34 protein-coding genes, 16 tRNA genes, 2 rRNA genes and 3 pseudogenes are annotated in these 50,237 nt (G+C 36.2%); 12 read left to right on the plus strand and 43 right to left on the minus strand.

Annotation, left to right across the window (positions count from 1 at the left end):
* Positions 1 to 242 precede the first annotated feature (242 nt).
* From NON16_RS21230 to NON16_RS21265, 8 genes are all read right to left on the minus strand, one after another.
* On the minus strand, positions 243 to 425 hold the full coding sequence (locus NON16_RS21230) for a hypothetical protein (protein ID WP_257351421.1): 183 nt from the start codon (positions 423 to 425) through the stop codon (positions 243 to 245).
* 48 nt (positions 426 to 473) lie between these two features.
* Positions 474 to 1,028, minus strand: a complete 555-nt coding sequence (gene lepB, locus NON16_RS21235) for a signal peptidase I (RefSeq protein WP_257351422.1) — start codon at positions 1,026 to 1,028, stop codon at positions 474 to 476.
* 243 nt (positions 1,029 to 1,271) lie between these two features.
* A complete protein-coding gene (locus NON16_RS21240) occupies positions 1,272 to 3,170 on the minus strand; it encodes a PrkA family serine protein kinase (protein ID WP_257351423.1) in 1,899 nt (632 codons plus the stop codon).
* Positions 3,171 to 4,158: 988 nt separating this feature from the next.
* Positions 4,159 to 4,629: a tRNA (uridine(34)/cytosine(34)/5-carboxymethylaminomethyluridine(34)-2'-O)-methyltransferase TrmL gene (gene trmL / locus NON16_RS21245; protein WP_257351424.1), complete on the minus strand. Its 471-nt coding sequence runs from the start codon at positions 4,627 to 4,629 to the stop codon at positions 4,159 to 4,161.
* 142 nt (positions 4,630 to 4,771) lie between these two features.
* Positions 4,772 to 5,662, minus strand: a complete 891-nt coding sequence (locus NON16_RS21250) for an amidase domain-containing protein (RefSeq protein ID WP_257351425.1) — start codon at positions 5,660 to 5,662, stop codon at positions 4,772 to 4,774.
* Positions 5,663 to 5,942: 280 nt separating this feature from the next.
* Positions 5,943 to 6,476 (minus strand): methylated-DNA--[protein]-cysteine S-methyltransferase, encoded by a 534-nt coding sequence (locus tag NON16_RS21255; protein WP_257351426.1) that lies wholly within the window; start codon positions 6,474 to 6,476, stop codon positions 5,943 to 5,945.
* 58 nt (positions 6,477 to 6,534) lie between these two features.
* Complete coding sequence (gene queG / locus NON16_RS21260) at positions 6,535 to 7,680, minus strand: tRNA epoxyqueuosine(34) reductase QueG (RefSeq protein ID WP_257351427.1); 1,146 nt, start codon at positions 7,678 to 7,680, stop codon at positions 6,535 to 6,537.
* 82 nt (positions 7,681 to 7,762) lie between these two features.
* The gene (locus tag NON16_RS21265; protein WP_257351428.1) at positions 7,763 to 9,469 is read right to left on the minus strand and encodes an ABC-ATPase domain-containing protein; all 1,707 of its coding nucleotides are present in this window, start codon (positions 9,467 to 9,469) and stop codon (positions 7,763 to 7,765) included.
* A gap of 63 nt (positions 9,470 to 9,532) precedes the next feature.
* Here NON16_RS21265 and NON16_RS21270 point away from each other — a divergent pair, with 63 nt between their 5' ends.
* Positions 9,533 to 10,198, plus strand: a complete 666-nt coding sequence (locus tag NON16_RS21270) for a B3/B4 domain-containing protein (protein ID WP_257351429.1) — start codon at positions 9,533 to 9,535, stop codon at positions 10,196 to 10,198.
* Positions 10,199 to 10,646: 448 nt separating this feature from the next.
* On the opposite strand, the gene NON16_RS21275 is transcribed toward NON16_RS21270, so the two are convergent.
* The 4 genes from NON16_RS21275 to NON16_RS21290 all read right to left on the minus strand — a co-directional run bounded on the left by NON16_RS21275 (position 10,647) and on the right by NON16_RS21290 (position 15,481).
* Entirely contained in the window at positions 10,647 to 10,817 is a 171-nt protein-coding gene (locus tag NON16_RS21275; protein WP_257351430.1) for a YqaE/Pmp3 family membrane protein, read from the minus strand.
* Between the two features lie 154 nt (positions 10,818 to 10,971).
* On the minus strand, positions 10,972 to 13,251 hold the full coding sequence (locus tag NON16_RS21280) for a bifunctional 2',3'-cyclic-nucleotide 2'-phosphodiesterase/3'-nucleotidase (RefSeq protein ID WP_257351431.1): 2,280 nt from the start codon (positions 13,249 to 13,251) through the stop codon (positions 10,972 to 10,974).
* 978 nt (positions 13,252 to 14,229) lie between these two features.
* Entirely contained in the window at positions 14,230 to 15,153 is a 924-nt protein-coding gene (locus tag NON16_RS21285) for a cation diffusion facilitator family transporter (RefSeq protein ID WP_257351432.1), read from the minus strand.
* Positions 15,154 to 15,166: 13 nt separating this feature from the next.
* Positions 15,167 to 15,481, minus strand: a complete 315-nt coding sequence (locus NON16_RS21290) for an ArsR/SmtB family transcription factor (RefSeq protein ID WP_372508859.1) — start codon at positions 15,479 to 15,481, stop codon at positions 15,167 to 15,169.
* A 2,330-nt stretch (positions 15,482 to 17,811) separates the two neighbouring features.
* Between NON16_RS21290 and NON16_RS21295 the strand changes: the two genes are divergently transcribed.
* Genes NON16_RS21295 through NON16_RS21305 form a run of 3 tightly spaced genes read left to right on the plus strand, consistent with a single transcriptional unit; the run spans position 17,812 to position 22,678 of the window.
* Positions 17,812 to 19,434, plus strand: coding sequence for a dsDNA nuclease domain-containing protein (locus tag NON16_RS21295; protein WP_257351433.1), 1,623 nt, complete (start codon positions 17,812 to 17,814; stop codon positions 19,432 to 19,434).
* Positions 19,435 to 19,449: 15 nt separating this feature from the next.
* Positions 19,450 to 19,989 carry an ABC-three component system middle component 1 gene (locus tag NON16_RS21300; protein ID WP_257351434.1) on the plus strand — a complete coding sequence of 180 codons (540 nt, stop codon included), beginning with the start codon at positions 19,450 to 19,452 and terminating at the stop codon, positions 19,987 to 19,989.
* Positions 19,979 to 22,678 (plus strand): AAA family ATPase, encoded by a 2,700-nt coding sequence (locus NON16_RS21305; protein ID WP_257351435.1) that lies wholly within the window; start codon positions 19,979 to 19,981, stop codon positions 22,676 to 22,678. Before NON16_RS21300 ends, NON16_RS21305 begins: the two co-directional genes overlap by 11 nt.
* A 573-nt stretch (positions 22,679 to 23,251) precedes the next feature.
* Here the strand turns inward: NON16_RS21305 and NON16_RS21310 are convergent.
* From NON16_RS21310 to NON16_RS21355, 10 genes are all read right to left on the minus strand, one after another.
* Positions 23,252 to 23,734 carry a GIY-YIG nuclease family protein gene (locus NON16_RS21310; protein ID WP_257351436.1) on the minus strand — a complete coding sequence of 161 codons (483 nt, stop codon included), beginning with the start codon at positions 23,732 to 23,734 and terminating at the stop codon, positions 23,252 to 23,254.
* 35 nt (positions 23,735 to 23,769) lie between these two features.
* Positions 23,770 to 24,126: a Shedu anti-phage system protein SduA domain-containing protein gene (locus NON16_RS21315; RefSeq protein WP_257351437.1), complete on the minus strand. Its 357-nt coding sequence runs from the start codon at positions 24,124 to 24,126 to the stop codon at positions 23,770 to 23,772.
* A gap of 169 nt (positions 24,127 to 24,295) precedes the next feature.
* Positions 24,296 to 24,580 carry a hypothetical protein gene (locus tag NON16_RS21320; protein ID WP_257351438.1) on the minus strand — a complete coding sequence of 95 codons (285 nt, stop codon included), beginning with the start codon at positions 24,578 to 24,580 and terminating at the stop codon, positions 24,296 to 24,298.
* 89 nt (positions 24,581 to 24,669) lie between these two features.
* Positions 24,670 to 26,727 (minus strand): protease Lon-related BREX system protein BrxL, encoded by a 2,058-nt coding sequence (brxL, locus tag NON16_RS21325; protein ID WP_257351439.1) that lies wholly within the window; start codon positions 26,725 to 26,727, stop codon positions 24,670 to 24,672.
* A 17-nt stretch (positions 26,728 to 26,744) separates the two neighbouring features.
* Positions 26,745 to 29,303: a BREX-1 system phosphatase PglZ type A gene (gene pglZ / locus NON16_RS21330; RefSeq protein ID WP_257351440.1), complete on the minus strand. Its 2,559-nt coding sequence runs from the start codon at positions 29,301 to 29,303 to the stop codon at positions 26,745 to 26,747.
* A gap of 78 nt (positions 29,304 to 29,381) precedes the next feature.
* Positions 29,382 to 32,915: a BREX-1 system adenine-specific DNA-methyltransferase PglX gene (gene pglX, locus NON16_RS21335; protein WP_257351441.1), complete on the minus strand. Its 3,534-nt coding sequence runs from the start codon at positions 32,913 to 32,915 to the stop codon at positions 29,382 to 29,384.
* 15 nt (positions 32,916 to 32,930) lie between these two features.
* The gene (gene brxC, locus NON16_RS21340; protein ID WP_257351442.1) at positions 32,931 to 36,497 is read right to left on the minus strand and encodes a BREX system P-loop protein BrxC; all 3,567 of its coding nucleotides are present in this window, start codon (positions 36,495 to 36,497) and stop codon (positions 32,931 to 32,933) included.
* A 15-nt stretch (positions 36,498 to 36,512) separates the two neighbouring features.
* Complete coding sequence (locus NON16_RS21345) at positions 36,513 to 37,082, minus strand: DUF1788 domain-containing protein (RefSeq protein ID WP_257351443.1); 570 nt, start codon at positions 37,080 to 37,082, stop codon at positions 36,513 to 36,515.
* A gap of 6 nt (positions 37,083 to 37,088) precedes the next feature.
* Entirely contained in the window at positions 37,089 to 37,709 is a 621-nt protein-coding gene (locus NON16_RS21350; protein WP_257351444.1) for a DUF1819 family protein, read from the minus strand.
* Entirely contained in the window at positions 37,710 to 37,967 is a 258-nt protein-coding gene (locus NON16_RS21355; RefSeq protein WP_257351445.1) for a TIGR04540 family protein, read from the minus strand.
* A gap of 174 nt (positions 37,968 to 38,141) precedes the next feature.
* Here NON16_RS21355 and NON16_RS21360 point away from each other — a divergent pair.
* The 4 genes and pseudogenes from NON16_RS21360 to NON16_RS21375 all read left to right on the plus strand — a co-directional run.
* Positions 38,142 to 38,243: pseudogene (locus tag NON16_RS21360) on the plus strand (DUF3967 domain-containing protein); the annotation flags it as partial.
* 550 nt (positions 38,244 to 38,793) lie between these two features.
* Positions 38,794 to 39,468 carry a hypothetical protein gene (locus NON16_RS21365; protein WP_257351446.1) on the plus strand — a complete coding sequence of 225 codons (675 nt, stop codon included), beginning with the start codon at positions 38,794 to 38,796 and terminating at the stop codon, positions 39,466 to 39,468.
* Between the two features lie 199 nt (positions 39,469 to 39,667).
* Positions 39,668 to 40,273: a RadC family protein gene (gene radC, locus NON16_RS21370; RefSeq protein ID WP_257351447.1), complete on the plus strand. Its 606-nt coding sequence runs from the start codon at positions 39,668 to 39,670 to the stop codon at positions 40,271 to 40,273.
* A 446-nt stretch (positions 40,274 to 40,719) separates the two neighbouring features.
* Positions 40,720 to 41,613, plus strand: a complete 894-nt coding sequence (locus NON16_RS21375) for a hypothetical protein (RefSeq protein ID WP_257351448.1) — start codon at positions 40,720 to 40,722, stop codon at positions 41,611 to 41,613.
* A gap of 118 nt (positions 41,614 to 41,731) precedes the next feature.
* Here the strand turns inward: NON16_RS21375 and NON16_RS25755 are convergent.
* Together NON16_RS25755 and NON16_RS21385 are read right to left on the minus strand one after the other, a co-directional pair.
* Positions 41,732 to 41,991, minus strand: a pseudogene (locus NON16_RS25755) (cyclic-phosphate processing receiver domain-containing protein).
* Positions 41,992 to 42,322: 331 nt separating this feature from the next.
* Positions 42,323 to 42,679: a helix-turn-helix domain-containing protein gene (locus tag NON16_RS21385; RefSeq protein ID WP_257351449.1), complete on the minus strand. Its 357-nt coding sequence runs from the start codon at positions 42,677 to 42,679 to the stop codon at positions 42,323 to 42,325.
* Between the two features lie 120 nt (positions 42,680 to 42,799).
* On the opposite strand from NON16_RS21385, the gene NON16_RS21390 reads away from it, so the two are divergent.
* On the plus strand, positions 42,800 to 43,141 hold the full coding sequence (locus NON16_RS21390; protein ID WP_257351450.1) for a hypothetical protein: 342 nt from the start codon (positions 42,800 to 42,802) through the stop codon (positions 43,139 to 43,141).
* Between the two features lie 438 nt (positions 43,142 to 43,579).
* Here NON16_RS21390 and NON16_RS21395 read toward each other — a convergent pair whose 3' ends face one another.
* On the minus strand, positions 43,580 to 44,842 hold the full coding sequence (locus NON16_RS21395) for a hypothetical protein (RefSeq protein ID WP_257351451.1): 1,263 nt from the start codon (positions 44,840 to 44,842) through the stop codon (positions 43,580 to 43,582).
* Positions 44,843 to 45,248: 406 nt separating this feature from the next.
* On the opposite strand from NON16_RS21395, the gene NON16_RS21400 reads away from it, so the two are divergent.
* The 3 genes and pseudogenes from NON16_RS21400 to NON16_RS25905 all read left to right on the plus strand — a co-directional run bounded on the left by NON16_RS21400 (position 45,249) and on the right by NON16_RS25905 (position 47,908).
* Entirely contained in the window at positions 45,249 to 46,151 is a 903-nt protein-coding gene (locus NON16_RS21400; protein WP_257351452.1) for a hypothetical protein, read from the plus strand.
* A gap of 161 nt (positions 46,152 to 46,312) precedes the next feature.
* Positions 46,313 to 46,687, plus strand: a complete 375-nt coding sequence (locus NON16_RS21405; protein WP_257351453.1) for a DUF771 domain-containing protein — start codon at positions 46,313 to 46,315, stop codon at positions 46,685 to 46,687.
* A gap of 109 nt (positions 46,688 to 46,796) precedes the next feature.
* Positions 46,797 to 47,908 (plus strand): annotated as a pseudogene (locus NON16_RS25905) (site-specific integrase).
* Positions 47,909 to 48,043: 135 nt separating this feature from the next.
* Here NON16_RS25905 and NON16_RS21415 read toward each other — a convergent pair.
* From NON16_RS21415 to NON16_RS21500, 18 genes are all read right to left on the minus strand, one after another.
* A tRNA-Leu gene (locus tag NON16_RS21415) sits at positions 48,044 to 48,125 on the minus strand.
* A gap of 26 nt (positions 48,126 to 48,151) precedes the next feature.
* Positions 48,152 to 48,240 (minus strand) — tRNA-Leu (locus NON16_RS21420).
* 21 nt (positions 48,241 to 48,261) lie between these two features.
* A tRNA-Cys gene (locus NON16_RS21425) sits at positions 48,262 to 48,335 on the minus strand.
* A 67-nt stretch (positions 48,336 to 48,402) separates the two neighbouring features.
* A tRNA-Gly gene (locus NON16_RS21430) sits at positions 48,403 to 48,477 on the minus strand.
* Positions 48,478 to 48,481: 4 nt separating this feature from the next.
* Positions 48,482 to 48,556 (minus strand) — tRNA-Gln (locus NON16_RS21435).
* 6 nt (positions 48,557 to 48,562) lie between these two features.
* Positions 48,563 to 48,638: transfer RNA gene (locus tag NON16_RS21440), tRNA-His, on the minus strand.
* Between the two features lie 20 nt (positions 48,639 to 48,658).
* Positions 48,659 to 48,732, minus strand: a tRNA-Trp gene (locus NON16_RS21445).
* Positions 48,733 to 48,735: 3 nt separating this feature from the next.
* Positions 48,736 to 48,820: transfer RNA gene (locus tag NON16_RS21450), tRNA-Tyr, on the minus strand.
* 87 nt (positions 48,821 to 48,907) lie between these two features.
* Positions 48,908 to 48,983, minus strand: a tRNA-Thr gene (locus NON16_RS21455).
* Positions 48,984 to 48,992: 9 nt separating this feature from the next.
* Positions 48,993 to 49,068: transfer RNA gene (locus tag NON16_RS21460), tRNA-Phe, on the minus strand.
* Between the two features lie 23 nt (positions 49,069 to 49,091).
* Positions 49,092 to 49,167, minus strand: a tRNA-Asp gene (locus NON16_RS21465).
* Positions 49,168 to 49,224: 57 nt separating this feature from the next.
* Positions 49,225 to 49,301, minus strand: a tRNA-Met gene (locus tag NON16_RS21470).
* Between the two features lie 180 nt (positions 49,302 to 49,481).
* Positions 49,482 to 49,557: transfer RNA gene (locus tag NON16_RS21475), tRNA-Val, on the minus strand.
* A gap of 10 nt (positions 49,558 to 49,567) precedes the next feature.
* Positions 49,568 to 49,642: transfer RNA gene (locus tag NON16_RS21480), tRNA-Glu, on the minus strand.
* Positions 49,643 to 49,676: 34 nt separating this feature from the next.
* Positions 49,677 to 49,768, minus strand: a tRNA-Ser gene (locus tag NON16_RS21485).
* A 1-nt stretch (position 49,769) separates the two neighbouring features.
* Positions 49,770 to 49,844: transfer RNA gene (locus NON16_RS21490), tRNA-Asn, on the minus strand.
* 9 nt (positions 49,845 to 49,853) lie between these two features.
* Positions 49,854 to 49,969 (minus strand): 5S ribosomal RNA (rrf, locus tag NON16_RS21495).
* 83 nt (positions 49,970 to 50,052) lie between these two features.
* Positions 50,053 to 50,237 (minus strand): 23S ribosomal RNA (locus NON16_RS21500); the annotation flags it as partial.

Raw genomic sequence — 50,237 nt, forward strand, 5'->3', positions numbered from 1 at the left:
TCCCGTATATAAGTTTTCGGGGCTCCATCCCTTCAGCCATTTGGTTTTCGGCCCACTGTCTTGCTGTCTACGCTTAAAGATAGGAGTTACCTCCAACCCTCCAAGACTCGCTACAGGTGAATGGCTAGTTCTTACCTGATGGGGTTCCCACCCATTATGGAATATCACCTATGCTCGGACGCTCTATACTTTCTTAACGTAAAAAAAGAACCCACCAGTTGATATTGGCGAGCCCTCTATTGTTATTTATCGTCTTGAGTGTTTTCTTTCTCATCATGTTGTTCCGGATCTGGTGTTTTACCGCTCTTTTTTACATTTTCATTAGAGGATATATTCTCCATAACTTTGCTGTGTTCTTGTAATTCTTTTTCATTTCGTACCATTGAACTGTTTTTTGGTTTATCATCTTTGTCGTAACCCATCATATACCACCTCTTAATCATCTATTCCCTGTTCTTCACCAGATAAAACCTTTATTCAATCAGTTTAAACTCTGATACCGGCCAGTACCGAAGATTAACCTCACCGACTATTTTATCAATTGGAATAAAACCAATATGGCGACTATCGATGCTGTGCAATCGATTATCTCCGAGTACAAAAACAGTACCTTCAGGGACACGTTCCTGTCCCGTAATGTCCTTTAACGTGAAGTCACCAGTTAACTGACTTCCCTGCTCAAGGTCCTTTCTAAACCGCTTAAGGTAGGGTTCTTTTATCGGTTCACCGTTTACAAATAATTTGTCATTTCGATATTCGATTTTATCTCCTGGAAGTCCGATGATTCGTTTAATATAATCTTCCTTTTCATTCGCATGAAAAACAATTAAATCAAACCTCTCAGGCTTTGTTATGTCATAATTTATTTTATTTACAATTAAACGATTGCCTTCTTGTATCGTCGGCATCATTGATTCTCCGTACACCACATAGTTCGTAAATAGAAACTGACGAACTACAAAAGCGATTAAGAGCGCAATACCAATTGCTTTGACCCATTCCCAAAAACCATTATTTTTTTTGGTCATTAAGCTGACACACCCTTTTTATTTATTATGTTTAATCTACCATTTAATACAATTCCCCTGCAAGTAAACAACCTGTTAAATTATTATAAAGATCGCTTTTGTCAAGGATTAATGCATAATCTTATGTATAACCCAACCCAATATCCAAATTATGCCCGTCGCAATGCGAAAATATCAATTGTGGCGGGGTTTGAAAACGGGGCCAGGTACCGTCAATGAACGGTTCCTGACCCCGCATGTAATTTAACGGTTAAGGAGGCTTCCTACATATCGTAAGAGTTCGTTTGCGGATATGGAGTTATATCCATGTTCATCAATTAGCCGGGCAATGACTTCGTTCACTTTCTTTAACTGAGATTCGTCCGGTGTCTTCGTCGATGTGGTAATCTTTACAACATCCTTCAAATCTGCAAACAATTTCTTCTGGATTGCTTCACGTAATCTTTCGTGTGAGTTGTAATCAAATTTCTTGCCTTTACGTGCATAGGCAGAGATACGTATTAGGATTTCTTCACGGAAGGCTTTCTTCGCATTCTCAGAAATACCAATTTGTTCTTCAATTGAACGCATCAGCTTTTCATCTGGATTCATTTCATCACCGGTTAACGGATCACGCAACTTATTTTTGTTGCAGTATGCTTCCACATTATCTAAATAATTTTCCATTAATGTTTTCGCAGATTCTTCGTACGAATATACAAACGCCTTTTGGACTTCTTTTTTCGCAAGATCATCGTATTCTTTCCGAGCTACTGAAATAAAGTTAATATACTTTTCACGATCCTCCTTCGAGATAGAAGCATGTTGGTCTAACCCATCCTTCAATGATCGCAGCACATCCAGTGGATTAATCGCCGAAATATCTTTACGAATAATAGCAGAAGAAATACGGTTAATGACATAACGCGGATCAATTCCGCTCATACCCTCATCGTTAAATTCCTTTTGAAGCTCTTCCACATCTGCTGAATTAAACCCTTCTACATTTTCTCCATCATACAGGCGCATCTTCTTTACATAGTCTACTCCCTGTTTACTAGACTCCTTCATCCTTGTAAGCACTGAGAATATCGCAGCGACCCGAAGTGCATGCGGGGCAATATGGATATCAGCAATGTCACTTTGATTGATCATCTTTTCGTAAATCTTCTCCTCTTCAGTTACCTTCAAGTTATAAGGAATAGGCATGACGATAATCCTCGAATGCAATGCTTCATTCTTTTTATTCGATATAAACGATTTATACTCTGCTTCGTTTGTATGAGCAACGATAAGTTCGTCAGCCGAAATTAATGCAAATCGTCCTGCTTTAAAATTACCTTCTTGTGTCAAAGACAACAAATGCCAAAGGAACTTTTCATCACACTTCAGCATCTCTTGGAACTCCATCATACCACGATTTGCTTTATTCAATTCACCATCAAAGCGATAAGCTCGGGGGTCAGATTCCGACCCGAATTCTGCAATTGTTGAAAAATCAATACTCCCTGTCAAATCAGCAATATCCTGAGACTTTGGATCAGACGGACTGAATGTGCCGATCCCAACCCGCTTGTCTTCGCTAAGGAAAATTCGCTCTATCATCATGTCTTCAATCCGTCCGTCATATTCTTGTTCAAGACGCATTACGTTCAGTGGTGATAAAGACCCTTCAATTCGGATACCATAATCCCTGTAAAAGTCTTCCCGTAAATTGTGCGGGATCAAATGCAATGGATCTTCGTGCATCGGACACCCTTTGATTGAATAAACGGCTCCTTCATCTGTACGCGAATAGGCTTCAAGTCCCCTTTTTAACATGGTCACAATTGTAGATTTACCACCACTTACCGGTCCCATCAGTAGTAAAATTCGTTTCTTTACATCCAGTCGCTTTGCTGAAGGATGAAAATACTCCTCTACGAGCCGTTCAACTGAGTCCTCCAACCCGAAAATTTGATCAGAAAAAAACTTGAACTGCTTTTTGGAGTCGCCCCTTTCTCCGATTCCATGACTTTTGATCATATTATAAACACGAGAATGGGCAGATTGAGCAACTTCCGGACGCTCTCGTAGAATCTCCAGATATTCAGCGAAGGTACCTTCCCAAACCAATTGTTTCTCTTCTTGACGGTGTTGTTGCAATTTCCCTAAAATATCCATGCGTACCCCCTCCAAGGAATAATGGTGCGATTAATACATCGTATGCCTTGTTTTACCGTATCATTCAAGCTTATTTTCCAATACAACGAACCCTTTTCAACCAACGCCAAAATTTCGTCGTTAATCATTACTATAAATGCGATACAGTCGATTAAATATTAATGAGAGCACGATTATTATGAGTAAAAATAGTGAGGTCAATGACACGTTGCATGGTACAGAGCACCGGGTATACATACCTTATGAGCGTTTGCCTATAAACGTGATTAATGCCTTTGATGCGGGGATGATCTAAGCAGTGAGCGTCATAAATACTAGGTCAAAGACGTTAGATGGAAGTACGATTACGCAACAACTTGCGAAAAACCTTTACAATAAGTATTTTTCCCAGGTTACATTTCGTTTGTATTAGAATGAAATTCAAAAAATAGTAAGCGGAAAGGAGGTTTCAAGACTAAAATTGATGGGGTAAAAATCACTGAGGAAAAACAGAAACTATTTTCGTCACAGTTTTTCATACACATTTATTAAAATTTTGCTATAATGGAAGTTAAGAATGGATAAACTAGGCTTTAAAGGAGGATTTCATATGACCTTTATCCTCATTTTAGCTGTAACTTTAGCCTTTTTGGTGTCTATTTTTACAGCAGGATACAATGATCGTCCGGGAACAAAATAAGCGCATAGCTACATATTAGCTGTGTATGATAAAGGGTGGACCATTAGGAGCAATTCCTGTTTGGTCCACCCTTTATTTAAAGAAAGTATAAAATTTTGCTGCATGGATGCAATGTCTAGCTCCAGCGCCCAGGTGTTCGAGGTCGCTTCGATTCTTCCACAAACACAAAAAGGCGTGTTGTGCTACAGAATCTCCAGCGCTTGCACTCTCAAGCATAAGTGCAACTTAGGCAATCGCCTTCGCTATGCTTGGCGCTGGCCTAGTTTTCTTTATCACACCTGAACAGGGCGCTTCCGCTTTTCTTGATGTTTATGTGAGTTCAAGGAAATCTTGTTGACGTAGCGCTTCATAAATCAAAATCGCGGCTGTGTTTGAAAGATTAAGCGATCGAACACTATCGTTCATCGGAATCCGTAAACATTTCTCCATATTTTCTTTTAAAAGTTGATCAGGCAAGCCTGTTGTTTCACGGCCAAAAATGAAGTAATAGTCCTCATCAGGTTCACTATAATCAAAATTACTATGCGGTTTCTTCCCATGCTTCGTAAGGTAATAATACTGCCCTTTATTTTGCTCGAAAAATTCTTCTATAGACTCGTGATAAACGACATTCACATGCTGCCAATAGTCGAGCCCTGCACGCTTTAACATTTTATCTTCTGTCGAAAATCCAAGTGGACGAATTAAGTGTAACGTCGTATCGGTAGCAGCACAGGTTCTCGCAATATTTCCTGTGTTTGCCGGGATTTCTGGTTGATATAAAACGACATGTATAGCCAACTGCATTCACCTCAATATTGATTTTAAAACGTTGAAGGAGTTTCTAATACCGTAACTCTTCAAACCCTACTTATTATAGCATGTCTACCATGGAATCGAAATCGGGGGAATATGACGGAGGAAACAAAAAGACAGCTGAAAATCAGCCGTCCACGACGCGAAAGAATTTATATTTTATTTGTGGCGTATAAGCTGTTGAGTCGGTGTATTCCCAGTAGCGCATCCGACTATTATACGTGTGTGCGTTTACAAGAGGCATACCGTATTCATCCTTTGCTACCACCATTGTATTATGCTGCCAGCTTCCATCCCCATCAAAATCATAACAAATCACATCTCCTGGTAGTAATTGATCAGCTGAACCGAGCTCTTCCCCTCTTAACCCTTGCTTGGATCCACTTAAATACCATCTTAATGCATTCGCAACCGACCAGCTATAACTCCAGTTATTACCTTGATACCACCAGCCTTTTGACCGATTTGGATACCCACGCATCGGTGCTCCTCCTGCATGAAGGCATTGTGATATGAAATTCGTACAGTCGTTTTCAAATAATCGGTAGGCCGTATTATGTGAATTCCACCATCTCTCTGCATATTTCACTGCTTCAAGTCGATTATATTGATAGCGAGGCATTGGTGCATGATCAGGATCTCGTTCTAGGTTAGAGTGTTCAGCATTTATATCTCCCTCAACATTTAAGCTTTGATCGTAACGGATTTCATTATTATGAATAATTGCTTTTCGCCTTTCCATACTTTCTTCCACATAAAATTTAGTATTCTGTTTAACTAAGTAAGAGCGAAGAATTAAATATAAGACCTCTTGCTCTTTATTATGGGAACGACTTTCAAGAATTTTCGCCTTCACTTTAGCATTTACGATAACCGCACTTCGATCATTCATACTCATCAGCTTACGATCCAGTGCTTCTCTCTCTGATGAATGCAATCGATCATCCTGTATCTGGTCTCTTGTGAAGGAGGCGTTGTATTCTTCAATGAATTGTCTAAGAGATACAAGCCATTCCATTTGCAACCCTCCTTTACTCTCATTCCTCCCATATGTATGGTTAAGCACACAAAAAAAGAACCCCCCATGAGGGTTCTATCGTGGAAATATAAAAGAATAAAATTTTGTCGCATAGATGTGTCTAGCTTCAGCTCCCAGGTGCTTCCGCTTTTCTATTTGTCTAGCTCCAGCGCCTATGTGTTCGAGGTCGCTTCGATTCTTCCACAAACACAAAAAGCGTGTTATGTGGGAGAATCTCCAGCGCTTGTCACACCTAAACTAGGCGCTTCCGCTTTTCTTTTTATGAACAAATTTGCGAAGGATGTTTTTCAAGATCTAATAAGATTTCTTTTTTATCGAGGCCGCCTCCATACCCAACTAATGATCCATTGCTTCCGATAACACGGTGACATGGGATTATAATTGGCAACGGATTCTTATTATTCGCACTTCCGATTGCTCGAACTGCTTTAGGCGATCCGATCATTGTAGCAATATCTTTATAAGAATATGTTTCACCATAAGGAACTTCTATTAACCCTTTCCATACTTTCTTCTGAAAATCAGTTCCAAAAAGGTCAAGTGGAAGATCAAACAGCTTACGTTTACGCGCAAAGTATTCATCAATCTGAACAATATAAGGTTGTATGGATTCTTGTTGATACTCCAATTCAGCCGTAATTAGTTGCTTTTTGAGCCATACTTTAATTAGCGGCAAAATCTTTTCCGCTGGGCCAAAATCAATCCTACATAGTCCAAAATCTGTTTTCAAAAGTGTGAGGGGGCCGATAACACTATCCATTTCCCCATAATGTACGCAAAGTCTATTAACCATATTATCCCTTCTTTTTACCCATTTCCTAAATCATACTGAACAAGATTATATAAAACCATCACGAAATTACTTGTTTTTCCGTCATTTTGAGGCTTTTATCGATTTCTGCAACGACTTTTGTTTCATTTTCTCTCTCTTTTGCTTGTTTAAGTGCTTTTTCGACTTCTAGTCCGCCAATCTTACCAAGGGCCCATGCCGCTGTCCCACGAATGACAGGTCTCGGATCATTCATTAGTGATGCGGTTAGATCTGGGATCGCCGTCCTATCTTTAAAATTCCCAAGTGCAATGATCGCATTTCGCTGGATCGGTTTCTTACCTCTCCAGGAGCCCGACACCGGACCGAATTTTTCCTTAAACTGACGATTGCTCATCGATAAAAGTGGCTTTAACTTTGGCTTCGCGATCTCAGGATCCGGTTCCATTTCAGGATGGTGATGGATGTCGATCCCTTTGTTTTCTGGACAAACCTGCTGACATGTGTCACAGCCATAAATCCGATTTCCGAGTTTTTCACGGTACTGCTCTGGTAAGAATCCTTTAGTCTGTGTCAAAAAGGCGATACATTTATTTGAATCAAGCTGTCCACCAGTGACAAGTGCACCAGTTGGACAAGCATCAACACATTTGTTACACGTCCCGCATTGGTCTGTCATCGATTGATCGGGTGGGAGCGGCACCGTTGTAATCAATTCACCTAAATATACGTAGGAGCCAAACTCAGGTGTGATCGTCGCACAGTTCTTCCCACTCCAGCCAATGCCCGCTCTCTCTGCGACTGCTCTGTCCGACAACTCTCCCGTATCGACCATTGAAAGAGTGTTGGCATTAGGTACAAGCTTCGTGATAAATTCTTCAAGCTTTTGCATACGGTCACGAAGAACATGATGATAATCCTTTCCCCATGACGCCCTGCAGAAAATACCTCGGCGCTCCACTTTCGTGCTTCTTGGTGAACCATTCATTTTTGAAGGATATGCCAGTGCAATTGCAATAATCGTTCGTGCTTTCGGTAACAAAAGCTCCGGATTTGTTCGTTTTTCAATATCCGCTTCTTCAAAGCCTGATTGGTAGCCTAATTCTTGTTGAGTGCGTAGTCTTTCCTTCAACTCTACGAACGGATCAGCTGTTGTAAATCCAATTTTATCAATTCCGATTGTTCTACTATATGCAATGATTTCCTCTTTCAACTGGGCACCTGTCATCATTTGACCCCCTTTCTTTTTAAAATCGTTAAAATGCCCTTAGTTTGTGTTCGAAAATAGGGCGAATCCAAGAACTATATCTCTATTTGTTTATCTTCAAAGTCCGTAATCGATTAAGTGCTGAAGCTAATTCTAACATACGCGGCCGAGCCAAGTCACCCGGATGCTGGTTAGGAAATTCTGTAAATGACTCCAACCCTTTTTGGTTCATTTGCTTTTCAACTTTTTCGAGTAAATGTGCAATCGTTAGATTCTCTAGCCAGTTCTTTTTCTCCAAAAAATGAAGAATCTCAGCAATCGCCCTCGTCTGACTTGGATCAGTCAATTGCTCTACATAGTCAAGCTTGATATCAGTCATACCAAACTGAATCGTCTTTAGTCCTCTAGCTGAAACTTTTGAACGTTTGCCTTTACGGCTATCTAAGCTGGCTGAAGTAGGTTTCCGCTGATCAATATCGCCAAATAGCTCACCACCTTCAATATCGCGACCGGTAGCTGTGTCCCGTGCAATTTCCTTTGCCTTATCTGTGACTTCATGAGGTTTATATTGGTCCATTAAAATCACCGTATCAGCTACGTCAAAATAATCTCCGGATCCACCCATCACAAGTATGGTCGATATCGAGTATTCCTGATAGAGTTGTTTAACCTTATCGATAAACGGTGTGATTGGTTCTTTTTCTTTCGACACCAGCTGCTGCATACGCTTATCCCGTATCATAAAATTCGTCGCACTCGTGTCCTCATCAATCAATAACACCTTTGCCTTCGCTTCAATTGATTCAATGATCGTTGCCGCTTGTGACGTACTTCCACTCGCATTTTCAGACGAAAAGTTTGACGTTGTTTTTCCAAAGGGTAGGTTTTTAATAAAGGGAGAGATGTTTACGTTCGTAATTCTACGCCCGTCCTCTGCCCTTACTTTCATTGCAGCATTGTGGCTGAGAACGTATTCCCTACCGTCCCCTGCGATATGATCATACACACCTCGTTCAATCGCCACAATCACCGTACTTTTCCCATGATAACCTCCACCTACAACTAGTGTGACCCCTTCTTTAATCCCCATTCCCGTAATTGGGGTGTCCCGATGGGGAAGTGTGATGGATACCTCGAGCGATCCGGGAGATTGAAACGGAACAACGTTGTCCACATTTAGCGGCCGATCATTAATTCCACTCTTCCTTGGCAGTACCGATCCATTCGCGACAAACGCAACTAGATTTTCCTTTTTCAAATAATCACGAATTGCAGTTTGTTGGTCACATAGTTTCACCGTTTCCAAAACTGCTGCTTCCTCTAATGAATAAACAGAACTACGAACGATATGAGGTAGAATTACAGAGAACATCTTCTCCGCTTGTTGACCTAGAACCGTCCTCCCCTTCGCAGGTAATCCGATCGACAAACAGATAAATATAGAGTTACTTGATAAATTGACAGCAGTCCGTTCCAACACTTCTTGCCCAGGCTGATCGATTGTAATCATTCCACCCATGCCTGAACCACCTGCACACTTATCCTGATCTTGAATCGCCATTGCAACACTTCGGGCAATTGTATCCTCTATGCGGATTTTCCGCTCACGAGTCAATTCCCATTCCTCTTTTATAATCGTTCTCGATTTCGGAACCTCTATTCGAATTTTTGATGGAGTGGCGAATGGATCACCCTGGACATGATCAATATGTAGACGATAATCTTTAAACTTGTAAGAACCACGAATTTCCTTATACGCTTTGTATCCTCTTCCATCGATTTTTTCCAATAAATTTCGTAGCTTATGCACCGTTCAAACACTCCTTCAATCAATGTGTTAAACTGAACTAAAACTTTATGTAGAGGTGACAAAATGACGATCACCATGTCGAATCAAATTCAAACTCTTTTCTCTCATTTTAAAATTGGAGCCATTCAATATAATGATATCACGGTTGAAGACTCACCTAAAATGTTAGCTGGACGATTGCAATTATTTCAAGAATCACTGATGCTGGATGTCGATACAAATCCAATCTCATCAATTGAACCGATTCAGGAATGGCGGCAAATATTCAAAAAGGCAGGTACCGACCCTTCCAGGTATCGCCCTTCCTCTGAAGCGTTATTAAGACGTGTTTATAAAGGCAATCAGCTTAGCCCAATTCATTCTGCCGCAGATACGAATAATTTCTTTTCACTGCAGTACCAGATACCACTCGGCATATATGACTTGGCAAATATTAAAGGTGAAATTGTCATAGATATTGGATTAGAAGAGGATCAATATGAGGCGATTAACGGTCGGAACATGGATATGAGCGGTAAAATACTCACTCGTGATGATATCAGTGCATTCGGAAGCCCGATCATCGATTCGAAGAGAACGATGGTGACGCCAACAACGAAGGATGCAGTGCACATCGTTTATTTCCAACCATCATTAACCGAGGAAAATTGTCATGAGATGCTTAGAGCGATTGAAAAAATGTTCATTCAAGTACACGGTGGCACCTCATCAAGTAAACTCGTTTTGTGAAATGAAAAACCAACAATTATCTCTTATTATCTTGGTATCTCGAATTTTTTACATGAATTATTCGATATTCGGATGAATTATGTCTGTTTTGGCTGGATTCCAGATTTTCCGGATGAATTATGCTTTGTTTGGCTGAATTTTGGAAATTTCGGATGAATTATTCTCTGCTTGGATGAATTCTGGAAATTCCAGATGAATTATTCCCTATTCGGCTGAATTCTGGAAATTCCGGATGAATTAATCCCTGAACGGCTGAATTTCAGATTTTTCGGATGAATTATTTTGAAAAAGACTGTAGAGGTGATCACCGTAATTGCACTTATACAAATAAAACGCAACACCTCGTATTCTAAACAAGACGCTGCGTTAAGTTGATTTTTATTAATATAAGCAGGGATGGAACATATTATGAACAAAACCTCCAAAAATGGAGGTTTTTTATTTCACGTTAGGCCATACCCCTACGATTCTCTCGATGCTGATGTACCATAAAGAATGCATGAATCACACCCGGTACCCAGCCGATAATCGTTAGAATAATACTTAATAACGTTTGTGATTTTCTTCCAGTTAAAAATACTGCAAGTGGTGGAAGTAATATTGCTAGTAAGTAAAGCATCGATGTCTTCCTCCTTTATGAGTGTACTATGAAGAATACCCTAATCAGGAGGTGATTAAACAAATCCCGGTATTAATCAGTATGTTAATACTTTCGTGTAAAAAAGCCAACCAGAAATCAATTTCCGGTTAGCTTAATCTTTGACTGTACACACCTATTTGTTGAGATCTTTATTTTCCCATGCTTCAATCAATGCATTTGCCTGTTTATTCAAATCCTTTTTCGCATTGTTACTGATAAACTTCTCCATAGATGGTTTATTCAAGTGCTTGAGGAAATCTTGCATTTTCTTAGTTGCTTGTTTCGTGTGACCTTTCTCCAACTGATGCTCAGCCTGTCGTAATTTATTTGTGAGCTGGACAGCTAGTGGATGCTTAATGTCACCTGACTCAATATAGCCATCCACGAGAGTACGTAAAGAATTTACGCTAGGTTCTGGATCTTCTTCATCAGGTGCCGATAAATCCATCGCATACTTCACGAAGCCATCAGCAGCCTCACCAACAAAGGAGATATTCCCTTGCTCATCAATGAGTTGGCGAGCTTCCGGTGAAGAGTTAAATGTCGCTTGAACATTACCATCAACCGGTGCATAGGTCCAATTATCATCGGCTGATGGGTCAATTGTGACATTATTCTTGATGTAGTCAATCACTGCTTGACGATTTTCTATTTGCGGTGATAGTACAATATTGCTGCCATCTAGATGAGGGAAATTTCCGCCACCGCTAGCTCGATAATTATTTGTCGCTATCAAGAATGCTTGATCCTCATCAATTGGCTCACCGTTGAATTGCAAATTAACAATTCGATGAGAATCCGGATTAATTAACTCTCCATCGTCACTGTATCGCTGTGGATTCGTTACATCGATTTCATATGTAACGCCATCAATTACATCAAAGTTATACGCTGCAAAACTTGTATTAATAAGCGATTGCTCTTCTGTCGTATTTGGATCAATCCGGTTAAATTGGCCAGCAGACATTTCAAGCCACTCTCTAACCTGTGCTCCGTTCAATTTAACTACCTTTAATGTGTTCGGATAAACGTATAAGTCGGCCACATTTTTGATCGCGATCGGGCCTTCAGGGATATAGGTGTAATAATCAGCACCGCCACGACCCCCAGCTTTAAATGGTGCCGCTGCTGATAAAATTGGCATACCTTCATACTCAGTACCTTGAACGATCTTCTCTGTATACCAAGTCTGTGCATCCGATACAATCTGGACGGACGGATCATCTTTCACACGTGCAAAATAACTGTAAATCGGAGCTGTCGTTTCACCGACTTGGCCACGAATGTATTCGAGCGTTGATTGGTGATCTCCTTGAACAGCATCTAGGATATCTTGGTCCGGTTCAACGAGTGGCTCACCAGTCTCCGAATTATAAATCGGCCTTGCTTCTGATTTAGAATCAATTACGTCCCAATCTTCCCCGTCCTTTTGTAGCGTTAAATCTACAATTCCGAGATGGTCGCCCCACATACCCGCTTCAACAGATGGAACGCCATTAATGGTCCCCTTCTCAAGGTTTACATTCTCTAGCCCTGCAAAATCATCGCTAGGAAAGATAAGGTGAGAATGTCCAAAAAGAATAGCGTCGATACCTGGAATCTTTGTAAGGTCATAGACTGCATTTTCTTCCTTTTCAGTGATCTCAGGAGTTCCTACACCAGAATGGGGAATCGCGACAACAATGTCAGCACCTTCTTTTACCATTTGTGGAACAAACTTCTGCGCCGTTTTATAAATATCTTTAGCAATTACTTTACCTTCAAGGTTAGCTTTATCCCACTGCATAATTTGTGGCGGAACGAAACCGATCACCCCGATATCGACGGTGTGTTCATTCCCCGCTTCGTCAGTCACCTTTTTAGGAATGATTTTATAAGGTGTGAAAAAGTTCTCATCATTGGCAGGGTTATCATCCCCGTCATCTACATAGACGTTTGCATTGATATATGGAAAATTCGCATCATCAATCGCCTCTTGCAAAAACTCAATGCCATAATTAAATTCATGATTTCCGATGTTCCCAGCAGCATAATCAAGCTGATTCATAGCCTTATAAACTGGGTGAACATCGCCCTCTTCTAACCCCTGCTTGGAAATGTAAGAAGCAAGCGGATTACCTTGAATTAAGTCCCCATTATCAAATAAAATGGTATTTGCTGTTTCACTACGTGCTTGTTCGATAAGCGTAGCGGTCAGAGCAAGCCCAAATTCACTCGTCTGCTTGTCCTGATAGTAGTTATAGTTCACGACATGAGAATGAATATCTGTCGTCTCCATCAGTCTTAACTGTACAGTGCTGTTCGAATTCTCATCAGCTTTTGGAGCGTTTTGATAAACTGGCACCAGAACGAAAAGCATAGCCACAGCACATAAAAACAGACTTATCATCTGCCTTTTTCCATGTGTTCTCATTTTGAAACCCCCTTCATATTTGGTTATCAGAATCGTTCGTTACCTAGGTGCATCAACGTTTCAGTACAGACCAAAAAGACTGGAACTAAATATGCTGACCAGTTGAATTACTATGTAAAATTAAATAAATTCAGTCACGACTGCAATAATAAAGGCAACTAAACTAGTTGAGCATAACGATGCAGTGCCTGTTAACGAAGCAACCACTGATAACTAAAAATTGTGAAAAATAAACGGACATGGACACATCATCACCATAGTATCCGTATCAGATATACTAGTATAATAGTTGAATAGTGTCAATAGGTCCAAAATTATAACGAAGAGAAATTAATTGTTATAACAGTAAGTAAATGTATTAAGAAAAGCAGAAGCACCCTGTTCAGGTACGACAAGCGCTGGAAATTCTGCAACATAACACGCTTTTTGTGTTTGTGGAAGAATTGAAGCGACCTCGAGTACCTGGGTGCTGGAGCTAGACATTACATCTATGCAACTAAAATTTATACTTTCTTATCTATTAAGAAAAGCGGAAGCGCCCTGGGAAGCCAGGAAGGTCACTGGAAGGCCACTGAGGAGGCTCGAACCAAACTCTGTTTGGCCNATTAAGAAAAGCGGAAGCGCCCTGGGAAGCCAGGAAGGTCACTGGAAGGCCACTGAGGAGGCTCGAACCAAACTCTGTTTGGCCCTGCGTGGGATTCTACATGATGTGAATCAGTGTGCTGCCGCCGGAAGGGGACTAAAATGACCCGAGTGGCTGGGCGCTGGAGCTAGACATATTGAAAAGCGGAAGCGCCGTGTTTAGGTGTGACAAGCGTTGGATATTTCTGGAAAATAACGCGTTTTCCAGCGTGATGCCAGAAATTGAAACGACCTCGAGCACCTGGGCGCTGAAGCTAGACATTGCCTCTATACTACAAAATTTTATACGCTTATCCTTTTAAAACTAAGCCTTCAGTATATCTAAAAGCTAAGCGCTTAAACCCTCATATCACCGTGCTGCAAATCTGACTTTTCTACCTGAATCGTTGTATGCTCAATCTTACAATGCTCCCGAATCAAATCTATCGCCTTTTGGAGGATCACTTGCCCCTCATTATCATCGTTAATTAATAAATGGCAACTCAATGAATCCAACCCAGAGGTTATTGTCCAGATGTGCAAATCGTGAACATCCTTGACCCCTTCAATACCTGATAGTAGTTCCTTGACCTCTTCTTGATTCACCGTAGAGGGTGTTCCCTCCATCAAAATATGAATGCTGTTTTGGAGTACGCCCCACGCACTTTTTAAAATGAGCAATGCCACTACGACCGAGATAATAGGGTCTGCAATATACCAACCAAAGAACAACATAAGCGCTCCTGCAATCAAAGCCCCCACTGACCCAAGGGCATCACCAAGCACATGAAGGTAGGCACTTCGTAAGTTAACATTGTCTTTCACATCACCCTGTCGCATTAATGACCAAGCACTAATGAGATTTGCGATTAAACCAACTGAAGCAATAAGCATCATCGTTCCACTGGCAACAGACGGTGGCTCAAAAAACCGACCAAACGCTTCATATATAATAAATCCAGCGATTACAAACAAAGTTACTCCATTGAATAACGCCGCCAAAATTTCAAAACGATAGAATCCATATGTTTTATTAGGGGAGGCAGGACGACTAGCAAACCACATCGCCACTAAACTTAGTGCTAATGAACTGGCATCACTTAACATATGACCACTATCTGATAATAACGCCAAGCTGTTGGTAATTAATCCACCAACGAACTCTAATACCATAATGCCTGTTGTAATTAGTAAAGCAATGAGAAGACCCTTTTTATTTCCTTCCCTCTGTTGGTCAAAATGATGATGATCGTGCCCAGGATGGTGGTGATGGTGGGCCATTATAATCAACTCCTTATTGATGTTCTATGTGTTCAATGACCTGATTTAAAATATTGACAACGTGTTCATCATCATAGGCGTAATAATATGTGTTTCCTTCACGTCGATATTTAACTAATCTTAAGTTACGCAAATGGCCGAGTTGATGAGAGATAGCCGATTGAGATATACCCAGCACCTCTACCATATGTCCAACTGAACACTCTTCTTGAAATAGTAAATATAATATTTTCATTCGTGTTGGGTCTGATATTGCTTTTAAAATACGAGATGCCTCTTCGACTGTATTCTCAGATAAAAAATGATGCTGTCTCTTTTCCACGTACATCCCTCTTCTTAATGTGTTTTATTTAACACTTTATATTCTATTCCTGTATATGAGCATATGTTCATATACAGATTATAATAAATATATGTGTTTGTCAATTTAATCCTATAAGGAACGTACGAAACCATTAACGTTCACTTATGAGGTACAGATTGTATCACAAAAAGAAAAATGCATCAGCTAATTAAGCAAGGTGCGTTTCAATATGGCCAAGAGTAATGGATTATAACTGATAATTATTTTTCCGATAAATCGTAATCGTTTCCACCCTACTTACAGATAATAGAAGGTGAAAAGGGGTGACTAGATGAAATTGAAAATATTTGATGACTGGGCACAAGTTTTAGCAACAGGCGTTTTAATTATTATTGTCTTTATTGTCTACAGGTGGGTATTTCCTTTTTTACAGCAACATTCATAGAACACATAATATACCAACGAGTAATTTTAAACACTTTCTATTTGGAAGTAAAAACCACACCTCAGGGTAAAACATAACCCCACTCCCTTAGATATCTTGCATTAAGAATACTAGGGGATCATTTGTTGCTGTAATGCCTGACTGATCTGATCTTATCTTCTTGAGAGGTCCTGAAATGTTGCGTGGGGCTAGACACTGGATTACTGGAGTTAGATTACATTTATCAGCAAAACCTATTACTTTCTGGTGTATGAAATAATGAAATTACCATAAATCAACTATCAAAACCCCCAGCGACTCCAAGTAAGACATCAACCTTTTATATAATGAACTAACTCTACTTTAATATCCTTAATTTCGTCACTAAAGCGATGATCTTCACCACTTAGATTTGGTGCATCAATTTTTAAAATAAGCCTATCCATTTTGACATTCTCGTCTAATTCACCAACAAGTATACTTTTTCATTAGGACCACCTCGTTTAATTAGTTGCCGGTTTAGTTTTCCTTAAAAGGGAGGGTTAATTCACCTTGAATATCAACACCCTTTCGTAAGATTAAAATATTGTTCAGACACGAAGAAGTGCAAACCATTCAAATGGGTAAAAAACATTGCGTAAACTATTTTTAAACAACAAAAAACGCCAATTCACGTTCCTAAATCAACGTAAATCAGCGTTCAAATCACCGTTACTTCAACGATTATCAACTTTATGTAATGGTACCGGTGGTCGGGGTCGATATAGGTCAAAATGTATTGATTTTATAAGGTTTTGTGGGGTCGTTGTGTAAAATTTGTGTAAAGATAAATAATTTGAATGTGAAATGTCAGAAGTTAATAGGAAAGTTGCAATGTATTTATTTGGCGTTTAAAAAACCTTATCATCCGTGATATATGCTTCGTCTACAGCATTTGTCGTAAGGAGCTCCATTTTTACTAAATGAGCGGTCATCCCAAAAGTTTCAAGTGTGCTGTCAGGGATCTATTTTTTAACTCACTCTCTCTATTCATGAGAATAATTTGAGACCTTATAGATTATAGTTAGCGACTGCGACAAACTGAGCTGACTCGGCAATTTTTAAAAGTTCAGCAGTGTAGCTGATGATTCTATGGGTAAATGATCTAGTGAATCGTAAATTATTGCTATCTATGTTGGACTTAACGTATTTCAAATCTCTTACAACTACCTTAGATTCCTCTCCATTTCTTACTTATCTTAATATTCTTCCTGGATATAGATTTTCATTGTACTCCTAAAAGATATCGATCCAGTTCTATTAATTCTTCGCTCATTTCAAAAAGTACGTACTTCGGACAATTTGTAGGACATCCCACATTGCTAAAACCAAGTATTAGTGACGATAATTTCTTAACATTTACTCTCGTCCCCTGAGCAGTGTCGCTTGCTTAAAATACTAATTTTGAATTAAATGAAAAATTATTTCTGTTCATTTGCTCGGTTATTTTTTCCACAGGACCCTACTATAGTGATTGCTACAGAACCCATTTGGTAAAGTTTGATGGCGAAATCTAGTATACCATGACATTCTCAGAACGTAATTTTTAAGAAGTATGAAGTTGAGAAATTTGTTTATTCTTTTCTTTTGTATAGCTTCTTCGTAATTATTTGGTCATGTTTAATTCAGATCTCTATTTAATTAAGTAATATGAACTTAGTTATTTTAAATCAAGTGTACCTATATTTTTATCTTTGGAAAAGGTGATCATATAAATTGGTTTTTATATTGTTTGACTTTAAAAACATAGTAATTCTAGAGAACTAAAAAATCGACTCTTAATAATTTTGTTCTTTTTAACTATTAGATTTATAATAGTTTCGAGGGCTCTATACAAATTAACCCAATTTTTCAATTAAATAATTTAATTACTCTATGTGGGGGATATTGCATGAATGAAACAGAGATTACTAATGCCTTAAAAGAAGGACGGAAATTAAATACAGACCAAGATAAACTGACATTTATCAGCAATTGTATTAAAGATAAAAATACAGAAGAAATTGTAGATATTATTAACAAATTAAATAGTGAACCTCCAGCTGATACAGGCGGACTCAATGCCATGACCGGTTTCTATTTCCAGCTACTTGTAACACTATATTATTTGGTAGATTTGCTTGAGGGTAAATGGAATTTTGTTGCTATTGAGTTACATCAAGATCTTATTGTAGGTAATTCAACTGATATTAGATTTGTACAAGTAAAATCAAAAGTCTTACAGGACAGGGAATCTTCTGTGGAAGTAACAAAAACCGACTTATACTCAGATTGGCTACAGAAACTCTTTTATATGGCCAAATTCTTTCCAAAGGATAACAGCATAAATACTCAGTTTGAATTAGTAACAAACTTTTATATAAAGAACTCTCCCAAAGTAAAAATGGAACATTATTTATACAATGAGTCATTTAATCGTACAATTAATGAGGATGACCATCTATTGGAAAAAATAGTTGAAAATAAAACCCTTATTAATAATATAGAGATAGATTTTTTAGATACTTATGGTGCATCAGAAAGAGATCTACTCTCTCGTTTCTCTATTAACCCTATAACTATAAATCCGAGAAAACTAGAGGATTTTATTGATTTAATCTCTTCAAAGCTTGGAAAGGTTATAGGAAGAGCAGTTGGTGTCTCTCGAGAAACCATTGATTATTTAATTGGCGAACTCAGTTCAAGGTGTAACCATTCGAATGATAGTTCAGTGCTTTTCATTACATGCGATGATGCTGAACTATACAGAAAAATATTAGCCGAACGGGCAGCAAATGACCTTGATCCTTTTTATAGAGATTTTAATAGTAATCAATTAATTGAAGAGTCTTTAGCACGTATTACCGAAGATTTTAATAGATTATCAGATACTTTAAAACAAAAAGTATGCGATGAATTAGATACATTTGGAATTGAATTAAAAGAGTGGGTTTCTAACGGTATTTCTGTGATAGAAATAATAAACCGTTATATGGAAGGAAGGGAATATTCAAGTAATGTTCGGAAAATGTCAGCTCATCATAAGAAAGAGATACTTATAGACATTTTGAAAACTTTATTCATGTTAAAGATTATATATGAGAAGGAAATGTTAATTTCAACGAATTATAGAACACTCTTTGTCAAAGAAGTGGAAAACGCTCATATCTCTACTCTTGGTCTGGAATTGGAACAAAGTAAAGAAGAAGGTATAGATAAACTTATGGGAATTATTCTAAGTGCAACAGAAGAAGAAAAAATTCAAATGCTATTTCAATCTCATTATACAATTTTTCAAGGTGATTATTTTGAAGATGATTTTGAGGATATTGAGAAATTAGATTTCAATGAATATTTTAAACCAGTTGTTGCTGGTCTTAATAAAGAAGCAACACACAACGAAGTAAACTCAAACTGGTCTATAGTTCCAGGAAAACAAATAACCAAAGATTACCGAAAATTAATTAGAATAAATGAAGAATATGAAGAATATAAAAATCAAGTTAAGTTGAAGTGGAAAACAATCCTATCATGATAGAAGGTGCATGTAATGACGTATGCTAAAACATTAGACAAATTAGTATCTCTTGGATTCGATGTTCTATTCTCTGATATATTTCATCCAAATATGGCGTACTGCTATAAAGAACCAGTAGGATTTATATTAAAAAAATATAATGGAGAAGTTTCTCAAGAACAGATTATTATTGATGCTGTTGAAGTACGCAATAAAATAAAAAAAATTAATCACAACATCTGGAATACCTATTTTTTAGTGTGTTTTGGCCCCAAATTCAAAGGAAACACTCCATTTTCTATAGAAAGAGACGCTCGCGGCCTAAGAAAATATGTTATTCAGGACTTAACGGATCTAGACAGGATTCCATACACAGATACAAGGAGTATTGAAAGGATTGATGATCCCTTTCATATAACTTTACAGCTCTTAGAAAATGAAAATGGTGAGGTTGGTAACCTTATCAACTTCTTAATGAAAAATGACGGTGCAGCTAGAAAGTTGAATAAAGAAGAGGTTAGATTAAGTATGATCAAATACTTAGGATTGGAGAATATAAGCCATGAGGATTGAATATCTTGAGATCGAAAATTTTAGGAACTATAAAGGTAAACACAAGTTTAATTTACATAAAAGTATCTGTATTCTTTATGGAGAGAATGGCTATGGGAAAAGTTCTTTTTTTGATGCAATTGAGTGGTGCATGACCGGGAATATCAGTCGTTTTTCAAAAAATGAATCTTCTAAAATTGATAAAAGTATTATATATAATCACCTTCTTGAAGAAGATTCAACTTGCTCAGTAACGTTATCGTTTGATGGCCGCAAACTATGTAGATCTTTCCGTAAAGAGCGTAACGAATACAAAAGTGAGTCTGTAACAATAAGCAATGAATCAGATGAAATTATAGTGCGGGGACAGACGAACGTAGAAAATTACCTGAAGAAAAATCACACTGGAAACACTTCAGAATTTACAAATCGTTTAATCAAACAATCGCACATTTTATCTCAGGACCAAATTACAGATTTTATTCTTCGAGATAATCCTAAAGATCGTTTTAAATCTTTAGCAGACATTATGGGATATAAACAAATGATATATTTCTTAGAGAATATCAAACAATTTTCAGAGGCTTTAAAAAAAGAAATAACTCAACACGAAAAGGATATAGCATATTACGATAAATTAATCCTAAATGATGAAAAAGATTACCGCGAAGTTGACATTCTCAACATCAACAAATTACTCAGTGAATTAAACATTAAAGTCGATTCAGGCGATATTGAGAAACAATTACAAATTCTCTCAGAATCTTTAAAGAAAGAGAAATTCGAATTAGAAAGAAAGTATAAAATAATAAATAAACTTTCACCTCAAAAAAATACACTATATTCAGATTTAATCTCAGAAACTGAGTTCTTAAAACAAAAAATAAGTTACTTAAAAGCACGGTTCGGAAAAGCCAAAAACTCTATTGAACAAATTGAATTGTATAAAACAGAGACTCAAAAAAAGATTGATAATTTGACTATTGAAAAGCAATCAATTTATGAAATGAAAAATCTGACTGATTTAATACATAAAAACGAGGAATATTTATCAAGGTATCTTTCGGATGAACAGCGCTCTGTTTCTTACATTAATCGTATTTTGTCAAAGCGACAAAATCTTCAATTAAGATTAGATTATATAAATAGGATTTCCGAAGAGTATATCAATCTATTATTAAATGTTGAAAAGTTTCCAAAAGATATTCTCCTAAAAGAAGAAAAGTTAGATCAGATTAATCATAAAATCTATAAAAGAGAAAGAATTATTAATCAATTAGAAGGATATCTAACTATCAAAGACGAAGACCACTCTTTGTTAAACCTAAACAAAAGCATTGAAGCAATTTACAAATATATTATTGATAATAATATAAAAAAGTGCCCTGTATGTTCAAGTAAAAACGAATCACTAGGTAGTAAAGTATATAATAATATACAAGCTAATTTAGAATTAATTTCTCAACAGTCACAAACTATTTCAAAATATATTAAGAAAAAGGACCGCTTTCAAAAAAGTAAAGAGACCCTTGAAAGAAGGCGGGATAATTTCAAAAACGAGATTAATAATATAAAACGCAATTTAGAAAGAGCAAAAAAGCAAATTTTGAATATAAAGAATTCCTCCTATTTCTCAAATTACTTACTTAGATTAGAAAGGGGAAAGTTATTGTCATTAATTGATCAATGTTCTGATGAAATTGATCTACATATGGATCTAAAAAACACAATAATTGAACAAGAAAAGCTAATAAAGAAACAATCTGAATTTTCTTCCCTAGGTATAGATTCATATGAAAAAGAACTAGAACAACATCTAAAAAAGCAGTTAAATCATTATAATCGCTATATAAATAGACTCAATATATATATAGATCATAATACAGAAAAAACTAAAGAAACTGAGCTACTCTATGAAGATTATATTAAGCAGCAACAACTTTGGCAGGACTTAACAGAAGAGACGACTACCAATTTTGATATAGAAGAGCATTACAAAGATGTTAAAAATTCAATATACCGTTTAAATGAGCGTTATGAAAAAGTAAGAAGTGCAACCAGCTCTGCCAAGATGATTTCAGAAAATGAAAAAATTAGTAAAAAAATTAAACAAAACGAAATAGAAAAAGAAAAACTGCTAGATAAAATAAAGACTTACACAGATAAATTAGAAAGTTTAGAAAGAATACGGACCGGGAGTTATGAAAGACTTGGAGAAAAAGCCACTTATTTTCTAAATAAACCTAATTCTAGCATTCAAAAATACTTTAGTTACTTAAATCCAATGCCGTTAACAAACACAGTTATCTTTGAATCAAAACAACATGAAGAGCTAGAGATCATTATGTCATATGATGATAGAAGTGGTAGAAATTTCAAATTGTCAAATGTTCAATATTCAATGAGTTCAGGACAATTAAATGTATTAGCTATATCAATTTTCCTTGCTGTAAATCAAGCACAAATGATTAGTAAATTAGATTTTGTAGCAATTGATGACCCTATCCAAAATATGGATGATGTTAATCAATTTTCAATTTGTGACGTTCTTTCCGATATAAAAAAACAACTTTTATTCTCCACACATGATTTTGAATTTCTTAAACTCTTTATTAAGAAAAATGAACATAGAAGAAAAGATATTACAGTATTTATCCTAGAAAGTGATAATTTTACTGTTAAAAACGTAAAAGAACTAGCCTTAAGTTAATTAGTATAACAGGTGATTATTGAATTGAGCCACTTGCGTAGTTTAGAGCCACCTTTTGCAAAGCAGGAAGCAACAGCGGAGCTGCTTGCCATTGACTGTAACACCCGATTCTTTGCATTTGCTGGAAGGGGTGGGGGTCCCGTCAGTCAGCGAAGGTTTAGAATTGATTTGTCCGTATTATCATATTTGAGCAGGTTGCCACTATGGCATTATTTATGACAGACCTGTGATTCTAACTCAACACGTACAAATATTAAGTCAATGGTGGCAGATAATAGAATTTGCGCAGTTCATAGCAAAACATTAACGGTGGCTCCCCCCTGTGCACTTACTGGCTCAATTTATTGCAACTAGTGGTTTAAAACGGCTCATTCTATATGCAATACTCAACGGGGAACAAATTCGAATATTTTTGTTCTCCTTCCATCACTTCTGCCTAAACTAATCCTCAGAATTACATTTGGCTTTTTAGGTGATTTTTCTTTTAAATATATATCTAAATTTTCTATTATGTTTATTATATAGTCCTTTATTCATAAAATTTAATTCCCTTATAATTAAATTTTTTTAATCTTAATGCTCTAAAAAGCTATTATAAGGTGTGTCCAATTCCATTGCGACAAACACTTCAAAAACAGTTCTATCGTGTTCATTCTCAACTTTTAGAAATCTTACAAAAAAATCTCCAAACACATAATCTCTTGCTTCCTTGTGAGATATATTATTCATTATAGAAATCCTATATGTTAAATTAGCAGCGTTCTTATTTAACGACCTATGGTCTCTACCTATGCGTTGAGCCAAATTTTTTGACCTTCCAACATACAAAGGTCTATCCTCTGAATCTGTAATAAGATAAACCCCAGCCACTGGAATTTTACTCCTTAACATTTGTTTTATTTGAGCTTGGGTTATCGTTTCCAAAGAAAACCTCTTACTTTCTAATAAAATTTTTAGCAGATCAGGATACCTTTCAATCATTTCGGGAAATTTTAACAGTAAAAACACCTCCCTATATTTTATTACATATTTTTCACCTAAGAAATCCGAAAACATATTGCAATTTTTCTTTCTAGCACAATTTCAAATTATTAATAAGTGGACTTACCAATTAAACTTTTGGCTGAGTCATATAGGTTATCATAATGCAGAAACTGGATATTATTTGATAACTTCGACTGTCTTTTGATTTGATATGTTTTCTCAGTAAAATTACTTCTTCTTCCAGCTATTACTGCATAGTGCATACGAGAACTATCATATTTCATAAACTCAATAGGGAGTTCTTGAATTGGCGATTTATATTTTTTAAATGTTTCATAGATTGATGAAAAATTAGCTTCTAACCAGCATTTCCAATCTATTACCTGTCTTTCACCTTTTCTTAAAGCATCACCAATATGTCCACTATTAATTGTAATATTTTTATTGGGATGCTCTAACTCCACAAATATAATTCATATCCTCCTGAACTTTTACCTATAATGAGAAAATCTACCTGAAAGGAGTTTCCTAATTGAATTTCAGGAATAATAAATGCATCGTGGTGACCGAAAGAATAAAAACCTTTCATAATTGATGCAATAATAAAGTATGCATTTTCTTTTTGTATCCAGTTTAAAATATCACGTTCATTTTTGAAGGGCTGTTAATCAAACTATAAAACAATTCTACATTATTTGATAAGTATTCTGTATTCCGTAAATCAACAATATCAAGATGGTTGTTTGGAAAAAGACTTAAATAATGTCTAACTGCTACTGGATACTCTCTATATAAACTTTTCCTAATAGCTAAGTCCCCATCCCCTATTTTATGAATTACCTCTCTTTCTCGTAATATATTCCACTCATCTTTTTCTTTCATTGTAAGTGAACAATAATCTCTTGAATAGATTTTCACCATACTTCCTCCTTCCTATATTCATGTAAGAAAAGAATCGGTTAAATACCGATTCTTCCCCTCTCCAACATAGAGTTAGCACAATATAATTATCCTACCCCCAACGCCTTAAACACTGCATCTGTCGGATCTGAATAAAAAACAGGCTGAACCTTAATCAACAAATCTGGTGGAACAGTTTGAAAATCCATTACAGCCGAAGCAGGAATTAACACTTTTTTTGCTCCCGCATCTACACATACTTGCAATACATTCGCAAACTCTTCTACTTTAGAAATTGTTCCATCAACGGTCATGTTCCCGATAACAACCATACTTTCTTGCAATGGTTTATCTAAAGCTCCTGAACATAATCCAATCAACTCTGCTATCGCAAGCTCCTCCGTTAGACCAATGCCTTGGAGATCACTAATGTGCATCAAGTAATCTTTTGTTTTCGTGCTAATGGTGTTACTGATAGCTTTGCTATTGGCTGTGAAAAACCTGAATGCTGTATCTAAACTTTCTTTCGCTCCACGATTGGAGCCTACACCCGATTTATCAAATTTACCAGTTCCACTTACTACTTGATTTTCGAGTTTATATACTCCTATCATTCCAGAGTTACCATGGCCGACAACATAAACATGGCCTGGTTTCCCCATACCCTCAGGGATTAACTTCCCTCCGCCTTGTTCAGGAACTGAAACGTGTTCTTCTTGTAGAGTTTCTTTGTTAATATAAGAGAACATTACATCATAAAATTCCATACCACCAATTTTCTTCAGCTGCTCTTTTACTCTTCTTCTTCCTTCAAGAGCATATTGCAGGACTTCTTCAACGTCCTCGATTGTATACTGTCCATGTGGATAGATAAGTTTCATCATTCCTGAAACAGTCTTTCTAACGGCGACTGTATCACGTTGATTGAGATTATTACCAAGTTTATAATAACGATCAATCGAGTCAGCAAATGAGCGTTTTCTCATTTCCCGAAAAAATTCAGCAATGTAATCCACGATGAAACCATATTTAAGAGTGAAGAAATCAGGTCTCATTTTTGGGATTTCCCAACCAGGTAAGTAGTAATGTATACGATCGAAAAACGCTGAGTCGTTTGCCATCTCTTCTGGAAAAGGAGCAAAGAGATGTGAAGTCTTAATAAGCGAATCTACACTTTGGTTTATGTTTCCGACAAAAACCATCGAAGCTGACGCTGTTTTCTCTTCTTTTCCCCTTGCAAATGAGCCGCTTGCCATATAATCTTTCATAATTTGGATTCCATCTTTATCTTTAAATCGTATTCCTGCCACTTCATCAAAGGCTACACAATCCCATAAACCTACCAGACCAATTTTTCTTGAAGACATATTATAGAACAGATTGGCAACCGTTGATTGACCACCTGAAACCAGGATCGAGTTCGGTGAGATTTCCTTATACACATGGGATTTTCCTGTACCACGAGGACCTAGTTCGCACATGTTATAGTTGTTTTCTACTAGTGGCACAAGACGTAATAATAAATGCCACTTTACCTTCTCTTCTAGTTGTGTTGGTTCCATTCCAGTTGAACGAATAAGAACATCAATCCATTCGTCTTTCGTAAAACTCTTTCTACCTTCTATGATTTCGTTTAAATCCATATTTGGCATTTGGATCGGCTTTAAACTATTAACGCTAAACGGCATGGAGTTCTTTACCTCTTCATCGTAATAGTAATCAATCTTCACCATACACCAGATACCACCTGCTAAGAGCTTGTCAAACTCCTTAACAAAGGTAGCAGCAATCGGCACACCCTTTAATCCTAAATTCGAAAATTCAGCTTCGTATGTGTCAATCTTGGGATTTAAGGCAACAGTAATTTTATCAATAACGGAGTATTGTCCAAGTTCACGAATGCGAGATTTAATCTTCTCCGCTTCATCAGGTCTAACGTAGTTATCCGATAGTATCTTTTTAACACGCTCTAACCCTTCTTGAATGCTTTCTTCATCATCCGTTGCACAATACATGCCCAGAAGGTATTCTAATACGTAAACAGGAACATTTGCTCCTTCTTTAATGATGTTCGTTAAATCTTTTCGCACGACACGACCTGCAAATACATCATTGAGCTTTTTATCTAAATCAACCACTTCAATTTCATTCACTTGCTCTTCCATTCACAGCCCTCCTCTTTTTAGAAGTCAAAATCACTGACAATTCCTAAGTTAATCGTAAAAGGAATCCGTTCAACAACCACTCCTGTTTCTATGTCTTTGATGTTTAAGTAATAGTTTTCGCTTTTATTATAAGGGATAGACTTTAATACAAACCGCAGCTTAAACGTGCGATCTTCTGGATTATCAAATTCTCGATCACCTATCAATGTTTCTTCGTTTGAAACTACATTACCTGTTTCATCAGCCATATAGATGACAACGGTTCTTGCAGTCATTTTCTCTTCCACTTTTTCTGTTTGGAAGAAAGATAAGTTGAAGATGCTATTTGTTATTTTTCTCGTAGTATTCGTTAGCTTGATATCCACTTTTTGTATCGCTTTAGTACCTTTTTGTCCAGTACGCTTATTTTTAAACTTTAAGAGTGGAACAACAACCTCTTGTAAACTCGCCCCACCATGGACGAAATTCACACCTGAGCCTTGCATTTTAAAACGTATCGTAGCGTTCGGTACATAAGCCGTTTGCCCTTGCTCATTTTTTACGACTGAGCTCAAATCTAAATCAAGTAAGCCAGAAACTTCTCTTTTTTCTTGTGAAAGCATATAACGACGTTTCACTTCAATATTATCCATTCTTTCTTTCTCGATCTTATCGCTCTCTTCAAGTGCTTCACGTTGATATAAGAACCCATGGTCAGCGGTAATGTAAATATTTGTCCCGCTTAAGTCATCACGAATGATTTTGACTAAATCATAGATTTCACTCATTGCCTTTTCGACAGCATCAAACGTATACATCTCAGTAGACGCTTTATCTCCCATGGCATCAATCGTATCGTGATAGATGTAAATGAGTTTTTTACCTTTGAAATGTTCCCTTCTTCCTGCTTTATTCATCGCAAATACGTCTTGAAACTGGATCGCAACACTTTCACTCTCAGCGTATGCAATGATCTTACGACGGTTATCAAGCCCTGATGAATCCTTGCCATCAACAAATACTCTTCCATTTTGGTCAAAATCAACGGTTCGGTGGGGCAATAATGAAGCCATTCCGAGCTTTGTTACCGATGGGATAACCCCTAACATTGTATCGAGTTCACAACTTCCCAATGTCTCAGCGTTTAGTCGCTCACTAATCTCGACTCCAACTTCATAACGCATTGCATCGGAGATAATCACAAATACACGCTCACCTTTACTTACTTTAGAACTAACATTACTTTGATAAAAACCTTGTTGGTTTCTGACACCAGGTAGTGACCACTCTTTTGTTAGTTCTGAATGTACGGCTTTTGACCAATGAGCACTTAACTCACTTTGATACCAATTGGTATAGAGGTTCTCGACCAGAGTCTTCAACTTCTTCAATAATTCGCTATTTGCCTCTTTGTCATAAGCAACATAAAACTTTCGATAATATGTATCCATTTTGTAATAGTGACTCACGTAGGACTTGTACATGTCAATAGCTTGTCCTTGTGGGATACCTGTTTGATGCTCTTTATAGAATTGATGAATTTTAACTGTGTAGAACAATGCCTCGTAAATGTTCTCGTATGTCTCATAAAAATGTTTCGTTCTTCTAAGTTTGATTAACTTAATATAGTCATCATAGTCCTCCAAATTTGTAGAAAGACTATTGGCTATGTTAATGATAATCGCTCTGTCAAAGTAAGGAAACGTATCCGCTTGATTAAAGGCTTCAATCGGCATTTTATTGACTAGATCCGAGAGTTGTATTTCTTGCTCAATAAGCTCTGCATATTCGTTATATTGCTCATAATCAGCTTTATAGTGCATCCAATGATCAATAAAGACTAATCCATTTGATTTGTTACGTTCTGCTATGTATTGCTTGATATTAGCTAAATAACTCTCCTCAATCGAATGACTTAGTGCTGTCACCGTTAAATGGATAAATAACGTCTTTAATGATTTTTGCTTACGTTCATACCCGTAGTGATGAGCGACATATTTCCAGAATACATCCACATCGAAAAACTTGTCCATCTGCTCGATATACTTGTTTTCTTGATCATTCAACGAATCCATCAACACGGTTTTTACAATAGCTTCAATATCAGGTGTTTTCACATTACAGAGTACACTCAAGATTGCTATTTCAATCGCTTCCTCTGTATAAGTTTCAATAGAAAAGGTTTGGAACTTTCGATATCTCTCTTTATTATTGAAAAACTTCTCATACTTCTTAACGACAGCTCGTAACGAAGTATCAATATGTAAGTCGTTAAGCAGCAGTGAAATTTTATCAGCATAGAACGTCTTCGAATACAAGACTGAATCAATTAACCAATTATCCTCTACACTAAGCTCTTCATTTGTATAGATTAAATAATGAGAAGTTGGATCTTCTTCCTCAAGTAAGTATTTCGTATAAAAGTTGTTTCGTTTGGTTAATTGATGGACTTTTACCTCCTTGATTTCAATTTGTTCAATATCATCAACAAACTCTTGATCTTTATCAAACCAAAAAATGATTTTCCGTTGTTCCCCATCATTCAAGGATTTCTGAAAATGTACTGTTAAAGTTGCTACAACTTGATCTAAGTTCACGTTACCTCACCCCTTCTTCGCCAAATTAAGAAAAACAAGGATATAACAGCCAAAACCGTTATACCCATAATGACTGAATTATATTTTTGCGACAAGACCTTTAAACTTCTCGTAATTGACAACTACACCGTCATCTAAGTCAATCTCCATCTGCATGTCTGCCATGTGGTGCAACACTTCATCATACTCTTTCAATTCTTCAATCTTCTTCTCTAACGTCTTCAATTCCTTTTTCGCATTACTGATTTCTTTTGCGGTTGAGTCACCTTCAATAATAGTGAAAAGGTCTCTCTTTTCAGCATCTAAGCGAATTTGATATTCATGTAAATAATCCGTTCGAATTCTTGATAACGTTGTTTTATCATAACGATGCATATAAATTAAGCAGTTGAAAGCCTTTTGTTTACCACTTGTGAACAACCAATAAATCGGACGTTTCTTGTATGTTTGAACATGGTCTTTGAAGAAATCATTCATGAAATAACGACGTATGGTCTCTTTTGCTGTTTCACCTTTTTTCTTACCAAGTGTATCAGCGATGAAATCAAGGTTTTCTAATAATGTGTCCTCACCAAAAGTTACTTGAACAAACTCAATGAACCTTAAAACAATGTCATCCTCGATGTAAGCTCCTGATAAAATTGGGAGGATGTTATCTTTATCAGCCGGGTACGTTTCGTATTTGGATGGATCAAATTCTCCACCTGCGTAAATTAGACCTTCTTCATCTAAGGAGTAGCGACCGAAAGTGCAACCGATAGCATACGAAATAAATGATTTTACTTCACTTTTGTCATCAGGTATACGAATTGATACTTCTGAATCATCAATGATATTGTCAACTTCGCTATCTACTCCATATACTCTAATAAAAATTTTATTTATTTCCTCTTCATTTGCTTTCATTCTGTTAAACATCGCTCGTATATATTTGTTCCAATTTAAAAAACTGTCATTTATTATATTATATTTTTCTGTAAGTAATGGATGTTTAGAAAAGCCCCATGCTGTTTCGTAGCTATTCCATTCTTCTTTGCTAATCATAATATTTTCTGTAACTAAATGATTAACTTGATCTCGTACCAGGTCTGCAATATCAATTATAGGTATGCTCGCTACATTTCCTGGTTGGAAATTTAGAGTAGGGTTAATTGCTTCCATAAATATTGTAGCAGGCTTTGAGTTTAAGAATCCTATTAAGTGAAACATTTTTTCTTTAGATGGAAAAACGGCACAACCGGCATAATCACAAATAAAGCCTTGAGGTAAATAACGCATTGAAAAATTCGACGATGAAATAAAAGACCATGTTATACCTTCACAACATAAAAAGTCTATATTTTGTATATATCTTGACCAGTGTTTTCCTTTATTCCTAAAAACAGCATAATCTTTAATTTCGAAACCATTATTTTCCCAATTAATTACATGATCATAATTGCCATACCACTTTCTATATTCTCCTCCTTTATTATACGGAATCCACTTTTTGGATGTTTCTGCTAATTCTTCTGTATTAAGACCAAAGCCAATCTTATCGATATTCACTTCATACCATTTTCGAATAAACCTTGCATTATCACCAGTATTTTGTCCAGACCTTGGTTTTGAAATATCCCCTAATAATGTTCCTGTTTTATAAGCTGCTGATACATTTTCACTTATCCAATAAGCCAACGGACTGCCTTTTATAAGACTATATTCTAAACCATCATTTTCGTATCGATAACTTACTTGTGGAGATCTTATTGCTTCTATTACTTTTTGCTCTTTTTCTTTTGCATCCTTAAAGTCAATCAATCTTATAAATTGACCTACATATGTATAGAAAACTGATTTTCTATAAACAAAGGCAGTAGTTTGAACTATCTCTCCACCTACATCCTCAAAAGCTCTTGAACCAAGATGTAGCATTGTGATTATTGAATTATTATCTATAAATGTTTTCCTCATATTTTCAAATGTCGATAAAAACATCCAGGAATGTTGGTTAATCATCGCTGAAATACTACTATCGGTTAGATAATGATCAACTTCCATAAATGTCGCAAACAAATCTGATTTAGAGTAAGGATAGTTTTCATTTAGGTATTTTGTTAACTTTGTATTCATAAATTTGTTCCCCATATATGGAGGATTTGTTACTACGATTTCAAACTGATTTAACATAATTTCATTTTGTTTTAATAACTTAGGTATTATATTGACTACTTTTTTTCTCAATTCCTCTTCAAAAAGGTTTTCTGCTGGATTTTCAAGTAAATATTTTAACCTTCCCTCTAAAAATTCATGATTATACTTATCCACTTTTAGCAGGGAACCGATTGATTTTGCATCTTTAAATTGGTTTATAAACCCTTTTGTGCTCTCAAATTGTTTACCTTCAATATCTCCTGCAATAAAAGCGATATCTTCCTCATCAAGTATGTTCGTTTCTTGAATTGAAGCGAAGTTTAGTTCTAAACCTTCCCTCTCTATGCTCCTAAATAAACGTTTATTGTATTCCAACGCCTTCATGACAACTGAAAAACAAGCAAGCTGATAAGCACGATCATCAATATCTAATCCATATAGATTGTTTTCTATAATCAACCTCGGTATTTCTCGTTCCATATACCCACACTTACTGTAAATTTCATAAAGAACATCAAACATATAAACAAGAATATGCCCACTTCCCATCGCAGGATCGAAACATTTGATATCCTCTACCTTTAACTCTTTGTTAATAAAAGAGGCTAACTTTTCTTCATAATTTTGCTTTTGATTGTTTTCTATATAAAATTCCCAACTCTCTAATAAATCTTGATGCTCAGGATGTGACTCAAACCAATATCTTCCCAATGAGTTTTGAACCATATAACGTACAATCCAATTAGGTGTAAACAACTGAGTAGCATATGGAATTTCTTCTGCCTTATATTTAGATTTCTGCTTAAAGACTCGTTCTTTTTCCTCAACTATGTAAAATTGATACAACCAACCGATGATTTCAATTTGATGCCAATCTGACTCTGAAATCTTTTCGGTATAGGTCATCTCCCTTAAAAATGATTCCTTCGTTAATAATCCTTCTGGAAACAAGATCTCCGTATAATCATCGATCTTTTCAAACATAAATGGCATAAAGCGGTTCAAGTCATTACAATGTTTGATAATCAAATATTTGAACAGCTCTTCAGCGTAATTATTTATCTTCAACTCATACACAAGCTCTTTATCAATCTCTAAATCAAGAGACAATGCTTCTTTCATCATATCTGGTTCTGCACTCTCAGCATTAATTGATGATAATACACGTATTTTTGTTGGAAGATAATTATTCACCTCCATGAAACGTAATGCTGTGAAGCGATTAAACCACGTGTAAGCGACTTCGTCCATCACTGAGCAATATCCAATTTGACCAACACGGTCAATGAGTTTATCACGTTGGATCTTTTCATTTTTTGAAAGCTGTCTGCCATCAATAAAGATGGCATCCGAGCTTTCAATTTCGGCTTTCTTGATGTTGCTTTCTGTTATTCCTAATTTCATTGCCTTGGCTTCAATTTTTTTTAACAGTTCTCTCCTTGCACTCATCGCAAAGTTTTTCAATGCTGTTTTGTTCATCACCATTCACCTACTTTAATCCAAGAACTCAACGTGTTTGTTGGATTTAATAATTTCCTTTAGTTTGTTTGATAAGGTATTTACAAACTGGTCAACATCTTCTTCTGATGTTAACGTCTTAACAGCAAGCAATTTCGATACTTGAACTTTTTCCTTTTTAATCGTCACAACAGGTGGTTGTGGCTCAACGATTACAGTTCCTTCTTCCTCCTCTTTTCGGCTTTTCCATTCTCTAATTTCTTTAGCAATTAAACGCTCATAATTCTCTTTGAAACTTGCGCTTTGAGAAATGGTCGCATCCACTTTAAAGATATCTTCAAAGCTGTCTATGTTGCCTCTTAATTCGTTATAATAATTTTCTACTTTCTGTTTAGTAGCTGCGTACACTCCATACTGCTTTGCTAAGATAGCTAGATGATCATAGTCAGCTTTTAATTTTTCTTTTGCATTTTCTTTCTTTTCACTAAGGACAGCATTGATATGGTTTTCTACTGCTTCATTTAACTCAGGGATATCTTTTATCTTCTTATAAGGAATTGGGTCTTTTAAGATATCACTTAACTTTCTAACAAAGGCTTCAGAATCATCATTCATTAAATACATCTTGTTCTCTTCGTATTTATTAAGAGCCTGCAGTCCTTCATCAAAGATTCTCTTTTGGTCTGTACCAAAGAAGCTCTTCACATAGACAATATCTTCTTCCCAATCTAACAAGTCCTCTTCCATATCCTTTAACTTAGCAAAGAAAGAAGCGTTATCTAATCCTTTATGGAACTCGCCAAAGTATTCTAGACCTTTATCCAATAAGCTCATTCCAGGGTATTTCCGACCTTCATAGCGAGCTTTCAATGCTTTTATCTCGTCTATTTGATGTTCAATGAATGTGCGGATATCTCTTACTAATCCATCTTCATCATCGGCTAAATCCGTCTTATTAAATACTTCTTTGCAAATGCTCTTTGCCGTTCGTATTAGCTTCTCATCTACCTTTACTCGCTTTAATACAATTGCTTTATCGGCTTCTGATGTTTTCGTTAAGGCTGTAATGATTTTATTGACCCCATCTTCTGGTTCTAAGTATTCTGCCATAAAACGTATACGAATACGTTGTTCTTTCAATAAATGAGCAATTAAAGCAGCAACATCAAGTGGTCTCCACCCGTAAGGTTTATCATTAAAACGATCAAGAAGGATTTTTACACGTACTTGTTTTTTTATATCATCCTGTAGGCTTATAAAATCATAAACTTCTTTAATAGCCAGTTCATTTGGATTTTGCATTAACTCCGCTTCCAGTGATAACTGTTCGTTCTGTGGAGATAGGATTGGAATTAGTTCTCTTTCGTTTTCTAAGAAGTGCTTTATATAACCTAATCTCGTATAAACATTTTCCACTAATGATTCTAATGCTGCGTTGATCTTTTCTTTTACAGATGACCCTTTCACCTCAACTCGATCACCATTGATATAAAAGCCGGCATATTTAATCGCTTCTTCTAAGAAATCTTTTACACGTCTTCTTCTTTCTCTCGCTTCTGCTTGTTTATTGTTTAAGATGTTTTGAATGCTCTCAGGAAGCTGTGTAATATTTCTTTTCTTACGGTACTCCTCGATCTGCTTCACTTCACGCATTTCCTCAATATAGGCTTCACTGCCTCCAAGTTTCACTATCATCTCATTCGTTCCAGAAGACATCATCATCAATTCTTGCTCGGATTTCTCATAATGATCAGATAATGGAGAAAGGATGTTTATACCGATCGTAGCTGTTTGATTTTTATAATTTTTCTCATCCATCGTTTGACGGTAAGGAAAATCATACACTTTTCCGAATCTGAATTTTGTTCCTGAATACAAATCTTCAAAAATATAATTGGCCAGTTCTCTTTTTACCGATTCTTCCTCGATATTAACGGATTTAATTTCTCGATTCACATCTTGCTCATCATCGGTTAGGAAAATATAGAAATCGCCATTTTTCTGAATAAGCGTTTGTGAAATAAGTTTTCTCAGTGATACTTTGATTTTCTCTTTTAGTTCTAACTTATCTTCATCAATGTTTGTAACCATAAGGGTTGCTACATTTGCTATGTTTGCAGGAAGCTCTTTAATGTATTTAATCATGAATAATACTTTTAAGAGGTTTATGTTGAACTCGTCATCTTGTAAAGCTGGATTAGTATAAGCTCCTTCAATAACCCTTGATATAGTTGGGTTTAGAAATTCTTTGATCGTGTCATAGAAAGCATAAAAAGGAATTAAGCTGCCTTCTTCACTATCTTTGTGCTGCAGCCCTGCTTCCTTGAAGGCTGATAACATGGAACGCTCCCCTTCAGATAAATGCTTACCTGAAGAACCATGTTTACGAACTTGTTCAAAGACATTTTGAAGCAACTTAAACTGGTATGGGATAAAAGGATAGACCTCGGCAAATTCTTGTTCATTGTCATACCCACGTAAATCAGCCGTACTATCTTTAAAACTAATTAAGTTTTTCAATATTGCACTTTTCTCGGGATAATACAGCTTCAATTTATCATGAACAAAATCTTTCTTTTGCAGAATACGTTTCTTGATTACTTCATCAACAGAAATAGACGATAGTGATAACCTTGTATCAAAACGCCCTTGGATACGAGAAAAGTCATCCCCTTTTACTTTGACAATGCTGTCAATGCTCTCTTGAGATGTAACCATAATCCAAACTTTACCTTCACAATGTGTACCTAGGTCCTCAGCAACCGTTTGTAGGTTAAGCATTAAATTACGGCTATCTCCTATGTATTGTCCAATCTCATCGACTAAGAAAATAAGATGAAATTTATCACCCTTTTGCTTAATGTATTCTTTTACATCTTTAGCAAATTTCTCAATACTAATTTCAAAATTGTTAACACCGTTTTCGAACCAGTTCCGAGCTGATTCTTCCGTCATATCTGTCACTTTTGTTAAGCCTCCGATGACATAATCAGCATCAAAATAAAACGTGTTACGACGGTCAATCCAATCTTCACCTGCTAACGCTTTAAATTCAATTTTGAATGCTTCATACACACCTTTAGTATCTAAATATTTCTCCATTTCAGCAACACCAGGAATGTCACCGTAATATCCTCTATGTTCATAGAATACTTTCATAAACACTCGAAGAATCGCATCTTCTTTTGATTTACTATCTAATGAACTTTTTGAATCAATATTAAAAAGAATAGTTTCTGTTTCAACATTTGCTGTACGCTTCATGTTTGCTAAAATAATTGGGTCCTGGACTTTCTCATCGAAGAATTCAATAGCTTTTTTATCTTTGACTTGTTTATTTTCAAGAAGGTAAGCTAGAATTTTCAAGAAGTGAGATTTACCTGAACCGAAGAAACCTGAAATCCAAACACCCATTTTATCCGTAGATCCATCAATCCCTTTTTGGTAGCTTTCGTAAAACTTGGATAGATGTTTGTTCAACTCTCTTGTAACAACATACTCATCAAGCTCTTGGTAGATATGCTTTTCATCCGTTTGCGCTACTTTGATAACGCCTCTTATATCACGCCCTATGTCTTTTTGAAACATCTCTTTAATAATCATTGATATATCCCCTCACTAGTCCACTAAGCGAAATGCTCGGTAGTAATTATCATCCTTAAACTTTCCAAACAACTGTAACGACTGTCCATCATACTTTCCTGGAAAAAACATAATGACTGGTGTTTTATCTATAACCTCTTGTAAATTGTTTAATATCGTATGGGAACGAACAAAGGGATAAACTTTACCAACACCTGAAATAATCACAATGTTATGTTCTCCAATTTGTTCTTTGATTTTTTTAAGAAAGACATCAGGCTTTGCGAAGTTTGCCATTGCTTTAAATAAGGCTTCTTTACCCTGACGCTCTTCCATATCAAATATGCGGTCAAATATGTTACGTTCTTTTGCAATATCTAAGAGCATTTTATAAAGGTCAAACTCAATAATTCTGCGGTTGGTCCCTTCATAACTGAATTCCTTTTTTATATGCTTCACATAATCCCGAACAATAAGTTCACTCTCTGGTTCATAATCAAACACATAAAAACTAATTTCATTTCCAAGGCCATGTCCTTCGAGAAATTTATCTTCTCGTAGCTTTGGAATTATCTTGTCCAGTCTGGCATTTAAATTCAATTCCATTCCCTCCTACTCCCCCATTGCATGTACAATCTCATGTTCTCCTATGGATAACAAGTAAGAACGAATATGCTCATCTATTAATAGTCGAGAGAGTTCTCCACTGTTGCTATCTTGTAGTATTCCGACTTCACATAAAATTTTTAAAAATACTTGCTTCAACTTATTTACTGTCTGCTCGGACCAGCCTGCCACACGTTCATCCTGCTCTGCTTTATAAGTGAAGTAGCCATTAATATCTATTTTCTCTAATAAGTATGTATCGTTTTTTAATTTCTCACTAATGACTTCTCTCATAAATTCAAAGAACAACCGATCTGTCTTCAAAATGGCATATAAGTTAATCAATTTCCCTAAATCAATCGGTTCTTCTATCACCATTTTTTTTAACTCTTCATCTAACACATCTAAACGTCTTAAGACTGATGGTAAACTTCTTTTTGCACTTCCCGGAACTTTATACTGAAACAGGTTTTCTGCCATTACTCTTTCTCTTATCTCCTTTTTTGATAACCCTTCAAGATCAAGACTTATGACCTGTTTTAATTCAGAAAACAGAAATGCAGCTCCTGACAATGAGGTACTATATAATAGTTCTTTACTCATATGTAAAATCCTTCCTTCACTCATTTACCTAACCACCTCAATGTGTCCTTTTAATGAAAGAATACGTTCAATAATTTCAAGCCTTCTCTTTCCACATTGCTGCTTCAAAATAGTCGTAAAACCATTATCTTTTCGTACTTTCTTTTTGTTATTTAGAAAAAGCTCTTCTACCTTTATAATTAGGTCATTTTCTGATATTTTCTCTTCCCAATAGTAATCAACTACTGTGTTTAGTGCTGTTGCAAGTTCACGTTGCGTCTTATAAAACAGCTTAATGTCCATAATAAACACCTCAAAAACCTTTTACTTTACTCTTATTTTATTCTTACTTTAAGCAGATAGCAATGTCTGGCAATAAAGCACTCACTAAGAAGCAAGAAGAGTTTAATAAAAGCCTTGATAACAATCTTGAAGAACAACAAACGTACATAGACGGACGTTTAAAATGCACGAGATCAAAATCTTTTACAAACTCTTAGAGAGCTCCAAGAAACTAAACTACAGACTGCTTCAGCAGTTAACTATTCATTATTCTCTTCAATTTTTATGCACTCCTGACTGAATGCCCTTATATGGAAAGAAATATTCATTTTTTCCAAGGTGCAAGGTGGTATAGATAAGGTTTGATTTAAATCATTCGATGCCCACCCCCACCGACATTTACGTTTGTATTTTTCTTCTATACAACACGACGATTGATTGAATCATATAAAAAAGAGATTTTATTTCCCTAGGTGAGCTAATAGATAATTAATCTTCAAGCCTAAGTCTGTAAATCTTGTAACGATAAACCTAATTATATTGTAAAGGACAAATTTAAATTAACAGTGAGGAAAGGGATGGTGAGATGCATCCAACTAAAAAGGAAGGGTTACTAAGTTCAAGCGGATTGTTAGAACAAGCTGAAAGGAGGTGATTATGTGAAGAGTAAATGGATACAGTTACGAATACAAGTCAAATTGGGCTTATCAGCTACAGACTGATTTGAACATTTCTGTACATTGAGGCAATGAATCTTGTAACGTTTTAAGATGCTTAGCAAATTAACAATATGAAAGGATTGATCCAATAGTGTTGAAAGAAAGAAAGGCCCCCAAATGTCATCCCAATGAATAATACTTTAAGTACAGAAAGCTCTACTATCTCATTATCAGATCTAAAGCAAAGAGGCGAATTACTCAAACAATTTGCTAGAGAAATGATGGTTACTGGACAAGATTACGGTATGGTCGCCGGCTACCATAAACCAACTCTTTTAAAGCCAGGGGCAGAAAAACTTTGTCAATTTTTACAGATATCAGTGCAGTATTCTGTGGTAAAACGGTTAGAGGATTGGGACAATGGCTTGTTTCATTTTGAAATTAGTGCACATTTAAGCCGCACTAGCGAACCTGGTCCCACAGTAAATGGATTTGGTTCCTGCAATAGTAAAGAACATCAGTTTCAAAAACAGCATCCCTTTTCGATTGTGAATACAGTATTAAAAATGGTGAAGAAAAGAGCTTTAATCGATGGAGTGCTTAACATCACAGCCACAAGCGCTTTATTTACACAAGACATTGAAGACTTTGTACGTCCTGTAACCTTTAAAGGAGGTGATGTGCCAATAACTAAGGAGCAGTTGAAAAAGGTCCATCAATTAGCAAAGGAGGTGAAAATCAAGCCAGAGGTCGTTACAGAGTTAATGAAGCTATTGTTTAATGTGGACCACAGTACAAAACTAAGCAAAAAACAGGCATCACAACTGATTCACGAACTTCTTATTTTCCAAAAACCATATTAGAAAGAAGTGATCAGCATTGTTTCACTTCCAACACGTTCTCATGAATTTTCTTTCATGGGTTATTTTTATGCACAAAAAAAGAGCTCACAAGGAGCCCAAACACTAAAAACATCATAATACAAATCAACTATTCATTCAACAGGGAGGGACTTCGGTCTCTCCTTTTTTTATTTTACACACAAACTAGGAAGCATTTACAATGATTAACAAACTTGATCAAAATACATTTAAGGTACTACTAGCAACGACTTTAAGAGAAAAAGAAGATGGATATGTTGTTTCAGAGTTATTTACACGCTTCACTTCTATTCAAGATCTTCTGGATGTAACAGAGGAAGAACTACTAAATATAAAAGGCATCGGAAGAGTGAAAGCAAAACAGATAGTTGCTGCATTAGAATTGGCGAGGTTTAATCCAAGTAATGTTCAGGACCGCTTTGCTATTCGCAGCCCTGAGGATGCGTTTACGTATTTAAAGGACATGCAGCATCTAACAAGAGAGGAATTTGTAGTCCTTGGCCTCAATACGAAGAACGAGGTGTTATTCCGTCAAACCATTTTCACTGGCTCATTAAACGCATCTATTGTCCATCCACGTGAGACGTTCAAAGCACTTATAAAGAGAAGCTGCGCCAGCGCTATCGTGGCTCATAATCACCCATCTGGGAATCCTAGTCCTTCGAGAGAAGATCTTGAAGTTACTAAGCGCTTATGTGAAGTTGGAAAGGTCATCGGTATTGAGATCCTTGATCATATTATTGTTGGTAATACGTATTGCTCATTGAAAGAAAAAGGACATTTGTAAAAATAAACAAAACATCTGGGACTAGAAAAAACTCTAGTCCCTATTCCTTAACATGATTACATAAGCTTTCACTTCATATCCTTTTACTTCTTCTTTGTTTTCCGAAAACATATCCCGGACAAGTCTTTGTATTTGATGGTTGCTACAGGTGGCGCAGTTCGTATATAGAATCTTGATATACATTAGAGCTTAAATTAATTCCTTTGTTCTTAGTAACAATAATGCCTTCGGCTAACTAAATCACGACCAATGTAATCCAAGCCTACTCATAAATGTTTTGATAACATATAGTTAAAAATCACTGGTTAAAAGTGTTATTGACTGTAGCATTTTAAATGGATACCTTAACTTCCGTAGAAAACACCAACTAAAATGTCTGTTTATATAGATTATATATATAGTAACCGACAAAATGGTTGGTGATTATAAATTGGAGGTCCTATCCCATGACATCAGTAACACTAGATTACCAGCAAGTATTATTGTTTACTGGATTAAGTGAGTCCACGGTAGAAGCAAAGGGTCAAAAGGCTCTTGTAGATAAGTTAAAAGCAATGGGGGTAGAAAACGTAAATAAAGAAGGCAGAGGCAAAAAAACGGTTTATCGTTTGATGATCCCATCATATTTTTGGACGATATTGATGATTCCTACTAAACACTCTGCAGTTAGTGTAGATATTATGAAACTACTAATTGATGGTAATGTACAATATATTGACGGGCAAGCACTTCACCTATTTATTAAGGAAATGTTAACCGTCATTTCTTTAAAACATCAAGTAAAATATGCTACAGTCGAAAAAGCCTATAACCGCATAAAGCGTTACCTTGTAAAACATGACTTACTAAGCACCTCTGAAAATAAGAGCCACCGTATTATGAGAGATGGGAAATGGATTGATGGTAAACGTGCTATAGAGATAAGTAATCAAATTAAGAGCCTCTGGAGGAGGATGTTTGAACGACTCAAAGTAAATAACGTAACCGATCGCAAGAAAATCCAAGCAGAGTGTAACTGGCAACGAGACTTTATTATAAGGGCCCACAACGCAGATGCATATAAAGTCACTAAACTATGGACCCCTAATCCTAATCTTATTCGTGACATTAGATGGGCTGAAGCTGCATTCTATGCGGGGGCAAATCTAGTGCAAATAAAAAGAGAGATTGAGGATCGACATTCCAAATATGAAGTTGACAAGAAGAATGCTGATGAACTATTAAAAAGGTTAGATGAGAATATCGAAGTGGATGTTGAAACCGAAGTGGATACATTTATATTAGATAGTATTTCACTATTCACCCAGGATTCTGATCCTTCTTCATTATTTTTAAATTAAACCTCAACAAACGCCAGTTAAAGAGATTTCCTATATGTGAAATAAAACGTAGAGAAGTCATTATGAATAGAAAAACTTTTAGTCAAATAGGTTGAATGGGAAGTAACTAATCACCAAATTAGTTACTTCTTTTTCTATAATCCGTGTGTAGATAAATCTTGTTTGCTCGATAACCTCTTTCACAGAAAAGCTTTACGAGATCATAACCCGTTAGAAGTAAATAACCTTCACTATCTTCACCTAAGTCATGCTCAAGTGAAAGTATACCAATCGTATATCCTCTAAATAAGAAATGGCATCGTCAACACTTCGTGCTACAGCAAACCCCTCTGGACAGTCTCTCAGATCATCCACATACAAGTTTAATTTAGGTCTCACACTTTAAATCTTTCATTCAAAAGTGCTTATAAGCGCCTTTATGAGCGTTTTAGCAGCATAGAATGGTCCTTCATTTCAAACTGGCTATAGTTAAACTTCAATTCTTCAAATTGAACTTGTGACAACAAAGAGGCTTTTTCCAAATATCTAAAATCTAAGGCTCTCTCTGGGGGATAAACTGCCCTATTTGCATAACATCAAGGTTTCTATGTTTTTCTGTAACCAATATGATTTCATTCTAAAAATATCCCGCCACTATTTAATATAGTCATTTTCAAGAAATTTCGGTATGATTTATGAAATTTCCTTGTGGTAATTATTACTACTTCAACTATTTCTTCTGTGAATCAATTATTGCAAGTATGTCTTTAGAGATATTAAGTAGTTTGCTGATCTCTTCATTACTTCTATTAGATAATAGTGATTTATAGGCTTCTATAAGCGCTCTGTTGCTCTCTAAATTTTCCGGGATAGAGTCATCAAATTTAAATAGCTCGTTAGGAGGTACTTCTAGGCCATCTGATAGCTTTTCTATAGTAGCTAAGGAAACATTTCTTGTACCTCGTTCAATACCACCAATATATGTGTACTGGAGCCCACAACGTTCAGCCAATTGCTCTTGAGTTAACCCCCTTGCCTTTCTTACATTACGTACCCTTGAACCAACTAGTTTTAAAAAATCTGTCATGATTATCACCTACACATCCCAATAAATTTCACGTCACAGATAAACATAGTATATGTTATTATTAAAATGATACTTATTAGTTTTATTATTGTTAGATGATTAACATTAGGAGGAACACCCATGAACGTACAAAACATCACTAGCATTTACACGAACCCCTTATTACGTCAGATGCAATTACAACTATTTCGCTTAGAAAATGGGAATTTTAGAATCGTACATCTTTCCCAGGTAGATAAAACAGTTGAATTTAGAACTCCTAGAGAGTGTGCATCTTACATCATTTTATCACTTAAAAATTATTTTCCTGAAAAATGTAACATTATTGATAACCTAGTGGACCGTAATCCATCTAGTACGAAAAAAATTGACATGGGACTCGAGGATTTCCAACTTGTAATGAATTTGGCAATGATGTTAGTTGCAGATGATGAAAATGTGAATGAAATTAATGTTAGTTAAAAATATTGGAAAGAACAAAAGACCACTGGATTTAAATTCAGTAGTTTTCTTTTTGTCTATATATCAGTGTTGTGATCATCAATTAAATGAAACATTTTCAGCGCAGTATATTTGTACTGTGTAGCAAAAGAAAATTACATCATGCTTTCCATAAGTGAGAATGTGTAACTCCTTTAACGAGTAATCCAGATTGTTTAAAACCGAACCTGAAGTATTCTTAATTAAAATAGTGTTACTTCTTAAACTAAACCCATCCTTTAGTATAAGTTGTTGTTATCCAAATCTTCAATTACTACCTCTGGTTGCTTATCCCATTTTCAAAATCTTCTACAGTAAAAAGTAACATCTTCAAGGTTTGCATGGAAAAATCTAAAAAAAATAAAAATAAATCTATCTCTTCTTTTGTTAATTTAAGGAAGTTGGTATTCGTACCTTTTGTTAATTGACCTGTTTTAACCTATAAACAGCAGTTATATTATCCATTTCATCATATTCAATTTGAAGATTAACTGGTCCATTAATCGAGTCTTCATTATCAACACTTTTTATTTGGTTAATATGCTGATTGACTGCCGACATGTTATTAATAATGGTTTCGTAATGGTGTGATAAATGTTTTTTAATTTCCTCTTTTTTATAATTAACTGTTTTACTTCTTCTAAACGTTGCATCAAGAGAAAAGTTTTTATCCTTTAGGATTTTTTCAAAGTGGTTGTAATATTCGGTGAGTTGTTTATAATAATTTTCAATATCTGTTAATCTATTGATATTAACTTCCGAATTGTTACCTAAATCAGTCATAATTTTTAAACAGACTGACATCACTTCCAAATTACCATATCCTAATACTATTTTTTGTTCAAACGAAACCGTAAGTTCTTTAATTTCATTAACAATTTTATCTAATCCAAACTTTGCCTTTTCCTTGATGAGAGAAGCATTACTTATTAAAGAAGGTAATTCACGCAAAACCGACTCTATTTCATTGTAAGATGTTGATGAAAAGTCTTCAATTTTTATTAGATAAGTTTGTAATTTTTCATCTTTATTATGAATGCTTGGTAAGATCGATTTTATATAACGGATATTCCCTTGTATTTTCCCAAATTTATCATTGTTGTTTTGGCGTATTAATGTATCAATTTTTCGATCAATATCAGTTAATTGCTTATTAATTTTATCTAAATGCTCTTGAGCAGTAATAACAGTCATTACACCCAAAACTGCATTAGCTAATTGAGCAGGATTTACTTTCTTTATGTCTTTAATTTCTAACCAACCTTGATTTTTAATTTTATTTTTTTTATCCACAGCAATAGCCCTAAATTGGTCAGCAGAGCCTTTTTTCTTCATTATGCTAAGTTCTCCTGATTTTATTTTTTCGAGAACCTCTTCACTAAATTTAACTATTACTTTCTTTTCACTTTTTACAATATCTTTGGCACTTGGCGATAATCTAATTACATCACCAATGTGACTTTTTAGCTGATCTGTTAATATCAAAGAATTTGGACGGTGTAAAGTTAGATCTGTTGATTTATAACTTTGTACCTCCCAAGGAAGTTCAATTGGAAGAGAATCTTGATTAACTAATTGTTTGTCAGTTAATGCTTTACTTTTGTTATTTAATTTATTAAAAATAAAAAAGGCTATAATTACTACTACTAAAATCACTGCAATTGTTCCAAAAATACTATCCACGTATATCCCCGCCCAACGATAGATTAGTGACCTTTGATTCAGTATAAGATGAAACCACCCTTGTTGAAAAGTAACATTTTTTACAAGGGTGGTTTCATACTGTTGCAAACTTTCCTTACTATATCGAAGTTGTATTCGTATTAAAGATATGGACCGATTGTGGAAAGAAAAATATTACCCTAAACCTATTTAATAAAGAATTTTATATTCCAAAATCACTTCTAAAGAAATTTACTGCGCAGTATTTAGTCTACTATATATTAATCAAATGACTCCACATTACTGCCCGTTAATTTAACTATTAAGCGTCACAAGCACTCAACGAACATTTGTAAAGAAGTTTATACTTCCTCCAACATGTATAAACTGTATATATTGATAAAAAATAATCCAAGGAGAATCAACTGTGTTACTAGGAGGAGCAAAACTAAACTGTAAGCAGCAAGTAATGGTATACGATAATTATGAAATAATCAATTATGCTGATAAAAAGGGAAAAGCGCTAACACGAATCGAAGAAGAACTTAGGTGTTACATAGATAGATACGCAAAAAACTATTATCGTGCTGAAGGATTCCTTAGGCATATTAGTAAGAGATTAAATTCTTCAATAGGATATAACTATATTCTAGTCGCTCCTATGGCTTCAGCTGATGCAAGTAGCGTTCGGACACTTAACCCTATAAGTGATTTAAGTAATCTATTTATTGATTTATCCAAAATAGGTTCTTTACTAGATGAAAAAGCAATCGTGAAATTCTTTGTCTATTACGGCTTACCTATCCGTGAGGGAATGTGGCTTTCTAAGAAGCAAAATATTGATATACCTTTCTTGTTTTTAAATGAATTTGATAAAGAGCTAACAACTTACAAAGAACACTTTGAGTTATTTCTAGCTTATAAGAATGATGACTATATAAAAATGAGAAACTTCCGGCAATCCATCATCAATAATAGAAATAATAAGGATTCAATCCCACTAAGAACAAAAGAAGGTATTAAACATGATATTAGAAGAATACTGACTAGCAAAATAAAATCAAGAGATATCAAATATGAACCTTCTTTAGGACCAGATGATTTTAGTACAGAGGTGATATTTGGGGATTTAATAGATGTTGCGTATTTTCAAATTGGTCAGGCATTAATAAGTGATGTGCAACTAGGTATATGTCTAGAATGTGGGGATTATTTCGTTAGGAACCACGGGAATACAAAATATTGTCCACCCCCACCGAATGGAAAACGAAGCACTTGTCAAAATAGGCACCAGGTAAATTCATACCGTGAGAAGATAAAAAAGTACTAACACTTTTGCAACCAAGATATTTGGTTGTTTTTTTGTATGTAATTTAAGAACATCTGTTTGTACTGTATAAATGTAATCAAATTATGCTAATTGTTAACACGTGAATTGCCTAAATTGACGGTATGTTCGTATGATCTAAACAACTACGAAAGGATGATTACATGGATGCACAACTACCAATCAATAATAATTACGACCTAATTAGGGGTGTAAATGCTCAAGAATTATCGGTTAATTTAAATATCCCTATACCACCAGACACAATTCTTATTTCAAAAGTTGAATTCTATGAACTAAAACAATCTCAACTATCAGGTGTTTATTGGTCAATGAAAGATCTTGAAAAGCAGATTAATCGAAAAAGTGAATGGATAAAGGAGAACATTCTTTATCAACCAAAATTCAAAAAAATACTTGATGCTGAATTAGGCGGATTTGTTTTCTACCCAAAATCAAAAGGACAAAATTGGTCTTTTCAAGCCAGTAAAATGGCAGAGTTCTTAGAAAAGAATTTCCAAAGAATTTTTACCAATTAGTATATCTACTATAAAGCTATACAAGCGTACATCGATTTAGTTAAAATAAGGGTGACCTATATTAACCTACTGGCCACCCTTACTAATTAAATTAGAAAAGGTGAAAATTATGGCTAGTATTCAAAAGCGAGGCAGCACTTATCAATATACTGTCAGTCGTATTGTTGATGGCAAATCTAAACCAATAAGAAAGGGAGGTTTTCGTACTAAAAAAGAAGCTACGATTGCAGCTGCAGAAATTGAAGCTCAATTGAGTAAAGGGATTGTTCCACATTTAACACCAGTTCCTATCGACGGTTATTTCGAAAAGTGGGTTAAACTCTATAAATCTAATTTAATCGTTACAACTCAGAAACACTATGAATACACTTCAAAGGCAATTAAGGCATACTTCAGTAGCAAACCAATTCAAGAGATCACAAGAGACACGATTATCAGCTATTCTTAAACGAATATGGTGCAAATAAAGCCCGTGAAACCGTTGAAAAACTAAATACGCATATTCGTGCTTGTGTAAAAGATGCGGTTGAAGAGCAGATTATTCAACACGACTTCACTAGAAAAGCTGTTTTAACATGGACAACACCTTCCAAAAAATCTAAAGATAAGCACTTAGATTTTAATGAAAGTGAAATGCTGTTAAAAGAGATCTGGAAGAGACTTGATCAAGGATTAAGTTATTCTCTAATACTGTTAGCTTTAACCTCTGGAATGCGTTTTGCTGAGATAGTTGGGCTTACAAGAAGTGATTTTGACTTTATAAATAATACAATCACAATAAATAAAACCTGGGGTTATATGAAACGAAATCCTGAAGGGTTCGGTCCTACTAAGAATGAACAATCTAATAGAACAATTAAAATGGATCAGCGAACGATGACTCATTTCAAAAAGCTTTTTGAGACAACACCTAATAATATACACAAGCTAGCATTTTATAGTCCTAGTTCTAAATATAAAGTAATCAGTAATACTGTTGCAAACAAGCAATTAAAAAAACTATTAACTGAACTTAATATAGAGCCAATTACTATTCATGGACTAAGACATACACATGCCAGTGTGCTCTTGTATAAAAAGGTTTCTATTTATTATGTAAGTGAACGTTTGGGACATAGTGATATTGAGACGACTTTAAAGGAATATACCCATGTAGTTAAGGAATTGCGTACAGAAGATGAGCTAGGAACAATGAAAACATTTGAAGAAATGTCTGTGTAAAATTTGTGTAAAACAGCTTCATTTCATATCGTTTTCTATCGTGTTCTAAAAAAACAAAAAAACTCATAAACATTGATTTATCAACGTTTATGAGCTATCTCACTGTTTTAAAATTAACGTAAATTATGTAGAAGATACCGGTGGTCGGGGTCGAACCGACACTCCAGAAGGAACACGATTTTGAGTCGTGCGCGTCTGCCAATTCCGCCACACCGGCATGGAATTAATAAGTATAGTTTAAAATGGTGCCGAGGGCCGGACTTGAACCGGCACGATAGTCACCTACCGCAGGATTTTAAGTCCTGTGTGTCTGCCAATTCCACCACCCCGGCAGAGGTGCTTTAAAATATAATTGGAGGCGGCACCCGGATTTGAACCGGGGATAAGGGTTTTGCAGACCCGTGCCTTACCACTTGGCTATGCCGCCATATATAAATATTCTATGCCCGATACAAAAATGGAGTACCACTTTCCGGCACTACCTAGATTTTATATGGAGCGGAAGACGGGATTCGAACCCGCGACCCCCACCTTGGCAAGGTGGTGTTCTACCACTGAACTACTTCCGCGAAATGGCTGGGCTAGCTGGATTCGAACCAACGCATGACGGAGTCAAAGTCCGTTGCCTTACCGCTTGGCTATAGCCCAATATAATGGGGCGACTGATGGGAATCGAACCCACGAATGCCGGAACCACAATCCGGTGCGTTAACCACTTCGCCACAATCGCCAAAGTTATTAAAATGTAATTGGCAGGGGCAGTAGGAATCGAACCCACACTGGAGGTTTTGGAGACCTCTGTTCTACCGTTAAACTATGCCCCTAAATGGTGGAGGGGGACGGATTTGAACCGCCGAACCCTGAGGGAGCGGATTTACAGTCCGCCGCGTTTAGCCACTTCGCTACCCCTCCAAATAGGACAATTAATATTTTAGTACAGAATCCTTTATGTTTCAAGACCTAAATTCTAGAACTAAAACCATTATTTATTGAAAAAAATGGTGCCGGCCAGAGGACTTGAACCCCCAACCTACTGATTACAAGTCAGTTGCTCTACCAATTGAGCTAGGCCGGCAAAAAAAAATGGTGGCTCGAGACGGAATCGAACCGCCGACACGAGGATTTTCAGTCCTCTGCTCTACCGACTGAGCTATCGAGCCATACTAGATATTAAGATTTAAAATGGCGGACCCGACCGGATTTGAACCGGCGATCTCCTGCGTGACAGGCAGGCATGTTAACCCCTACACCACGGGTCCTTATTTGGTTGCACCTAAAACTAACTTCGATTTTAATCGACTTAGTAAGTTTTAAATTGGTTGCGGGGATAGGATTTGAACCTATGACCTTCGGGTTATGAGCCCGACGAGCTACCAGACTGCTCCACCCCGCGACGATATAATGTTTACGGATGATGATTTGCTCCGTAGATTCGTCTGTCCCTTCCTCTGAAAGGAACCGTCATCCAGATTTCAGTATGCCTATACAAGTTGCATCTCAATCTGTATGCTGAAGTTTATGCTTCGTAGCTTATTCCTACGTGCTCCACCCCGCGATAATGTCTAAAAATAAATGGTGGAGGATGACGGGTTCGAACCGCCGACCCCCTGCTTGTAAGGCAGGTGCTCTCCCAGCTGAGCTAATCCTCCAGATATAAAATGGTGACCCCTACGGGATTCGAACCCGTGTTACCGCCGTGAAAGGGCGGTGTCTTAACCGCTTGACCAAGGGGCCAATCTATTTTTAAGTTATGTAGTAGAGCTATTTATGGCGGAGAGCGAGGGATTCGAACCCTCGGTACAGCGTTGACCGCACACACGATTTCCAATCGTGCTCCTTCGACCTCTCGGACAGCTCTCCATGGCTCCGCAGGCAGGACTCGAACCTGCGACCGATCGGTTAACAGCCGATAGCTCTACCACTGAGCTACTGCGGATCGAAATGTGCCCGGCGACGTCCTACTCTCACAGGGGGAAGCCCCCAATTACCATTGGCGCTGAAGAGCTTAACTTCCGTGTTCGGCATGGGAACGGGTGTGACCTCTTCGCGGTCGTCACCAGACATTTGAAGTTGTGGAATCCCACATTCCTTCAAAACTAGATAACGTTATTCTTGAATTTATTCACATCGAAGATGTTAAAAATATGGTTAAGTCCTCGATCGATTAGTATCTGTCAGCTCCACGTGTTGCCACGCTTCCACACCAGACCTATCAACCTCATCATCTCTGAGGGATCTTACTCGCTTACGCGATGGGAAATCTCATCTTGAGGGGGGCTTCATGCTTAGATGCTTTCAGCACTTATCCCGTCCACACGTAGCTACCCAG

The organism is Pseudalkalibacillus decolorationis (genome assembly GCF_024609785.1).
GTDB lineage: Bacteria > Bacillota > Bacilli > Bacillales > Fictibacillaceae > Pseudalkalibacillus > Pseudalkalibacillus decolorationis.

Coding starts and splice junctions, on each gene's coding strand:
- NON16_RS21230 (WP_257351421.1), bottom strand. CDS start 425: ATGATGGGTTACGACAAAGATGATAAACCAAAAAACAGTTCAATGGTA.
- lepB (WP_257351422.1), bottom strand. CDS start 1,028: ATGACCAAAAAAAATAATGGTTTTTGGGAATGGGTCAAAGCAATTGGT.
- NON16_RS21240 (WP_257351423.1), bottom strand. CDS start 3,170: ATGGATATTTTAGGGAAATTGCAACAACACCGTCAAGAAGAGAAACAA.
- NON16_RS21250 (WP_257351425.1), bottom strand. CDS start 5,662: ATGGAATGGCTTGTATCTCTTAGACAATTCATTGAAGAATACAACGCC.
- NON16_RS21255 (WP_257351426.1), bottom strand. CDS start 6,476: ATGGTTAATAGACTTTGCGTACATTATGGGGAAATGGATAGTGTTATC.
- queG (WP_257351427.1), bottom strand. CDS start 7,680: ATGACAGGTGCCCAGTTGAAAGAGGAAATCATTGCATATAGTAGAACA.
- NON16_RS21270 (WP_257351429.1), top strand. CDS start 9,533: ATGACGATCACCATGTCGAATCAAATTCAAACTCTTTTCTCTCATTTT.
- NON16_RS21275 (WP_257351430.1), bottom strand. CDS start 10,817: ATGCTTTACTTACTAGCAATATTACTTCCACCACTTGCAGTATTTTTA.
- NON16_RS21280 (WP_257351431.1), bottom strand. CDS start 13,251: ATGAGAACACATGGAAAAAGGCAGATGATAAGTCTGTTTTTATGTGCT.
- NON16_RS21285 (WP_257351432.1), bottom strand. CDS start 15,153: ATGGCCCACCATCACCACCATCCTGGGCACGATCATCATCATTTTGAC.
- NON16_RS21290 (WP_372508859.1), bottom strand. CDS start 15,481: ATGTACGTGGAAAAGAGACAGCATCATTTTTTATCTGAGAATACAGTC.
- NON16_RS21295 (WP_257351433.1), top strand. CDS start 17,812: ATGAATGAAACAGAGATTACTAATGCCTTAAAAGAAGGACGGAAATTA.
- NON16_RS21300 (WP_257351434.1), top strand. CDS start 19,450: ATGACGTATGCTAAAACATTAGACAAATTAGTATCTCTTGGATTCGAT.
- NON16_RS21305 (WP_257351435.1), top strand. CDS start 19,979: ATGAGGATTGAATATCTTGAGATCGAAAATTTTAGGAACTATAAAGGT.
- NON16_RS21310 (WP_257351436.1), bottom strand. CDS start 23,734: ATGTTTTCGGATTTCTTAGGTGAAAAATATGTAATAAAATATAGGGAG.
- brxL (WP_257351439.1), bottom strand. CDS start 26,727: ATGGAAGAGCAAGTGAATGAAATTGAAGTGGTTGATTTAGATAAAAAG.
- pglX (WP_257351441.1), bottom strand. CDS start 32,915: ATGAACAAAACAGCATTGAAAAACTTTGCGATGAGTGCAAGGAGAGAA.
- brxC (WP_257351442.1), bottom strand. CDS start 36,497: ATGATTATTAAAGAGATGTTTCAAAAAGACATAGGGCGTGATATAAGA.
- NON16_RS21345 (WP_257351443.1), bottom strand. CDS start 37,082: ATGGAATTGAATTTAAATGCCAGACTGGACAAGATAATTCCAAAGCTA.
- NON16_RS21350 (WP_257351444.1), bottom strand. CDS start 37,709: ATGAGTGAAGGAAGGATTTTACATATGAGTAAAGAACTATTATATAGT.
- NON16_RS21355 (WP_257351445.1), bottom strand. CDS start 37,967: ATGGACATTAAGCTGTTTTATAAGACGCAACGTGAACTTGCAACAGCA.
- NON16_RS21365 (WP_257351446.1), top strand. CDS start 38,794: ATGAATAATACTTTAAGTACAGAAAGCTCTACTATCTCATTATCAGAT.
- radC (WP_257351447.1), top strand. CDS start 39,668: ATGATTAACAAACTTGATCAAAATACATTTAAGGTACTACTAGCAACG.
- NON16_RS21375 (WP_257351448.1), top strand. CDS start 40,720: ATGACATCAGTAACACTAGATTACCAGCAAGTATTATTGTTTACTGGA.
- NON16_RS21385 (WP_257351449.1), bottom strand. CDS start 42,679: ATGACAGATTTTTTAAAACTAGTTGGTTCAAGGGTACGTAATGTAAGA.
- NON16_RS21390 (WP_257351450.1), top strand. CDS start 42,800: ATGAACGTACAAAACATCACTAGCATTTACACGAACCCCTTATTACGT.
- NON16_RS21405 (WP_257351453.1), top strand. CDS start 46,313: ATGGATGCACAACTACCAATCAATAATAATTACGACCTAATTAGGGGT.